The sequence below is a fragment of the Fructobacillus sp. CRL 2054 genome (genome assembly GCF_028764065.1).
In the GTDB taxonomy this organism is placed as follows: domain Bacteria; phylum Bacillota; class Bacilli; order Lactobacillales; family Lactobacillaceae; genus Fructobacillus.
Genome location: NZ_JACOFN010000010.1, coordinates 1 through 57,671 on the forward strand (window position 1 = coordinate 1; position 57,671 = coordinate 57,671).

43 protein-coding genes and 2 tRNA genes (1 of these 45 running past the window's edge) are annotated in these 57,671 nt (G+C 44.7%); 7 read left to right on the forward strand and 38 right to left on the reverse strand.

Annotated features, from left to right (window positions below; all coding sequences use genetic code 11):
* Window positions 1-108 precede the first annotated feature (108 nt).
* From H7198_RS05155 to glmS, 8 genes are all read right to left on the reverse strand, one after another.
* Window positions 109-360, reverse strand: a complete 252-nt coding sequence (locus tag H7198_RS05155; RefSeq protein WP_274458705.1) for a KxYKxGKxW signal peptide domain-containing protein — start codon at window positions 358-360, stop codon at window positions 109-111.
* A gap of 226 nt (window positions 361-586) precedes the next feature.
* Window positions 587-2,038, reverse strand: a complete 1,452-nt coding sequence (locus H7198_RS05160; RefSeq protein WP_274458706.1) for an NCS2 family permease — start codon at window positions 2,036-2,038, stop codon at window positions 587-589.
* A 109-nt stretch (window positions 2,039-2,147) separates the two neighbouring features.
* Window positions 2,148-6,461 carry a PolC-type DNA polymerase III gene (locus tag H7198_RS05165; protein ID WP_274458707.1) on the reverse strand — a complete coding sequence of 1,438 codons (4,314 nt, stop codon included), beginning with the start codon at window positions 6,459-6,461 and terminating at the stop codon, window positions 2,148-2,150.
* A gap of 55 nt (window positions 6,462-6,516) precedes the next feature.
* Window positions 6,517-8,232, reverse strand: a complete 1,716-nt coding sequence (locus tag H7198_RS05170) for a proline--tRNA ligase (protein ID WP_274458708.1) — start codon at window positions 8,230-8,232, stop codon at window positions 6,517-6,519.
* Window positions 8,233-8,286: 54 nt separating this feature from the next.
* On the reverse strand, window positions 8,287-9,543 hold the full coding sequence (gene rseP / locus H7198_RS05175) for an RIP metalloprotease RseP (protein ID WP_274458709.1): 1,257 nt from the start codon (window positions 9,541-9,543) through the stop codon (window positions 8,287-8,289).
* Between the two features lie 31 nt (window positions 9,544-9,574).
* Window positions 9,575-10,378 (reverse strand): phosphatidate cytidylyltransferase, encoded by an 804-nt coding sequence (locus H7198_RS05180; RefSeq protein WP_274458710.1) that lies wholly within the window; start codon window positions 10,376-10,378, stop codon window positions 9,575-9,577.
* 21 nt (window positions 10,379-10,399) lie between these two features.
* A complete protein-coding gene (locus H7198_RS05185) occupies window positions 10,400-11,191 on the reverse strand; it encodes an isoprenyl transferase (RefSeq protein WP_274458711.1) in 792 nt (263 codons plus the stop codon).
* Window positions 11,192-11,339: 148 nt separating this feature from the next.
* Complete coding sequence (gene glmS / locus H7198_RS05190) at window positions 11,340-13,148, reverse strand: glutamine--fructose-6-phosphate transaminase (isomerizing) (RefSeq protein ID WP_274458712.1); 1,809 nt, start codon at window positions 13,146-13,148, stop codon at window positions 11,340-11,342.
* Between the two features lie 247 nt (window positions 13,149-13,395).
* Between glmS and ade the strand changes: the two genes are divergently transcribed.
* Both ade and H7198_RS05200 read left to right on the forward strand, forming a co-directional pair.
* Window positions 13,396-15,054 (forward strand): adenine deaminase, encoded by a 1,659-nt coding sequence (gene ade, locus H7198_RS05195; protein WP_274458713.1) that lies wholly within the window; start codon window positions 13,396-13,398, stop codon window positions 15,052-15,054.
* A gap of 10 nt (window positions 15,055-15,064) precedes the next feature.
* Complete coding sequence (locus H7198_RS05200) at window positions 15,065-15,568, forward strand: hypothetical protein (protein ID WP_274458714.1); 504 nt, start codon at window positions 15,065-15,067, stop codon at window positions 15,566-15,568.
* A gap of 74 nt (window positions 15,569-15,642) precedes the next feature.
* Here H7198_RS05200 and H7198_RS05205 read toward each other — a convergent pair whose 3' ends face one another.
* From H7198_RS05205 to H7198_RS05230, 6 genes are all read right to left on the reverse strand, one after another.
* Window positions 15,643-16,680: a trypsin-like serine peptidase gene (locus H7198_RS05205; protein WP_274458715.1), complete on the reverse strand. Its 1,038-nt coding sequence runs from the start codon at window positions 16,678-16,680 to the stop codon at window positions 15,643-15,645.
* A gap of 299 nt (window positions 16,681-16,979) precedes the next feature.
* Window positions 16,980-19,382: an FtsK/SpoIIIE family DNA translocase gene (locus tag H7198_RS05210; protein ID WP_274458716.1), complete on the reverse strand. Its 2,403-nt coding sequence runs from the start codon at window positions 19,380-19,382 to the stop codon at window positions 16,980-16,982.
* Window positions 19,383-19,512: 130 nt separating this feature from the next.
* Entirely contained in the window at window positions 19,513-19,701 is a 189-nt protein-coding gene (locus H7198_RS05215; RefSeq protein WP_274458717.1) for a hypothetical protein, read from the reverse strand.
* The gene (locus tag H7198_RS05220; protein ID WP_274458718.1) at window positions 19,688-20,329 is read right to left on the reverse strand and encodes a type II toxin-antitoxin system death-on-curing family toxin; all 642 of its coding nucleotides are present in this window, start codon (window positions 20,327-20,329) and stop codon (window positions 19,688-19,690) included. The genes H7198_RS05215 and H7198_RS05220 overlap by 14 nt, the downstream gene beginning before the upstream one ends.
* Before the next feature lie 292 nt (window positions 20,330-20,621).
* Window positions 20,622-20,693, reverse strand: a tRNA-Glu gene (locus H7198_RS05225).
* A 96-nt stretch (window positions 20,694-20,789) separates the two neighbouring features.
* Complete coding sequence (locus H7198_RS05230; protein WP_274458719.1) at window positions 20,790-21,308, reverse strand: tRNA (cytidine(34)-2'-O)-methyltransferase; 519 nt, start codon at window positions 21,306-21,308, stop codon at window positions 20,790-20,792.
* Between the two features lie 131 nt (window positions 21,309-21,439).
* On the opposite strand from H7198_RS05230, the gene H7198_RS05235 reads away from it, so the two are divergent.
* Window positions 21,440-22,471, forward strand: a complete 1,032-nt coding sequence (locus tag H7198_RS05235; protein WP_274458720.1) for a lactonase family protein — start codon at window positions 21,440-21,442, stop codon at window positions 22,469-22,471.
* 96 nt (window positions 22,472-22,567) lie between these two features.
* Here the strand turns inward: H7198_RS05235 and H7198_RS05240 are convergent, their stop codons facing one another.
* The 11 genes from H7198_RS05240 to H7198_RS05290 form a co-directional block, all read right to left on the reverse strand.
* A complete protein-coding gene (locus tag H7198_RS05240) occupies window positions 22,568-24,043 on the reverse strand; it encodes an ABC transporter substrate-binding protein/permease (RefSeq protein ID WP_274458722.1) in 1,476 nt (491 codons plus the stop codon).
* 158 nt (window positions 24,044-24,201) lie between these two features.
* Window positions 24,202-31,032 carry a hypothetical protein gene (locus H7198_RS05245; protein WP_274458723.1) on the reverse strand — a complete coding sequence of 2,277 codons (6,831 nt, stop codon included), beginning with the start codon at window positions 31,030-31,032 and terminating at the stop codon, window positions 24,202-24,204.
* Between the two features lie 238 nt (window positions 31,033-31,270).
* Complete coding sequence (locus H7198_RS05250) at window positions 31,271-32,587, reverse strand: 2-hydroxycarboxylate transporter family protein (protein ID WP_274458724.1); 1,317 nt, start codon at window positions 32,585-32,587, stop codon at window positions 31,271-31,273.
* Between the two features lie 175 nt (window positions 32,588-32,762).
* Window positions 32,763-34,076: a 2-hydroxycarboxylate transporter family protein gene (locus tag H7198_RS05255; protein ID WP_274458725.1), complete on the reverse strand. Its 1,314-nt coding sequence runs from the start codon at window positions 34,074-34,076 to the stop codon at window positions 32,763-32,765.
* Between the two features lie 71 nt (window positions 34,077-34,147).
* Entirely contained in the window at window positions 34,148-34,936 is a 789-nt protein-coding gene (locus H7198_RS05260) for an alpha/beta fold hydrolase (RefSeq protein ID WP_274458726.1), read from the reverse strand.
* 12 nt (window positions 34,937-34,948) lie between these two features.
* Window positions 34,949-36,370: a citrate lyase holo-[acyl-carrier protein] synthase gene (gene citX, locus H7198_RS05265; protein ID WP_274458727.1), complete on the reverse strand. Its 1,422-nt coding sequence runs from the start codon at window positions 36,368-36,370 to the stop codon at window positions 34,949-34,951.
* 146 nt (window positions 36,371-36,516) lie between these two features.
* Window positions 36,517-38,055, reverse strand: coding sequence for a citrate lyase subunit alpha (citF, locus tag H7198_RS05270; protein WP_274458728.1), 1,539 nt, complete (start codon window positions 38,053-38,055; stop codon window positions 36,517-36,519).
* The gene (gene citE / locus H7198_RS05275) at window positions 38,045-38,956 is read right to left on the reverse strand and encodes a citrate (pro-3S)-lyase subunit beta (RefSeq protein WP_274458729.1); all 912 of its coding nucleotides are present in this window, start codon (window positions 38,954-38,956) and stop codon (window positions 38,045-38,047) included. The genes citF and citE overlap by 11 nt, the downstream gene beginning before the upstream one ends.
* Window positions 38,956-39,246, reverse strand: a complete 291-nt coding sequence (gene citD / locus H7198_RS05280; RefSeq protein WP_091502196.1) for a citrate lyase acyl carrier protein — start codon at window positions 39,244-39,246, stop codon at window positions 38,956-38,958. The genes citE and citD overlap by 1 nt, the downstream gene beginning before the upstream one ends.
* On the reverse strand, window positions 39,236-40,300 hold the full coding sequence (gene citC, locus H7198_RS05285) for a [citrate (pro-3S)-lyase] ligase (RefSeq protein WP_274458730.1): 1,065 nt from the start codon (window positions 40,298-40,300) through the stop codon (window positions 39,236-39,238). Before citC ends, citD begins: the two co-directional genes overlap by 11 nt.
* A gap of 2 nt (window positions 40,301-40,302) precedes the next feature.
* Window positions 40,303-41,451 carry an NAD(P)-dependent malic enzyme gene (locus H7198_RS05290; protein ID WP_274458731.1) on the reverse strand — a complete coding sequence of 383 codons (1,149 nt, stop codon included), beginning with the start codon at window positions 41,449-41,451 and terminating at the stop codon, window positions 40,303-40,305.
* A 289-nt stretch (window positions 41,452-41,740) separates the two neighbouring features.
* On the opposite strand from H7198_RS05290, the gene H7198_RS05295 reads away from it, so the two are divergent.
* Window positions 41,741-42,691: a sugar-binding transcriptional regulator gene (locus H7198_RS05295; protein ID WP_274458732.1), complete on the forward strand. Its 951-nt coding sequence runs from the start codon at window positions 41,741-41,743 to the stop codon at window positions 42,689-42,691.
* A gap of 49 nt (window positions 42,692-42,740) precedes the next feature.
* Here H7198_RS05295 and brnQ read toward each other — a convergent pair whose 3' ends face one another.
* Complete coding sequence (gene brnQ, locus H7198_RS05300; protein WP_274458733.1) at window positions 42,741-44,114, reverse strand: branched-chain amino acid transport system II carrier protein; 1,374 nt, start codon at window positions 44,112-44,114, stop codon at window positions 42,741-42,743.
* A gap of 166 nt (window positions 44,115-44,280) precedes the next feature.
* Here brnQ and H7198_RS05305 point away from each other — a divergent pair, with 166 nt between their 5' ends.
* Window positions 44,281-44,823: a YiiX/YebB-like N1pC/P60 family cysteine hydrolase gene (locus H7198_RS05305; RefSeq protein ID WP_274458734.1), complete on the forward strand. Its 543-nt coding sequence runs from the start codon at window positions 44,281-44,283 to the stop codon at window positions 44,821-44,823.
* A 36-nt stretch (window positions 44,824-44,859) separates the two neighbouring features.
* Here the strand turns inward: H7198_RS05305 and H7198_RS05310 are convergent, their stop codons facing one another.
* From H7198_RS05310 to map, 8 genes are all read right to left on the reverse strand, one after another.
* Window positions 44,860-45,852 carry an aldo/keto reductase gene (locus tag H7198_RS05310; protein ID WP_274458735.1) on the reverse strand — a complete coding sequence of 331 codons (993 nt, stop codon included), beginning with the start codon at window positions 45,850-45,852 and terminating at the stop codon, window positions 44,860-44,862.
* A 10-nt stretch (window positions 45,853-45,862) separates the two neighbouring features.
* Window positions 45,863-46,792, reverse strand: a complete 930-nt coding sequence (locus tag H7198_RS05315; RefSeq protein ID WP_274458736.1) for a lysophospholipase — start codon at window positions 46,790-46,792, stop codon at window positions 45,863-45,865.
* Window positions 46,793-46,795: 3 nt separating this feature from the next.
* Complete coding sequence (locus H7198_RS05320) at window positions 46,796-47,758, reverse strand: ribose-phosphate diphosphokinase (RefSeq protein WP_274458737.1); 963 nt, start codon at window positions 47,756-47,758, stop codon at window positions 46,796-46,798.
* Window positions 47,759-47,824: 66 nt separating this feature from the next.
* Window positions 47,825-50,359 carry an SF1B family DNA helicase RecD2 gene (gene recD2 / locus H7198_RS05325; protein ID WP_274458738.1) on the reverse strand — a complete coding sequence of 845 codons (2,535 nt, stop codon included), beginning with the start codon at window positions 50,357-50,359 and terminating at the stop codon, window positions 47,825-47,827.
* Between the two features lie 50 nt (window positions 50,360-50,409).
* The gene (locus H7198_RS05330) at window positions 50,410-51,066 is read right to left on the reverse strand and encodes a histidine phosphatase family protein (protein WP_274458740.1); all 657 of its coding nucleotides are present in this window, start codon (window positions 51,064-51,066) and stop codon (window positions 50,410-50,412) included.
* On the reverse strand, window positions 51,063-51,401 hold the full coding sequence (locus H7198_RS05335) for a cysteine desulfurase (protein WP_274458741.1): 339 nt from the start codon (window positions 51,399-51,401) through the stop codon (window positions 51,063-51,065). The genes H7198_RS05330 and H7198_RS05335 overlap by 4 nt, the downstream gene beginning before the upstream one ends.
* A gap of 24 nt (window positions 51,402-51,425) precedes the next feature.
* Window positions 51,426-52,787: an RsmF rRNA methyltransferase first C-terminal domain-containing protein gene (locus tag H7198_RS05340; protein ID WP_274458742.1), complete on the reverse strand. Its 1,362-nt coding sequence runs from the start codon at window positions 52,785-52,787 to the stop codon at window positions 51,426-51,428.
* 27 nt (window positions 52,788-52,814) lie between these two features.
* Window positions 52,815-53,603, reverse strand: a complete 789-nt coding sequence (map, locus tag H7198_RS05345; protein ID WP_091502171.1) for a type I methionyl aminopeptidase — start codon at window positions 53,601-53,603, stop codon at window positions 52,815-52,817.
* Window positions 53,604-53,781: 178 nt separating this feature from the next.
* Here map and H7198_RS05350 point away from each other — a divergent pair, with 178 nt between their 5' ends.
* Complete coding sequence (locus tag H7198_RS05350) at window positions 53,782-54,111, forward strand: hypothetical protein (RefSeq protein ID WP_274458743.1); 330 nt, start codon at window positions 53,782-53,784, stop codon at window positions 54,109-54,111.
* A gap of 53 nt (window positions 54,112-54,164) precedes the next feature.
* Here the strand turns inward: H7198_RS05350 and H7198_RS05355 are convergent, their stop codons facing one another.
* Together H7198_RS05355 and upp are read right to left on the reverse strand one after the other, a co-directional pair.
* The gene (locus H7198_RS05355) at window positions 54,165-55,553 is read right to left on the reverse strand and encodes a D-alanyl-D-alanine carboxypeptidase family protein (protein ID WP_274458744.1); all 1,389 of its coding nucleotides are present in this window, start codon (window positions 55,551-55,553) and stop codon (window positions 54,165-54,167) included.
* Between the two features lie 64 nt (window positions 55,554-55,617).
* Window positions 55,618-56,247 (reverse strand): uracil phosphoribosyltransferase, encoded by a 630-nt coding sequence (upp, locus tag H7198_RS05360; RefSeq protein ID WP_274458745.1) that lies wholly within the window; start codon window positions 56,245-56,247, stop codon window positions 55,618-55,620.
* Between the two features lie 157 nt (window positions 56,248-56,404).
* Between upp and H7198_RS05365 the strand changes: the two genes are divergently transcribed.
* A tRNA-Arg gene (locus H7198_RS05365) sits at window positions 56,405-56,477 on the forward strand.
* 125 nt (window positions 56,478-56,602) lie between these two features.
* Here the strand turns inward: H7198_RS05365 and H7198_RS05370 are convergent.
* Both H7198_RS05370 and H7198_RS05375 read right to left on the reverse strand, forming a co-directional pair.
* Window positions 56,603-56,866 (reverse strand): hypothetical protein, encoded by a 264-nt coding sequence (locus tag H7198_RS05370; RefSeq protein WP_274458746.1) that lies wholly within the window; start codon window positions 56,864-56,866, stop codon window positions 56,603-56,605.
* Between the two features lie 7 nt (window positions 56,867-56,873).
* On the reverse strand, window positions 56,874-57,671 hold the 3' portion of the coding sequence (locus H7198_RS05375; RefSeq protein ID WP_274458747.1) for a GH25 family lysozyme. It continues 18 nt past the right edge of the window; 798 of the gene's 816 nt are visible here — the last part of the coding sequence; its start codon lies beyond the right edge, outside the window; the stop codon is at window positions 56,874-56,876.

Below are 57,671 nucleotides of genomic sequence, written 5' to 3' on the forward strand. Positions count from 1 at the left end.
GAGTAAATTTGAGCTGGTTACGCGAATATCACGCTATATCCATCGATATAATCATGAACGGATTCATACCTATGAATCGAACCTAGTGATGTAAAAAAAGTGTCTAACTTATTGACATACGAGCATAACGGATTCAACTGAATCCACTTCTTCGTGGGTTGTTGTTGCGTCGTTGACAGCCGCCGCTGCTCTTGTACTGTAGTCAGTATCATCAGCCTTCGCTGAGATACCAGCAATTGAATGGCCATGATGTTGCTCAGCAACAACCGTTGCCCCAGTTAAAAGGGCAATCGTTGCAAGCGAAGCGTAAACCCAGTTCTTACCGGACTTATACATCTTGTAGTGTTCTTTTTTGGTCATCTTTTATACCTATTTCTGTACTTTTGAAAAATTCGTTCTCCGGTAATGTTACATGGTTTACTTTATTATTACAAGTGTTACGTTAAAATATTTTTAAATATCGGAATTTTTAAACAGATTAGAATGAGAATATAAAAAATAAGCTTTGACTTTTTTAAATATAAAATATTAAGGCAACAAAAAAGAACCCCAATCATCCGATCGGAGTTCTTTTTATTTTTATCAATTAGATAAAGGCCAACAAAATAAAGTTAGCCAAGAAGAAGGCTGTGATAACCAAAAGAATTGGTGACAGTTCCTTCCACTTTCCCTGGGCAACCTTCACAACGATGTAGAAGATGAACCCTGCGGCGATACCGTATGAGATTGAGAAAGAGAATCCCATGAAGATTGAAGTGAAGAAGGCAGGAATGGCAACAGCCAAATCTGACCAGTCAATCTTCTTGAATTCACCCATCATCATGATACCAACCACGATCAAAAGTGGTGCAGTAGCTGCCGTTGGAATAACGGATACCAATGGTGACAAGAAGAGCATTGCCAAGAATCCAAGGGCAGTCACGATGTTTGTCAAACCAGTACGTCCACCGGCAGCAACACCCGTTGCTGACTCGATGAATGTCGTCGTGTTTGAAGTGCCAACAACACCGGCCAAAGTCGTTGTGAATGTATCCACAACCAAAGCCTTATCCATCTTTGAGTTGAATGAGTTGTCAGCAACGAATGCTTCTTGGTCTTCCTTTGAGAAGATACCCGTTTGGTTACCGATACCAATCAAGGTACCGATGGCATCAAACAAACCAGTCAATCCCATGGCAAAGACAGTAACGATAGCCAATGAAGCTTGTGGCCATGATGACCAAAGCGTTCCCATACCGTGGGCACCAAAGGCAGCTCCGAAGGTATGACCAAATTCACCGAAGGCGTTTGGCAATGAAGTAGCGGCTGACAAATGCGTGTTGGTAACACCCATTGGGATACCAATCAAAGTCGTGGCAATCAATGTGATCAAGAATGCTCCTGGCACCTTACGGATAACCAAGAAAGTCAAAATTAAAAGACCAATCAAGGCCAACAAAGCAGAAGCTTGTATAAACTTTGTCAATTCAGGAGTCACACCACCAGAGGCCAAAAGAGAATCTAAACCACCCTTTACGGTACCACCAGCGTATGGCTTGTCATTAACAGAGATAATGTTTGAACCTGAGATAACAAAGTTGATGAAACCGGCGTTCTTCAAACCAATGTAGGTAACGAAGACCCCTAGTCCACCACCAATGGCAGCCTTTAGTTCCGTTGGGATTGCTTTCACAATTGCCTGACGTCCGTGCGTCAAGGTAATCACAATGTCAAGCATTCCAACCAGGAACACAATGGCCAAAGCCTGCTGCCACTTGAAACCAAAACCAAAGACAATGGTGTAAGTGAAGTAAGCCTGCATTCCAATTCCAGGTGCGAGGGCAAATGGTACGTTAGCGTACAGTCCCATCAACAACGTTCCGAAAACGGCAACGATGATGGCGGCAATAAAGACGGCTAACTGTGACATCCCCGCCTGTGAGAGAATTTGAGGGTTCAAGAAGAAGACGTAGGCCATTGACACAAAGGTCGTAATCCCGGCAATCACTTCTTGCTTCACTGAAGTCTGGTTTTCTTTCAGTTTAAAAAATTTATCCATTTTTCTGAGGGCTTAAGCCCACTCCTTTTAGTTTTTACTTTTTGCTTGCTGGTCGACAATCGCTATCAACGATAACGGTCACGCTAAAACAGCAAGTCCCTTTTCCTTATTAAAAGTCAAAGAGCGACAATTGGTTCTCATCCGGCAAATCGGAAATAACGGAATGGAGAGTCAAGAAATCAATAATGGTCTGCGAGACTTTTCCACGCTTTTTCAAATCTTCCTTCGAGATAAATGGCTTTTCAGCACGCGCTGCAACAATCTGGTTGGCGACGTTGTCCCCAAGCCCCGGAATGACTGAGAACGGTGGAATCAATTCGTTTCCATCAATGACCCATTCCGTTCCGTCGGAACGTTCGAGGTCAACCATCTTGAATGAGACGCCACGTTCGAGTGCTTCGTTGGCCATTTCTAAAACGGTCAACAAATCCTGATCACCCTTCGAGACATCGTTCCCCATATCGCGAATCTTCGCAATCGCCGCCTTCACGGCCTCTTTACCACGGGCCATAGCCACAACATCGAAGTTGTTAGCACGAACCGTGAAGTAGGTAGCGTAATAAGCGGCTGGGAAATAAACCTTAAAGTAAGCGATTCGGAGCGCCATCAAAACGTAGGCGGCAGCGTGGGCACGGGGGAACATGTACTTAATCTTCAAACAAGAATCGATGTACCACTCGGGTACACCGTTTTCACGCATCAAAGCTTGGTACTCGTCGGTAATCCCCTTACCTTTACGAACCTTTTCCATGATATTAAATGCATCGGAAGAAGGCAAGCCCCAGTTAATCAAATCAGTCATGATTTTATCACGGGTTCCAATCACAGTCGCGATCGTCGCCGTTCCATTCTCGACCAAATCATGGGCGTTACCCAACCACACATCGGTTCCGTGGGAAAGTCCAGAAATCTGGAGCAACTCAGAGAAAGTGTGTGGCTGCGTGTCTTCCAACATGTTTCGCACGAAGCCGGTTCCAAATTCAGGTAGGCCCAGTGTTCCCGTGTTGGAATAAATCTGCTCGGAGGTGACACCCAAAGGCTCCGTCGAAGTAAAGAGTCCCAAAACCCCCGGATCGTTAACCGGGATAGTCTGAGGATCAATCCCTGACAAATCCTTTAGGGTACGAACCATCGTAGGATCATCGTGTCCCAGAATATCCATCTTCAACAAGTTATCGTGAATGGAATGGTAATCCATGTGGGTCGTCTGCCAAAGGGCCGTCTGATCATCGGCTGGGTACTGCACGGGGGTAAAGTCGTAGATGTCGTAATCGGCAGGAACAATCAAAATACCACCCGGGTGCTGCCCGGTCGTTCGCTTAACGCCAGTCACACCCTGAGCCAGACGTTCCTCTTCCGCTCCGCGGAAGACTTTATCATGGTCACGCTCGTAAGCCTTCACGTAACCAAAGGCCGTCTTTTCAGCGACCGTGGCAATTGTTCCAGCACGGTACACCTTCTTAACCCCGAACATGACCTTCATGTAATCGTGGGCGATTGGCTGGTAGTCACCAGAGAAGTTCAAATCGATATCGGGCACCTTATTTCCGGTGAATCCCATGAAGGTTTCGAAAGGAATGTTGTGTCCATCCCCAATCAGCATTTCGCCTGGGTGGTTGGGATCTTCTTTATCTGGCAAATCATAGCCGGAACCGTATTTCTTTGGATCAGCTAATTCGAAGTAGTCCCCGTGCGCCGACCGGTAGTGCGGTGGCAAAGGATTCACTTCGGTAATTCCAGACATAGTAGCCACGAAGGAGGAACCAACGGAACCTCGGGAACCAACCAGGTAGCCGTCTTTGTTGGACTTTGCTACCAAACGCTGAGAAATCATGTAGTGCGGCGCGAAACCGTTACCGATGATGGAACTCAGTTCCTTATCGATTCGTTCCTGAATCATCTTAGGCAATGGGTCACCATAAGCCTTTTTAGCCGCTGCAAAAGTCTTCTCGCGCAGCTCATCCCCGGCCTCTGGAATCTGTGGTGGGAATGATCCTTCCTTCAATGGATGAATGTCTTCGAGCATATCGGCCACTACGTGGGTGTTGTCGATAACCACTTCCTTGGCTTTCTTCTCACCAAGGAAGGCAAACTGCTCTAACATATCCTGAGTCGTACGGAAGTGAACATGTGGTAGAGCCTGACGGTTCAGCGGGTTCCCCGGCTGAGAGCCAATCAAGATATCACGGTAAATGTGGTCTTCAGGATTGGTGTACTTCACATCCCCCGTTACCACAACGGGCTTATTCAGCTCATCCCCAATCTTGACCATATCGGCCAAGATATCCTTCAGCTTATTTGGCCCAGCAATCAAATCGCTATCCAACATTGGCTGGTAATTAGCCAAAGGCTGAATTTCGATGTAATCGTAGAACGCAGCCTTCTTCTTGGCTGGTTCGTAACCCTTTTCAATCAGGGTCACAATCAAGTCACCGGAGGTATCCCCAGAACCGATAATCAAGCCCTCACGGTACTTGGTCAAAACGGAACGAGGAATCCGTGGCACCTTATTGAAATAAGAAACGTTTGATTCCGAAACGAGTCGGTAAAGGTTCTTCAATCCCACCGGGTTTTGAATCAAAATTGACGCGTGGAAAGGACGGCCATGGCGCCAGGCGCCCCCATCCAGCATGTGATCGTTCAACTGATTTAAGTTAGCCACATCGTGCGACTTAATCGCCTCTTTAATCAGCTTCCAACCAAGGTGACCAGTCGTCTCCGCATCGTAAATGGCACGGTGGGCCTGTTCCAACTCGATTCCAAACTTCTTCGCCAAAGTTCCCAAACGGTAAGACTTGTAGTCTGGGTATAGCCAGCGGGTAAATGGCAAGGTATCAATAACGGGCTCTTCAATTGGCCCCTCTTGATAACGTGCGTAAGTAGCGTTCATGAAATCCACATCAAAAGTCACGTTGTGACCAATCAGAACAGAACCCTTAATCCAGTCTCGGAAATTATCGATAACGACCTGCTCTGGCTTCGCATTGGCCACCATGGCATCGGTAATCGAAGTCAAATTCGTCGTGAACTCCGACAGTGGGAAGCCAGGATTAATGTACTCCGAGTACTTATCAATCACGTTTCCCATCTGCATCTTAACAGCAGACAATTCGATAATTCGATCGGAAACAGCCGACAAACCAGTTGTTTCCAAATCGAATGCGACGTAGGTCAAATCTTTATCATTTAAGACTTGGTCACGAACGTTATAGGCAATGGGGTCCCCGTCTTCCACGACGTTGGCTTCCATTCCAAAAATCATTTTAATATCGTTTTTCTTAACGGCATCAATAGCCTGTGGATAACCCTGGACGTTTCCAGTATCCATCACCGTCAAGGCTTCCTGTCCCCAGGACTTAGCGAGCTTAGCTACCTGACCAAAGTCGGTCACGGCGTCCATCCCAGACATGTTGGTATGGGCGTGTAACTCAATACGCTTCTCTTCGCCCTGGTATTCTTCCTGACGGTTCTGGTGATCGACAACCTGTAGGTCATAGATGTTCAATACCAATTCACGAGCATAAGTGTCTTCTTGGACATTTCCACGGGCCTTAATCCAGCAACCAGCCTTCAACTGGTCAAAGACTGCCTCATCCTGCTCGTTGTTTGAAAACTTCTTGGCAGAAATAGAAGAAGAGTAATCCGTAATCTTCAACGTTAAAAGCTTACGCTTTGACCGCAATTCCCGGACTTCATCGGCAAATATGTATCCCTCAATGACAACGCGGGATTCTTCTCCATCGATGTCTTCCAAACGGGTAATTTCAGCGTCCGGATTAATGGCACGGCCTAAACGGAGGGCCACTCCCTCAGAAGACTTCTTAGGGGCTGCTTTTTCAGCTCGTTCAATGGCCTGATTAATGTCGGCCTGAACTTGCTGCTGGTGGGAGGCAAAGCTTTCCTCCAGTCGCTGTTGCTGATTATCATCGACTAGGGCCGTAAAAGTCAGACCGGCCATTCCAAAGGTCGCATAGATGTCCGTCAAAGAAGCCAGCACATCATCCGTCAAAAGCGCTGCTAACTGTGGCATTGCCGTGGCAATCACCACCTCCTGCTGTCCTTTTAATTGGACTGAGGAAGCCGAGGCCAACTGCTGTACCGAAGCATAGTTCAATCCGGTTTCACGCAGGGCTAGGTGGAAGTACGATTGTACTTCCTCTTCGCCAAAGCCGGCTTCCTCGGGTTGAATTGTCAGATAAACAGCGTTAACCTGCTTGAAATTGGCAGCCAATCCCCGGTAAAAGGCCAGGTAAGCCGGAAAAGTCAAAACACGTTTGCTATTCACCACGAAGCGCCAAGACTTAGCATCGGGGTCAACCACAACCGACCCTAATGAAGCATCTTGCAAGACCGCCTTTAAGTTATCAGGCAGTTCTGCCTGTTCCATTAATTTTTCTAATTGTTCTCTTCGACTAAGAGCCATTGAACCATCCTTATTGAAAGGCAAAAAGCCGACAGTTTGTCGACTTAATGAGTACTTATTTTGCTAGCCATTCGTTTAAATGAGCGGCAATTTCTGAAGCAGGCATATCAAAGCTTTCACCGCTTTGGCGAAGCGTTACTTCAACGATTCCTTCGCTGGCCTTCTTACCGACCGTCAATCGAACTGGCAAACCGATTAATTCTGAATCGGCAAATTTAACACCAGCACGTTCCTTACGGTCATCAACCAAGCTTTCAAAACCGGCATCCGCGACAACCTTTTCCAAGTCAGCGGCAAGAGCGGCTTGCGCATCATCCTTCATGTTCACTGGGACGATGTGCACTTCGTATGGGGCAATCGCTGCTGGCCATACCAAGCCCTTGTCATCGGCCTTCTGTTCGGTAATGGCGGCCAACAAACGGGAAATTCCGATTCCATAACAACCCATGATCATGTCGATTGAACGACCGTTTTGGTCCAAAACCTTGGCACCCAAGGCATCTGAATAACGAGTTCCCAGCTTAAAGATGTGACCGATTTCGATTCCACGGGTGAAGACCAACTTACCCTTTCCATCAACGGCCAAATCGCCTTCCTTAGCAGTACGGAAGTCCGCCACTTGGTCATCAGCCAAGTCAACGTCACGGTTCCAGTTGATGTTCAAGTAGTGCTTACCGTCCTCGTTGGCACCGGCTGCAAAGTTCACTAAGTCAGCGGCACGTTCGTCGACCAAGAGCTTAACGTCTTCTGGCAAACCAACTGGTCCAAGTGAGCCAAATGAAGCGCCCAACTTTTCTTGTACAAGGGCTTCATCCGCCAATTCCACTTCAGGCAAGCCCAAGAAGTTTTGTACCTTGACCAAGTTGACTTCAAAGTCACCCGTTGTCACAACGGCTGCCAATTCACCTTCTGGTCCAGCAACAAGAATCGTCTTCACTAATTCTTCTGCAGGGCGGTTCAACAATTCTGACAATTCTTCGATTGTCTTCGCGTTTGGCGTATCAATCTTTTCAAGGTCAGCCTGTGCTTCACCAGAACGGTCAACGCGTTCGTAGTAGTCCTTGGCCATTTCCAAGTTAGCGGCGTAGTCAGATCCATCAGAGTAAGCGATGATATCTTCACCGGCAGCAGCAGGTGCTGAGAATTCCTTTGAATCAGAACCACCCATGGCACCGGCATCCCCAACGATGGCGCGGTATGACAAACCAACACGGTCGAAGATGTTACGGTAGGCACCTTCCATTTGGTCGAAAATCTTATCCAAGCCTTCGTAATCGGCTGTAAATGAATAAGCATCCTTCATGATGAATTCACGGGTACGAAGCAAACCGAAACGTGGACGGCCTTCGTCACGGAACTTTTGTTGAATTTGGTAAACAACCAATGGCAACTTCTTGTAGGACTTGATGTCGTTCCCAATCAATTCAGTAAAAGTTTCTTCGTGGGTTGGACCCAAGATGAAGTCACGGTCCTGGCGGTTCTTAAACTTATACAAATCTTGACCATACGTTGCGTAACGGCCAGACTTTTGCCAGAGTTCAGCAGGCAGGATTTCAGGAACCAGCATTTCGTTGGCGTTAATAGCAGCCATTTCTTCACGAACGATGGCTTCGACCTTATTCAAAACACGTTGTGCCAATGGTAAGTAGGCAAAGGCTCCGGCAGATACCGGACGGATGTAACCGGCTTTCAACAACAACTGATGGGACTTCACTTCAGCATCAGCAGGTACTTCACGCAATGTTGGCATAAAAAGCTGTGTTTGTTTCATAATTTCCTTCTTTCCTGTTGGTTAGATTATGTACGGGGAAAACTCCCCATGAATTTAAAATTGAATCAAATCTTTGGCGGTAACCAAAATCATCAAAATAACTAAGGCAATTGTCCCAACCATTATTAAACCATTTGCTAAGAACTTTGGGAATGGGTGGCGGAAAATTGACTCGTAAAGGTCCAAGAAGACTTTACCACCGTCCAATGGTGGGATTGGTAGTAAGTTAATCAAACCGAGGTTAACAGACAACATACCAAGCAGTGCCAAAACCGTCATGAAACCTTGGTTGGTAGCTGTCGAAGTGGCCTTAGCCAGCATGACCGGTCCGCCTAACTTGTTCAATGAAAAAGACGTGGTGAACAAATTGACGATTCCGTCAGAGACTTGAGTAAACCAAGATTTCCACATCAAGAAGCCGTACTGTAAGCGATCACCAAAGCCAGTCTCGCCCTTGGCAACCACGCCAATCCGATAGGCCTTTTGACCAGATACGGTCACAGCTTCTGGCGTGACCTTGGTTGTCTTTTCCTGACCCTTTCGCTCATAGCGAATGGTCATGGTCTTGCCCTTTTGCTCGGCAACTTCCGTGGCAAAGTCGGTAAAGGTCTTAACAGACTGCCCGTTAACGGCCTTCATCTTATCGTTCACCTTCAAGCCAGCTTGGGCAGCCGGTTGATTCGACACAACCTGTCCCAGAATCGGTTCATTCAAAGAAACTTGGCTGAGTGAGAAGGCCAAAATCAAAGCGGCGATAATTGCCAGAATAAAGTTCATCGCAGGCCCAGCTAAGTTAATGAAAACCCGCTTAATTGCCGGTGCTGATTCAACCCAAGATGAACGGGGTGCTACCCGGTTTTCCTGACCAGAATCATCAACGATGGTGGCATCTTTTGAAACAGAAAGTGTTTCAGAATCTTCCGAACCATAACGGAAACCCGTTAAAGTCATCGCATCAACCAAGTCCGCCTGGTCAATTTGGAAAAGGAAGCCAGCTTCTTCCTGGTCAGCGCGCAAATCAATGTTTGTAACCAAACCCTCGTCGTTTTGTTGCAAGTACAAGCGCTGTCCGGCTTCTAGATCATCATGGTCTTCTTCCGAAGCCATTCGAACGTAGCCACCAACTGGCAGCAAGCGAATCGTATAAGTCGTGTCATTCTTGTACCAAGCAAAAATCTTAGGGCCCATGCCAATGGCAAATTCACGAACGAGCACACCGGACTTTTTCGCCACAATGAAATGGCCGAATTCGTGAAATGAAACCAATAGGCCAAAAACAATTAGAAATGCAATGATGGCTGTTATTGACATTGGGCACCCTCCTTACTAAAAGAAATAGCGATTACTGCAAGAAACCAAGAATTGAAAGCATTGGCATCACAACTAGCATGGAATCAAAACGGTCCAGGATACCACCGTGACCAGGCAAGATGTTTCCTGAATCCTTCACACCGAAGTGACGCTTGAAGGATGATTCAATCAAATCACCAAGCTGTCCACCGATTGATAGGAAGACTGTTGCTAACAAGAGTTCCAAAACTGGACGGTGTAACCAACCGGTTGCTGAATACAAGACTGTCATCACAACGATGGCAATCACAGAACCAGAAACAGAACCTTCCCAGGTCTTGTTTGGTGAGATGGTTGGGGCTAACTTGTGCTTTCCGTAGGCTTTTCCACAGAAGTAAGCAAAGGAATCCGTAATCCAAACCGTCAACATTCCGAAGAACAACACGGCCAAGCCCTTTTGATCAGCTAAGTAGAAGTAGTGGAATCCCTTACCAATGTAAACCATTGATAGGAAGAGAACACCGGCATAGTTAATGTTAAAGGACTTCTTTGACAGGACTGTCCGCAAGAGGAACAAGAAGGCAATGGTTGAAACCACCGTGTCTGAAGTGACCGTCATTGGCCAGTTATCAGATACCCAAATCCAGAAGTTGTTCGGAACAACCAGAGCAACAACTCCTGTCAAAGACAAGAGGGCTTCGAAGGAAACCAAGAGTGTCTTGGTCATCCGAAGCATTTCGCCCATGGCTACCCAGCCCAAGGCAATCGTCAACAACAACAATGGTAATTTACCAATGACCACAAGGGGTACAAAGACCGCCAAGGCCACAATTGCCGTAATAATGCGCGTTTGCATTTTAAATTCTCTCTTTCAAAATTAAGCTTTTACTTTTCCAAAACGACGATCACGTTTTGTGTATGCTGCCAAGGCCGCTTCAAAATCAACATCGTCAAAGTCTGGCCAGAAAACATCGGTAAAGTAGAACTCGGAATAGGCCGCCTGGTAAGGCAGGAAGTTTGACAGGCGCTCTTCGCCAGAAGTACGCACAATCAAATCAGGGTTCGCCAAGTCGCCAAGGAAGCCAGTGGTTAACTCAGAAGCCAACATGTCCTTATTGATGTCTTCCGGTTGCAATTCACCCGCAGCCACCCGTTCTGCCAATGCAGCTGCTGCATCCGCAATTTCCTGCTGACCCCCGTAGTTTAGGGCAAAGTTCAAAATCAAGCCAGTATTAGCAGCAGTGTCAGCCTTCGCCTTGATAACGGCCTGTTTGGTTGCTTCAGGAAGACGGTCGATGTCACCAATCGTCTCCACTTTGACATTTTGCTCAATCAATTCCGGCACAAAAGTGTCGAAAAAAGTCACGGGCAGTTTCATTAAGAACTTTACTTCATCGGTCGGACGTGACCAGTTTTCAGTTGAGAAAGCGTAAACCGTCAAAACTTGAACGCCAGCCTTGCTAGCCAACCGGGTGACACGCTTGACCGTTTCCATCCCCTCTTTGTGTCCAGCGACACGTGGGAGATGACGCTTTTTAGCCCAGCGGCCATTACCATCCATGATGATGGCTAAGTGTTTTGGTACCTTGTATTCACCGGCTGCTAATGCAGCTTCAAAGCTTGGTGATGCAGCTTTTTTCGTAGAAAACATTCCAGAAAAGAATGACATAAATGATACCCCTAAAATTTGAAAAATACTCTTCACCATTTTACCAGAATTAAAGAAGACAAACAAAAAAACCGATGAAAATTCATCGGCTTTTTGATACTTGCCGCACCCCCTTATAACAGGGTTTCAACAAGGCTTTATTAAAATCTTACTGAACCGTAACAGACTTGGCCAAGTTACGAGGACGGTCAACATCCAAGCCACGATCCAAAGTTGCGTAGTAGGCAATCAATTGGGCTGGGATAACCGCTAAGAGTGGCATCAAGAGTTCGTTCACTTCAGGCAAGACATAGGCATCCCCATCCTTTGCCAAAGATTCAGAAGCAAAGACAATCGTGTTCGCGCCACGGGCCGCCACTTGAGCAACTTCCCCACGGAGCAAGCCGGCCGTCTTTTTTTGTGTCAACAAGGCAAAGACAGGTGTGCCATCTTCAATCAAAGAAATCGTTCCATGCTTCAATTCACCAGCAGCGAATCCTTCAGTCTGGATGTATGAGATTTCCTTCAACTTCAAGGCCGCTTCCAAAGCAACGGCGGCATCCAAGCCACGACCGATGTAGAAAGCTGAGTGCTGATTCTTCAATGCGGATTCAGCAATCTTCTTAAAGCTTTCCTTTTCATCAGTGATAGCTTGAATTTCAACGGCAACCTTTGCTAATTCAGCCTTCAAGTCAAAGCCAGGGTTACCCAAGGCAGAGGCCAAGATAGCTTGAACCAATACCTGAGCCGTATAGGCCTTGGTTGAAGCAACGGCGATTTCAGGTCCAGCCAAGACAGGCAAGGCGAAGTCCGCTTCACGAGTCAAAGTTGAGTTCATTACGTTTGCCAAAGTCAAAGCTGGGAAGCCTTGCTTCTTCACGTTATCCAAAACTTCACGGGAATCGGCTGTTTCACCAGACTGTGACAAGAAGATGAAGAATGGCTTGTCTGACAACATTGGTTGGTCGTAAGCAAATTCAGAAGCAATGTGCACTTCTGTAGGAATCTTTGCCCACTGTTCAAAGTAACGCTTACCAATCAAACCAGCGTGGTATGAAGTACCAGCGGCAACGATGTAAAGACGGTCAGCCTTCTTGATGGCATCGGTAATTTCAGGAGCAATCCCCTGCAAGTTACCTTCGTCATCGTAGTAGTGACCAGCGATGTTACGAGCGACAACGGCTTGTTCATCGATTTCCTTCAACATGTAGTAAGGATAAGCACCCTTATCTGTATCTTCAGGATCAATTTCCAAAGTAAATGGTTCGCGGTTAACCTGTTCACCAGCTTCGTCATAGATTGTCACTGACTTTGGCTTAACAATCGCAATGTCACCATCGCGCAATTCGATGAAGTCCTTCGTCAAATCAATCATGGCTGCGGCATCAGAAGTAACAGCATTACCATGGTCAGAAACACCAACCAAGAGCGGTGACTTCTTCTTCGCAACGTAAAGCGTTTCTGGATCTTCGTGGTCAACCAAAAGGAAACCGTAGGCTGAGTTACCATCCAAAAGGGAAATCATCTTACGGAAGGCATCAGGTGTTGCCATGCCATCCTTAGAGAACTTGTCGACCAATTGCACGGCCACTTCAGTATCCGTTTCAGATACGAAGTGCACACCTTGCAAGTAAGTGTCTGTCAATTCCTTGTAGTTTTCAATCACACCGTTGTGAACGAGGAAGAAACGGTTATCCGCAGACTTCTGTGGGTGGGCGTTTTCAACAGTTACGTTACCGTGGGTTGCCCAACGGGTGTGGGCAATTCCGGCAGTCCCCTTGAAGCCCTTTGTTTCGGCAATGGCCTTTTCAGCCAACTTTGAAACACGGCCCTTTTCCTTAATTAAAGCATCCTTGCCTGAAGCATCAGACAAATAGACCCCGGCTGAATCATAGCCGCGGTACTCAAGCTTTTGTAATCCTTGTAGGAGGTAAGGTAGTGCATCCCCAACTCCAGTAACACCAACAATTCCGCACATGGTTGAATCTCACTTTCATATAAAAATTGGTTTTTTAAATTTAAATTATCGTATACCGCTATTTTAGCAAGGTCTACGACTTTGTTAAAGACCAATTTAACGATTGGTATAGACAGAAAGGATGAACAAAAGCATTCATAATTTCTTAAAAGTCAGTATTTTATGAGAAATACGGCGATTAAATACGAACATTTTAAATAAATATATGCTAAACTATATAAAATTTACTTATCTAAAGGAGCGTCACATGCCAATTCCAGTCGATTATCGTCTTCATTCCGGACAAGTTCTCAATGTCTTCACGCAGGAGTTTCAAGAAAACACTGTTTGGATTGATAAGGGTCGCATCATCTTTGTCGATGACTCAACAGCCTACGAAGCAAAAGAAAGCATCGACTGCTCAGGCAAATATTTAGTTCCTGGCCTAATTGACGCCCACCTTCACATTGAATCATCACTGTTGACCCCCTCCGAATTTGGTCGACTCTCATTGAAGCAGGGTGTTACTCGCATCTTTGCCGACCCACATGAAATTGCCTCAGTCGCAGGTGTTTCCGGTATTCAATACATGATTGATTCAGCCAAGAAGACACCATTACACATTCATTACATGCTTCCTTCTTCCGTGCCAGCCACTAACTTCGAACATGCCGGAGCGACTTTGGACGCCGAAGCCTTGAAGCCCTTCTACCAACACAAGGAAGTGGCTGGTCTGGCCGAAGTGATGGACTACCCTGCCGTTGCTAATGCAGATGACGACATGTTACAAAAGATTAAGGACGCTCAAGAAGCCGGCAAGCACGTTGACGGACACGGGGCAGGATTAGGCCCTGACCAGTTGGCTGTTTACCGTGCCTACGGCATTGACACCGACCACGAAGCAACATCCGTTAAAGAAGCACTAGACCGTGTTTCAGCCGGCATGAACGTCTTCATCCGTGAAGGAACGGTCGAACGGGACGAAAAGGCACTCTTACCAGCCGTTTCTGAGGCTAACCAAGGGCACTTTGCCTTCGCCACCGATGACAAGTCCGCAAAGGACATCCAAGACGAAGGTTCCATTAACTTTAACGTGGCCTTAGCCATTGAAGAAGGCATTGCGCCTGAAATGGCTTACACCATGGCCTCTTTGAATGCTGCACAGGCCCACCACCTTCAAAACGTTGGGGCCATTGCCCCTGGTTACGAAGCCGACCTGATCATTCTAGACGATTTAAAAGCTGTTCAGGTTGCCCATACCATGGTCAGCGGTGAATTCTTCGAAGACCAAAAGCAGCCCGTTCTCTGGTTGCCTGGTCAGCAAATTAATTTGACCTTTGAAGAGTCCGACCTGACTTTGCCATTGGATGCAACTAAGCCTGCCCATGTCATCGAAATTGAGCCACACCACATCACAACCAAGCATGTTGTCGAGAAGGTAGCTGTCGATAAGGATGGCAATTTTGTAGCAGATATTAACCATGCCAAAGTCGCCGTCATTGAACGTTACCACGACCTTGGTCATGGATTGGGTATCATCAAGGGATTAAACCTCAAGCAAGGAGCCATCGCCTCCACCATTGCCCACGACTCGCACAACGTAATTGTCGCTGGTCAAAACGATCAAGACATGGCGATTGCCGTTGCTGAGTTGAAGAAGATTGGTGGGGGTCAGGTTGTTGTTAACAACGGAAAAGTCACCGCTCTTCCACTTCCAATCGGTGGCCTAATGTCTGATAAGTCCTACGAAGAATTGATTGAGGGTCAAGACCGCTTGAACGCGGCCTTTGCTGAAATTTCAGATTTGACTTTTGACCCATTCCTCACCCTTTCTTTCATGGCCCTTCCCGTTATTCCTAGTCTCAAGATTACCGATCAAGGGCTCTTCGACGTCGAAAAGTTTGAGTTTATCGGCATTCAAGATTAGAATAGTATCCATGAAAGCAATCAATATACCAGCAAAAGAATTAATGCGTGTCCTTGTTGGACAAGAGGTCAAAGCCAACCAAAACGTTCAAGGGACTTTCTTACTCGTGGCAGAAGAGAACTCTGAGAAAGGTCTACCATCGGGGATGGCAGCGGCCATTGCCGACATTGCCATCGGACAAGTACAGCTGCAAAAGCTAGTGCATCCCCTACGCGTTGCGGTTGACCAACCGGTTTGGGTACCCTACCAATTTGACGAATCCTTCCTAACGGTAGAACCACACAACTGGTTCGGCCCGGAAGCCATCGTCTTGGAAAAGCGCTTTGCGGACTTTGTTAAAGAATACAAAGGGCCTCGTGATGCCAATGGAAGCATCCCTCGTTCTAAGGTTCCAAAGCAACTAGCCGAAGCACTACTAATTGAAGATGCCTACTGGGCGGACTACTTAAAGTATGCCAATGATCCTGATGGTGAATTGAAAAAGCAACTAAAGCCAATCTTCTCGGCAGAATAAAATCAAAAGCAGCCAAACAAAATGTTTGACTGCTTTTTTTGCACGCTTATTCTTTATTGAACAAGGTTGAACTCTTACAATTCATCGTGTCCCTTACTACCATTACCAGAAGTCCCCGGAAGAGATAAGTCTAAAACACCTAAATTACTAGGTTCTACTACCACCATCTCAGTGGCCGTTCCACTCTCATCAAAATAAACTTTCTCCTTGCCAAAGTTCACCCAGCGGCCACGCACGCTTTCATTACTTAGCATAGTTGTCGTATCCGCCATCGCCTCCTGAATCCAACAATTCATGTTCGCATCGATTCGACTAGCAAAATTACCATGTGAATTCGACGAACTAACAACGCCAACCACCTGATTCAGCTGGTTCAAAACAGGTCCCCCAGAACTTCCTTGCGACCAATTCACGGAGGTCGTCATAATCTGGTGGTCAGATACCGAATTCGCATAACCCGAATCAACGTACATATTGTCATTGCTATTTTCCGGTTCACCAGAATGTCCAGGTCCTAAGGCGCCAGGAAATCCAGCTACTGAAATCAACTCTCGATTTACATCCTCTGCTCGAAGCTCGCCCAGGGCTAATGGCTCTGCATCACGAACCGGTCGATTCAAGTGAACAATAGCAAAGTCGAAATCGCCCGGATCAGCACCAGGTGTTTGGGGCTGAATTGCCGCCCTAAAGTACTGTGGCGGAATCGAGATAGCTGAACCCCGATAATGGAAACCAAATGGATAACGTTCTGCCGTAGCCCCTGTTGCGCCCCCATAGGCCGGTCGAACCGACAAGTTTCTCGGATTAATCACACGGGTTGGCCAATCATTTGCTCCCGCGTTCTCACGGTCCTCCAACACCACATGCGCGGCTGTTAACACTGTGTCTGGCCCAATTAAAACGCCAGATCCCGATTCCCCAGTTTCAGTGTTTACCAAAAATACGACAGCTGAAAACGGTGCTTGCCGAGTATCAGGAACCAATCCCTTTTGAAACTTGGCTGCATCAAAGACATAGGCATTAGCCGTGGTCGTCGTCATCATTGTCGTACCCGTCAATGCAACCGTAATAACCCCTACCTGCCAAAGTGAACTTTTCATTAATTTATTCATCTCTTGCTCCTTTGTTTAAAAATCTTCTGCTTTAAAAACAAAGTCGTCATCTACCAGAGAAAGGGATTCCAACCAAGGGCTGTAAATCGAGAAAGAACAGACCGCAACAAATAATAATTTGAATAAGTTAGAACCCCAAATTGATGTTTAATACGAATCATCATAAAGCCCCCTTTCAGAGCCAATATAGCATCCCCGGAAAGTAGCTGCAAAAGCTTCGGTCTAGATGCTCAGACCTTTGCAAGAACTTTGTCTATTAACTAAAAAAACCGGCTATACATAGTCGGTTTTTTCGTTCTTTATTCACTTTTTTTCGAAACGTTTACCTGACGGGGGCGTGCCCCATCAGCTGGCCCAATGTAACCAGCGTTTTCCAAATCATCAATCAAGCGAGCAGCTCGGTTATAACCAATTCGGAAGCGACGCTGTAGCAAAGACGTTGAGGCCTTCTGCTGATCAATGACGAATTCGAGTGCTTCGTCAAAGAGTTCATCATCTGATTGGCCAGAGACACCAGCATCATCTTGTGCGATTTCTTCGTCAGTCACCGTCATCTTGTCGTCGTACGATGCCGACTGCTCATCCTTAACAAAGTCAACGATAGCAGTAACATCGGCATTCGAGATGAAGGCACCCTGCAAACGCTTATGTGGCTTACCCGGTGGTGCAAAAATCATATCACCACGACCAAGCAACTTTTCAGCTCCGTTCGTATCCAAGATAGTACGGGAATCAATTCCAGAAGCGGTACGGAAGGCAATTCGTCCAGGAATGTTGGACTTAATCGTTCCGTTAATGACTTTAACGTCAGGACGCTGAGTAGCCAAAATCATGTGGATTCCAGCGGCACGGGCTTTGGCACCCAAACGGGCAATGGATACTTCAATTTCAGATCCAACGGTTGCCATCAAATCGGCAAACTCATCCACGATGGCCACGATGTATGGCAGCTTGGTCATCAGAGCATTACCAGTTTCCTTGGCATGGGCATTGTTTTCTTCAACGGCTGCGTTGTACTCTCCAATGTTTCGCTTACCAAATTGAGCAAGCAAATCGTAGCGGTTCTCCATTTCTTCAACCAACTTGTTCAATGACTTAGCGGCCTTCTTAGGGTCAGACACAACCGGTGTTAGCAAGTGTGGAATACCATTGTAGATTGACAATTCGACGACCTTTGGGTCAACCATCATCAACTTTACTTCAGATGGCTTAGCTTTCAACAGCAACGAAACGATAATACCGTTCAAACCAACAGACTTACCAGATCCAGTAGAACCGGCAATCAATAAGTGGGGCATCGCTGCCAAATCAACGGAAACAATGTTACCAGAAACATCTCGTCCCAACGGCACAGTCAGCAATGGCTGATGAACTGTATCGGACTGTTCAATCATATCACGGAAGCCAACAACCGCTTGGGTATCGTTTGGTACTTCAATTCCAACGTAAGGCTTACCAGGAATTGGCGCCTCGATACGTATTGATTTAGCCGCTAAGGCCAGGGCCAAATCATCAGCCAAGTTGGCAATCCGGTTAACCTTCACACCTTGTCCAGGTTTCAATTCGTATTGAGTGACCGTTGGACCCAAGGATACAGAAGAAACCGTTGCCTCAACTCCGAAGGACTGCAAAGTATCATGTACCAAACGTGACTTGGCATTCAAACTTTTCGCTTCCTTCGACTGGTCAGTCGCCTTCGTTTTCGTTAACAAAGTCGTTTGTGGTAGTTGATAGTCGTCATCATCAACTTCACCTTGGCCCATATTAAAATCAGTAGACTTATCTGCAGCCTTTGAATTTGGCAAGGAAGTGTCCGGCAAAACATGTTCGACACCCTTCGTGCCATCAATGATTGGTTCTTCTTCAGTTGAATGGGAGGCTGGCTTCTGCCAGTTAATCTTTGGTTCCTCAACTGGTTCTGACGTTTCTTCGGTCGCGGCTGGTTGCTGATTATTCGGAGCAAAGGGATCATCCGCTGTTCCCTTTGGTTCAGTCTTAGAACCACCGAAAGGATCATCCCCAAAGTCCGTTAAATCTTGACGATCTTTCTTCATCAGGAGTGCACGCTGGTCACGACGTTGCTCCTGTTTTTCCTTCATCTCAACGGCTTTTTCTTGAGCCTTCTTCACAGACTTTTGAGCCATATCCTTTGCAGGCAGCTTAAAGGTCACAATTAAACCGGCAAGGAAGAGCACAATGATAATAATTACCGTACCAACATTTGATAGAAAGGCCGAAGTGAACTGGTAAAGCGCACCACCAATAATTCCAGAACCAACTGGCGTATGAGCGGATTGATTCGTAAACTCCTGGGCAATAATTCGCGTTACCTGAGACATTGGTGAACCATCAGGCAAATCAGCCTCAGTATTAAACAGGAGTGCAGACAACAGGAGCGCACCCAAATAGAGCATCCCCGTCCCAGCGTAGACACGTCCAGGCAAGGCAAATCCCTTGTCCATGATCAAGTAGTAGCCAAGATAAAAAATCAAAACTGCTAAGGTTACTTGATAAAGGTTTCCAATAAAGAATCGAACAAGGTCAGCTAAGTACACACCAAAAAGGCCAATTTGAAAAATAGCAAAAATGGACAGAATGATAATGACCACGATGGAAATGACCTGACTAGCTGCACCAGAACGGGTCATCTTCTTATTCGATTGTTTGCCCCTTTGGCTGTTTTTTCTAGCCTGCTTCGCCATTGAAAACTCCTCTTTTAATACGAGTGAACTTACTCGTAAAGTCAAAATACTTACGCTTCCTATCTTAGCACAAGCAAAAAGATGGCTCTACATATTTATGGCTATCATAAAGCTTCCAAGGCTGGCATTCTTAGGTATCAGCAAGCATTCTTAATACCTGCTGGATATCTTTGTTTTCAATTAGTTCAGACAGCATTTCTTGCTTCATTTTTTTTCGCAACAATTTAAATTCAATACTATCTGGATCAAGCTGTCCTAATTTAGCAACCTCTGTACTAATTGAATCTTCATTTGAATAAAAAGGATTAATTCTCATCATCTTGTTCTCCGTATATTTTCAACGCCCTAGGGCTAATCCGAATATTCTTTACAATGTATTCTCGTAAATCGCTTTGACTAATTGCTTTCTCAGCTAATGCAATTGATAAATCGTATAGCTCTTGTACCCCTTTATAGTGTAAAGACATCAAATTTGATTCTAGTAACAAGAATCCTGATAACAAGGCCGTGCGTTTATTCCCATTATGAAAAAGCTGTTTAGTAGCTAGGGCAGTCCAAATATAAGCTGCTTTATCAATAATAGTTGGGTGATAATCTCTTCCAAACGTATACTGATTCATCAAAGCAAGTACTTGCTCAAGACCTGCTAAATCTTTCAGACCATACATACTCTCTTTTATAAAAAGTGTTTCTGCCACTTCATTTAAAGTAACAATGTCAGAAACCGAAAATGAGTCAAGAGGTAAAACATTCAAATCAAAAATTTTTTCTTTTTGATCATTGCTAACAACTAATTGTCTAGCATGGGTTAATTGTTTGATACGTAATGTATCTGGTAGTGAATTTTCAATAATCATGCTTTGCTGCATGACCTCCATAAATTCACAAAATTGAGGTTCTGTATCATGGCTATAACTAATTTGACCAACTGGTCTTTGTATTAACATTTATAACCTCCAAAAAGTTCTCACCTTTCAGACAATTACCATTTCACTCTTCCCCTCATTTCATGCTGTCAGTATACCCGCAGTGGCCAAGACGATTCAACAGACCTTTGTATAACATCTCAGTTAATTTGATAAAAAAAGGACCAACTAGGTCCTTTTTTACACTGCAGTGATTTTGCAGTTATTAATTCTAAAAATGTATTCAAAGCAATGCTTTTTTGATCGCTTGCAAACGTTCTATAGCAGTAAATGCAAACAAAAAAGCCGCAAGCAAATGCTTGCGACTTTTTAGTAGCCCGTGAGAGAATCGAACTCTCGATTCCGCCGTGAAAGGGCAGCGTCTTAGCCACTTGACCAACGGGCCATGGTCAGTTGTTACTTGATATCGCTATCAAACAACTATGTTAGTATAGCAAGGATATTTTACCTACGCAACCCTTTTTTAGAATTTTTTTCGAATTTATTTCAACTTATCTTGTTCATAGGTGTGAGTCTTATCCAACTGAGCAAAGTCTTGCTGACGCAATGCCTCAAATAAGACGATAGCCACCGTGTTTGATAGGTTCAATGAACGAATGTTTTTATCGTTTTGAGGAATACGGATGGCCTTCTCTGGGTTTTGGCGCATGAAAACTTCAGGCAAACCAGTGGTTTCCTTTCCAAAGAGGAAGTAGCTATCGCCATCCCCTGCCTTTTCACTGTAATCAGGATCTGTATAATCCTGATTAGCAAATTTCGAAACTAGGTATAGATGGTCATTTTCTCCCAAAGTTTCCAAGAAATCAGGCAATGAAGGATGGGTTTCCAAGTTCACGTGGTCCCAATAATCCAAACCAGCACGCTTAACGGCCTTATCTGAAATATCAAATCCCAATGGTTCAATCAAGTGCAAGACAGCGTTCGTTCCAGCCGCCGTTCGTGCAATGTTTCCAGTGTTAGCGGGCATCACTGGTTCAAATAATACGATATGGTTCGTCATCTTTTTGTCCTTTTTTCATGTAATGAATTCACTCTATTCTAGCACAGGATTCAAGGCAGCCCCAGGTTGGCTCAACTTTTCCATGTTATAATAATAAAGATACAAGAAATAGCAAAGGAGTCTTTCTGAACATGACTGTTCACCACGTACTTTTTGGAACTTACACAAAGAAAACATCAAAGGGTGTCTATGAGGCAGCTTTTGACGAAGAAACAGGTCAATTGAGCGACGCCCAATTGGTATTCGAAGCAACCAACCCCACTTACCTTGCCCTTTCAAAGGCAAACAAGGCCTACATCGTCGACAAGCGCGGCGACCAAGGTGGTTTGGCTGTAGCCGATAACAACAAGCGCCCAATGGCAGAAATCGGCGCCAACATGTCTGAAGGTTCAACACCTGCCTACATCGGTGTTGATGAAGATCGTCAATTGGTTTTCGCTGGCTACTACCACCGCGGTACAGTTGAATCATACAAAATTCAAGCGGACGGCACTTTGGAATTAAAGGATACTTGGCAAAACGCTGGTTCAGGTCCTCGTCCAGAGCAAGCTTCATCACACGTTCACTTTGCCAACCTGACACCTGACAAGCGTTTGGTTGCCGTTGACCTTGGAACCGATGAAGTCGTAACTTTTGACGTTTCTGAAGATGGTAAGTTGAAAGAAATCGCCCGTTTTGAAACCATTACTGGTTTCGGGCCTCGCCACATCCGTTTCTCAAAGGATGGCGAATATGCATACCTTCTTGGTGAGTTGTCATCCCTTCTTTCAGTCTTAAAGTACAACGAAGAGGATGGTTCATTTGAACACTTGATGACCGCCTCAACCATTCCAACGGACTGGAACGAGCACAACGGTGCCGCTGCTATCCGCGTCTCATCTGACGGTCGTTTCATCTACACATCAAACCGTGGACACGACTCAGTTGCGGTCTTCAAGGTTTCAAACCTTGGTGCCGAAATCGAATTGATTCAAAACATCTCAGTGGAAGGTTCATTCCCACGCGACATGAACTTCGATCCTGAAGAAAAGCACTTGATTGTTGCCAATCAAAACACCGATAACGTTTCCGTCTTCGCACGTGATGAAGAAACCGGCGAATTGTCATTGGTACAAAAAGACTTTGCTATTCCTGAAGGCGTTCGCGTCACATTTGAAGATTAATATTAAAGGAGTTGCTCTTAATCGGGCAGCTTTTTTTATACACAAAAAGAGCCTCGAATCACCTGATTCGAAGCTCTTTTATTTCAATAACAATTATTAACGGTTCATCCGCTTTTCAACAACACCCAACATACGTGAGATTGAGAAAGTCAAAACGAAGTAAATCATAGATGTGATCATCAATGGAATAAATGGTTCGAACGAAGCCCCCTGAACAACAGAGGTTTCAAACATCAATTCTCCAACACCAATAACGGAAATAACAGAACCTTCCTTGATGACCGAAACGAATTCATTACCAAGAGCTGGCAAGATTGTTCGCACAGCCTGAGGCAAGATAACCAGGCGCATGGCCTTGTTCTTTGTCAACCCAAGTGAACGAGCAGCTTCCATCTGTCCATCATTAACGGATGCAATACCTGAACGAATAATTTCGGCAACATAGGCCGCTGAATTCAATCCCATCGCCAATGCCCCGGAGGCAAAGGCCGAAAGGTTCAATCCCAGGATTTGAGCACCGAAGAAGACCATGAAGGCCTGAACCAGCAATGGTGTTCCTCGAATATACTCAACGTAGATATTTCCAATGGCTTTCAAGAAAAAGTTTGATGACAACTTCAACAAAGCAAAGAGTGTACCAAGTGTCGTTCCAATCAACACGGCAACAACTGCCAAAGCCAAGGTAATACCAGTTCCAGAAAGGAAGTAGTGACCGTACTTATCCCAGTAGGACTTGTTTTCACCGGCAAACATTTCCTTGTTGGCTTGCTTCTTCCAGTTGTTAAAGGTTCCGTCAGTCGTCACCTTATCGATAACAGAGTTAACCTTAGCAACCAATGCGGGTGAATTCTTTGGAACGGCAACGGCAGAAGCACCAGTTGCATCAGCTGAAAATCCTGGATTGACAACAGCTAAGTTCTTGTTCTGCTGAACATAGGCTTCAGAGATTGTCTTTTCGGCAACAACACCGGCAATCATCCCCTGCGTCAACTGTGAAATCAAGTTTGGATACTTCTGCAAAGAAACAACCGAGGCACCTTCAATGCTCTTAGCCTGTTCTTCTTGAATGGTTTGCGTCTGTGCCCCAACCTTTTGACCAGAGAAGTCCGCCAAAGTCTTGTACTTTGATTCGTTCTTCTTCAAGACCAACATCGTTTGAGGTGCCTTCAAGTAGACCTTTGAAAAGTCAACCTGGCTCTTACGCTCTGGCGTAGCTGAGAATCCCGAAACAACCATGTCGATTTTTCCAGTCTTCAAAGCACCAAGTAGAGCATCAAAGCCCATGTCCTTGACTTCAAGCTTCACGCCCAACTTCTTAGCGATGGCCTCAGAAAGTGATACGTCGAAACCAACGATCTTGTCTTTTCCATTCTTTTGAGTATGGAATTCGTAGGGTGCGTAATCGGCTGATAAACCGACAACCAGGGTCCCCTTCTTTTGAATTTTTTCTAAAGTTGGATCAGTCTCAGCAGCTGAAGTTTTCATCGCTGCTAATGGTGCCATCACCATGCTCAAGACTAGTGTTAGAACAAAAAGAAGTCCCCAACATTTTTTATATTGCTTTTTTGCCATGTCATATCCTTTAATTTGTGGATTTTTACCTTTGTTATTATACAAAAAATTGGCTTCTTTGTCTGCCCTAAGATAGTAAGTACTCACACATTGCTCAACCCATCCTTCAACAAAAAAAGCAGGGAAAGATTTTCCCTGCTCGATTTTATATCAAAATCTTATTTTTGCTGTGACTTCAAAACACTCACGCTCTGTTGGCTATCAATCTTTCGTAACAACTCATTGAGCTTCAAATCGATTGCTTCCATACGCGCTTTTTTATCCTGGACGGTTAACTGTCGGTCGGTCCAAATCTGATCTTTTTCCACAACGGCGTTCTTGCGTAGATAGTGGTAAAGATTCTGCTTTATTTGCGACAACTGATTAATTTGATCAACCGCTGTTTTGATGCTTTGAACCATTGTTGCCGCATCTTCATCGGCGTTTACCTGGTCCTTTGCAGACTGTCCAATTAGATCGAGGGCTGATTGTTGTGTCTGCTTTTGGATTCGTGAATAATCCGTTGATTGCTCAACAAGCTCCTGAGACTTTTGCACAGCCGCATCGATTTGAGCACAGCCCGCCTTCTTTCGTTCGGCTAGGGGCTTTCTATCCATAACAGACTGGGCATTTTGCACAACGAGTTTGAAAGCTTCTGATTCGGCCAAGAGCAAAACGGTCAAGCGTGTCTTGCCCTGGTATAGCCCAGCTTCCACATTTCGTTCAGCCTTTCGAACCATTTCCAATCGCTTTGACTTTTCTTGTGAAGTAAAAGTCTGATTCGACTGAATTTGTTTCATCGCTTCCCGGCTCTTATTTTCCAATACCTGCTTAGCAGACAACATCGCTTTCACAATGCCAGATACCGCTTCCAGCAACTCCGAATAAAGGGCCGCTAATTGGCTAGCATCCTGCCCGGCCTTTAATTCTTTCAGCCAATTCGTTTCAAGGGCATTCAAATTACCTTCAATAACTGCTTGCAGCTGCTTCGAAAGATTGCCAGCAAGAGCCAGTTCATCTCGTTCTTTCTGGAAAAGCCCTTGCGTCTTCTCTTCAAGATTTGCCCGTTGCTCTTCTAAGTGCTGAACAGAACTGAAGTCTAAGGCCTCTTGAACCAAAGACCGATAGTGGTTGGTCAACCCTTCGATGCCAGACGAATCAAAGCTAGCAAACTGACTAACCTTAGCCAAGATTTCTTCCTTCGCCAAAGTAATTTGTTCCAATCGGTTTTCTTTTTCCGCTTCAACTAAATCAACATTATACTTAATGCTTTCTTTAGCCATACGGTGTTCAAAGGCAACCAAATCGAACACCTGCTCCTTCGAATCTTGAAGCGTCAGCATGTCCTTCAACACTTGATCACAATATTGGACAATCTCTTGCTGCCCATCTTTACGGTACAACTCATTCTCGCAAGCGTTTAATAACTGGAAAATGGCTTGTTTCTCAGCTTCTACAAGATTCTGTTCCTGCTTTGAATCTTCAAAACTCTCTCGCACAAACGCTTCCACCTGCTTTTGAAGGTAGCGTGCAGCCGTCTTACGCATCTCAACTAGACTTTGCTTCTCAGATTGCTGACTGCCCAAAATGACTTGAATCAACGATAACTGGTGAGCAGCAAGCGCTACTTCCTTTAGTCCCTGTTTCGTTAGCACATGCTTCAAAGCAGCGCTTAGTTGTTCTTGAATCTCATCCGAACGTTTTTCTCGTTCGACATCGGTCAAATCGGACACATCGGTCAGATTTTCAATCGCTTGATTGGCTGTATTAATTAAAGTCAAACGAGCATGTAACATGCCATCAAACAGTAAATTCAAGGTCTGGCAACTTTGATTCAAAAGTCCATCAACTTCCGATGCAGATTCGGCTCGTCCTAAATTAACTTCGGATTGCTTTAAGACTTTTTCAAGCGAAAGCTGTATCTGTGACTTCTCTTCATCAGTGAGGCGATCAGCTGCTGGTGAATCTTTTTCATCGTTTTCTTCAAAATGTTGAACCCTGGCAGAAGCTGCCATGAATAAGCTGTTTAACTTACCACTGGCCTTCTTCTTACGATCAAAGACCGTGGCAATACCAGTGAAATCGGTCGCCTTATCCAATCCCATCTTAAAGGCTGGGTTTTGCAAAACCTTTGTGATTTGATAGGAACTTTCTGCTTCGTCAACAAGCGCTAATGTGTTATTCAACACCTGCTTCAGTTGCTCTTCCCGGTCCGACTTTTCAGCAATCGTCAAATCATCATTTGTTTGAATCCGGTGCACAGCTTTGTTTGACTCAGCAAACATTTGAGCTCGAATGCTCAATTTTGCTTGGAGTAATTGGCTCAAATTCAAATAGCCAATCCGGAAAGCAGAATAAACCGCGTCAGCATCAGAGGAGCGCTCAATGTTCACGATTGCCCGTGCTGAAGCATTTTCCAGCGCCCGTTCCTGACTTTCCATTTGCGCATGTGTCAATGCTTGCTTCTCAGATAACAAAGACTGCTGTAAATCACGCATCTGTCGAATAGCTGCTTCACGCGCTGACTTCTGTAAATCAAGTGAGATGGCATTGGCCTGTTTAGCAGTAAAAATAGCCGCATTCAGTGCTGAGAAGTGTGCCGACTGCTCAGCTGCTTCGACGCTGATTTGCTGATCCACGTTTTCAAAAGCACGTTTTAAGACGTCTTGAACAGTAATGATTCGTTTGATTTTTTCCTGAGCAGTCAAATCGTTTCGATTAATCACCGACTGTTCCGCTGCATAATCCTGCTGATCAAGAGCCCAATAGGCTCCCTGCTTGGCTCGGGTCAGTTCTTGAATGTTCTGAATTTCCTTTGCCAAAGTCAAGGCAAGATCATCGGCCGTCTTTTGGTTCTCAAGGAGTAAGAGAGAACGTTGACAAGCGCCATCCATCGCTAACTGCTGCTTCTCTGTCAATCCCTGCTTGGCTTCTTGACTAATTCGCTGAATTTTCGTTTTAGCTTCTGTAATTAATTCCGCTAAAGTTGGGCCAGTGAAATCACCATCTATCAAAACAGCTCGGTCTAACTGTGCGTCGTCATCGCTCACCTTCTGAGTCTGGCTTTGGTTTTTAACGTTAGCCAGTGCCATCTTTAGGGCTGCTTTCACATCGGCAATCCGGCTTTCCCGGTCAATTGCGCTCAACTGCTCTTGCTTTTGAATTAAATCAATAACCCGAGCGGCCTTTTCTTCCATTCGTTGGTTCGCTAATTTTTGGGCCGGTAGTAATTCTTTTAAATTAACTAAACTCATTTGGCGTACTCCCGCCAAACGGTCTGCGTCCATTGCCAGATTAATGATACTTTCGCTGTCCAACACTGCCTGAGCCACTGTTTTTTGCTCAGCCTGAGAAAGAAGCGATTTTTGCTGTGCTGCTAAATCGGCAACATCCTGTTTTGCCTGTCCCTTTTGTTCAGCAAGACTGAGTCCAGAGTTACTCTCCTCTAGCACAATCACCTTTTCAAAGTCCACGCTAAACTTAAAGGAAACACCGTGCACCAAGGATACACGGTCAGCCAAAGTCTGACAAGCTGTTTGATAGGCCTCCTTAACGCGCTTAATTCGCTGACCCTTTTCAGCAGAAACAAAGTTAGGATTCTTGTTAATATTTTTCTCAGCTCGCTGGAGCTTATTTTCAAGTAAATGCCTGGTTAGGTCTAGCTCACTACTCAACCCTGATAAAGCATGTAAACAGCTTGATAAACGCTGATTTACTTGGTCAGCATCCAAACAATTCTGAATTGCTTGAATCGACTGCTCTAACAAATTCTTTTGCGCATCTTGCTCAATCCGGTCGTTATCCAACAGTAGCTTGTCACTACTCTTCTGTAAACGTTTTACCGCTTCTTCCTTTTGTTGATTGAGTGAGTTCACAGCGGTAAAGTCAGTGTTTTCGTTAATGACTTTTGCTAACTGCTGGACAGGTCCATTTTGCTGCTTCTTTTCATCTCCTGCCGCAAGAACGGACATCGTTTCGGCTGACTTTTCAAACTCAACAGTGGAAAGTGCTTTCTGTAGCCCTTCTTTCAAGGCGTTCTGTCGCTTTTCCTTCTCAATTTCGGTCAACTGCTTTTGCTGGTCGATTAATTGAGTAGCTTCCAAAATGACTTGCTTTAATTGTCGCTTAACTGAGACTTTAGCGGCCATCAATTCATTCAAAGCAGCTAGTTGCTCACTAAGAGCTTGTTCCACTGCCACTTGGTTCTGGCAGTTTTGAAGTTTTGCAACCCCATCTTTATAGAAATCTTCCAGTGCACTTTTCCCTTGAGCATTTTGCTTTTCAAGGAAGGCTTCTACCTGTACAAAGAGCTTTTGCATAGCATCCCGCTGTACGTTATAAAGCGGGTCTTCTAGGCCTGTAAAAGTCATTTCAGGTAAAGCAGACTTTTCTTTCTTCTTTCCAAAATTTAACAGGCGGTGTTCAGGCGAGCACTTCAAGATCAATGACATACCAGCTTGATAGCGCTCTTGAATACTCTGAGCATCCTCACCCTGTGTAATTGAAGTTCTTGCCTTTTCAAATTGTTGACTCAGCTTTTCGAGGGCGATGGCTTTTTTACCATCCTGAACCTCTTGCTGCCCTTTGATTGTTTGCTGAACTTTTTTAACAGCATTATCCAAAGTCTGGCTGGTAATCATTCGCCATTCTTCCAAGGAATGACCCGTTCGATAGCAGTTCTCAATTTGTTCTTCTGATTGGCGCTTAATCTTCACAAGGGTCTGACTCGTGACATTATGACTATCGATATCAGCCATGGCTTGATCATAAAAAGCCTGTGCTTGCTTTAACTGTTGCACCTTTGTATTAGTTAACAAAGTCAAATCAGAATTGATTTTTTCCTGACAAGCCTTAAGTATTTCACTCAAAGACTGCCGGACCTGCTCTTGTCGTTCTTCCAGTGAAAGAGCCCCATCACTTTTAGCCGCTTTGAGTAGGACTTTTGCATCAAGCAAACCTTCATCAATGGCATCCGCGTTAGGCTTCACAGATAGTTCCTGTAAGGAAATGGCTAAGTTACTGTTCAACTTAGCCAGCATGATTTCGACTTCGGACTGTGTCAAATTAACATCCTGAACAATGGCAGTCTCTTCCTGGACAGACTGCACCTTCAATTTGTTTTTAGCATCCCGAATTTGGTCCATTAAGCCTTCTGCTGTCTGATGCGCTGTTCGCATCAATCCCATTGCATGGTTTAATTCATCCGTAATTTTTTGTACACCAAAAGCAGCGTCCTTAACGGCCGTTTTACCAGCCTGATAATCACGCTTTAATTGATTAGCCTGTTCTGTCCGCTCCTTACTGGTTAACAAAACATCCCCAGCAATGGCCTGGCTTTCTGCTTCATAACATTTTTTCAGTTTTGCTTCTGCCTCGGTTTTACGCTGTGGAGCTGACTTAGCAGGACGTCCGTAGCTATCCTTAATCGCAGCCAGACCGTTTTGGTTGGCAATCTCAATTTCATCAGCGTTCGTTGCATAAGCAACATCTTGCTCCGCTGCGGTTTGAGCAGCAAAGGCCATGGCCAACATGTAGTTTTTTTCAACGGTTAAAAGCGTCTTATCCTGTTGAACGAGGACTTTCACATCTTCCACCGCATCTGCCAGTGCCTTGTTGGCCGCCGCCTTTTGCATGTTCACCGAAAGCCCAGCAATGTGACCATCGGCAACCTGTTGACGGGCTTTAGCCATCACATTAATCACCGTCTGTGATTCGGCGTCTTCATTCGTGATTTCTTTTAATAATTGACCATAAAGGCTCGCGAGCTTTTCACTCTCTCGCTCCTTCTGTTCCTTATCCAAAGTCTGATCACTTTGAATGGTTTGAACTGTCTCTTGATAAAAGCTCGTCAATTCAGCCTGTGCGTCCTCTTGGCGGGCATAACGCGACTTTTCGGCAGAACGATAAGCGGCTTTCATTGCCTTTACAGCAGGACTAGATACCGTCATCATGTCCTGAATGTTTGCCATGGCCATCAAATCATTCTTAGCGCTCCCCAGCGCTTGGGATAACTTAATGGTCATTAAATGCTTTTCCGCATCCGTTAAATTAATATCGGATTGAATCTTGGCAAAGACTTCGTCATAAACTTGCTTCAATGAACTTAAAATTTCATTACGAACCTGGTCTAGGCTGCGTCCCTTTTCAAAAGCCCCTGTTAATCGGACCTTAGCCAAAGCAAGCATATCGACAATGTGTTGTGCCGAAACGTTATTAGCATTCAATGCCCGGTTAAATTTCGTCCATTCAGTTAAGACGCGGTTATATTCCGACTGCTTTTCGACAGAGGAAAGAGTGGTTTCTGCATAAATCTGATTATTGATTTCATGCTTCAGATTATCCAAACTTTGCTGGGCATCCTGCAAACGCTCGGTCAAATTCTCAGACTGGTGTTGCATGGTAATGGTGGTAACAGCGTTATGTTCTGCGGCCAGAATTGAACCAGTGCTATTAACGTTGGTTAATGAATTTTCAGCACTGGCCAAAGCTTCGTTAACCCTTTGAATTTGCTGACTCTTTTCGGCTGATGTTAAGGTATTATCTTGATTGATTTTTTCAATTGTCGAACGAGCACTATCTTCTGCAACCTTTTTAGAGGCTTCCTGCCACTGTAAGATACTAGCCCCATGCTCGTGCTGTGCGCGTAGTTCTTTTTCAGCAGATTGAATAAAATTCTCGTTTTTATCCGCCAAAAAAGCATCGGAAGTATTAGCCAAGAGTTGACGATACCTCTCCCTCAAATGGGCTAGTTGAACACTGCGCTGGTTCCCGTCTAACCCTTGATCTTGGTTAATTTCTTGGGCTACCGCTTCTTTAATTTGGCGTAATTTTTCTTTTTCCTTACTAACATCCGTTAGTAAAGAATCTTTTTCTTCTTGAACAGTTTCAGCTTCTCTGTCTAATTTTTCATTTTTTTCGTCTTCAACTTTTTCAACCTGGTCATACAAAATACCATCAGTTAAAAGGCCTTTATCGAAATTATTTCCATCTGTAATAAAGCGGTTAACCATGAGGACCCCCTCCCGAGAACTCTCGTTAATTAGAACAGTTTCATTGTAACACCCAGGCAATAAAAAAAGGGGGCCTTAAATCCGCTTAACGCCTATAAATAGGCATTAGCAAGGCTTTTGACCATATATTAAATTACGGTTACAAAAGTCGCCTAAACGTTTAATTTCTAAAAAATACCCCTAAAAGTTTTTAAACTTTTAGGGGTATCTGTATATCTAAATATTTAGTGAATGACTTTTACAAAATGGTAATCAAAAGGCCACCCAAGACAAGGATGATTGCGCCACCAATACGGTTACCCATCTGGGCAAAGGCAATCAAGCTCATACGGTTTGAAGCTGACAAAACGGCAACGTTTCCAGTTCCACCCATTGAGTTGTTAATCATACCACCAGCAATGGCTGATTCAACTGGGTAAAGTCCGAAGAGCTTACCCAAGAATCCAGCAGACACGGCCATCGTTGCAACAGAAACGATAACACAGATTGCTAACTGCCATGAGAAGGCAGCAATCAAACCAGAAAGGTTCAACATGGCAAGACCGATACCAGCCAACAAAGCTTGCGTCATCGTTGCAGTAATCATGTTACCAAACATAACGGCTGAATCTTCGTAGTACTTTGGCACCCAGCCAGTTGCCTTAACCGCAATAACCATCAAGATCAAGAAGGCAAATGGGTTAACGGCAGGAACAAAGTGGTTCAAGATTGTTCCAACCATGTAGAATGACAAAGCAACCATCATACCAACCAACAATTGTGGTGCGTTCATTTCAGGCATCTTTGCAGCCTTGTTCACCATACCATCAGTTGTCTTCAACAATGAGCCATGACCGTTCATCGCTGACTTATCAGTAAACTTAACCAAAAGTGATGAACCGATGATAGCCAACAAGTTGGCCAAAACAACGGATGGGAAAAGTTGTGTCAAAATTGAACCTGATGAAACGTGCAAAGCTGATCCATAGATTGATGACAAAGGAACAATTCCAGCACCAACACCACCAGCCATCATTGGGAAAGTGATGTAAAGAGATGTGTGTCCAAATCCAAGACCAAGCAAGGCACCAACACCACCAACAACGAAGAAGGTACTGATCATGGCACCAAAAGCAACTGGTAAGAATCGTACGGCGGCCTTCAAGAGCAACTTACGGTCCATCTTAAAGATGGCTGACGTAATCAAAGACACAATATAAAATTCCAAGAAGTTGTTGGAAGAAATAAAGGTTGAGATGTTCTTGATTGCCGCTTGTGGTACAACACCTGTTTCAGCCATGATAGCGCCAGCCACCAAAGCAAAAGCAGATCCTCCACCCAAGTATGACTTAAAGATTGGCAAATTGTTTCCAAGATAGAAGAAGATTCCCCCAAGAATAACCAGTGCAAACAATGCACCACCCATGTTCTTAGGCAAAACGTTCATTCCAAGAACGGCAACAAGCAAAAGCAACATAATGGTAAAGGCTACTCCGCCGATGCCAGCAATTTTCAACTTGTTTTCAATCGTTGAAAACAAGCCAGCATTCTGTGCTGAAGACTGTTCGTCTGACATAGTACACTCCTCTAATGTGAATTTTTAAAATAAATACAAAAAGCAGTATAACATCATGATTAAAAATTTTTAAGCAACAAATCAAAAAAACTGTTCGATTATTAAATCAAAATAAAAGGCGCCCCTAGGGGCGCCTTTTATAACATAGACAATTAAGTTTTTTTAAAATTTAGATTTAGCCCCAGATTGTGACCAAGAAACCAGCGATAACCAAGACAAGGGCACCACCGATTCGATTACCCATCTGAGCGAAGGCAATCAGGTTCATACGGTTAGCGGCTGACAAAACAGCAACGTTACCCGTTCCACCCATTGAGTTGTTAGCAAGTCCGGCAGTAATGGCAGATTCAACTGGGTAGAATCCGAAGAGCTTACCCAAGAATCCGGCAACAACTGTAACAGTGAAGACAGAAACAACAACACAGACGGCCAACTGCCATGAGAAGGCTGAAAGCAAGTTGTTCAAGTTCAACAAGGCAAGACCAACACCAGCAAGCAATGCGTGCGTCATCGTCTTAACAATCATTTGTCCAAACATAACGGCTGATTGCTCGTAGTATTCAGGAACGATTCCCAAAGCCTTGATAGCAATTGCCAACAAGATCAAGAAGGCAAAGGCATTGATTGATGGAACCAACTTGTTCAACATGATACCAATCATGTAGAAAGAAAGTGATGTCATCATACCAACCAAAAGTTGTTGTGCGTTCAATGCAGAAATCTTTACTCCTTCAGCATGTTCGCCCGCAGCTTCCTTCATCAATTCACCTTGACCGTTCATCTTTGAGTTCTTGGTGTTTTCAACCAACAAACCGGCAGAGATGATTGCCAAAAGGTTTGACAAAACAAGGGCTGGGAACAACTGAGACAAGATGTCTCCAGCGTTTGCATGCATTGCTGAAGCGTAAATTGATGACAATGGAACGATACCGGCACCAACACCACCAGCCATCATTGGGAAGGTAATGTATAGAGACGTGTGCTCGAATCCAAGTCCAAGAAGCATACCAACGACACCAACAACGAAGAACGTAATGATCAACGTCAAGAAGGCAACTGGCAAGAAACGTACGGCGGCTTTCAAGACCATCTTACGGTCCATCTTAAAGATGGCCGAAATAATCAAGGAAACAATATAGAATTCCAAGAAGTTAGATGTTGAGATAAAAGCTTTAATCGTTGAAATGGTTGAGTGAGGAACAAGACCTGTTCCAGACAAAATAGCACCACCAATGGTTGTAAAGACAGATCCACCACCAAGGTATGACTTAAAGATAGGCAAGTTGTTTCCAAGGTAGTACAAGATACCACCGATAGAAACAAGGACGAACAACGCCCCACCCATGTTCTTAGGCAAAGCACCCAACTGGATGATACCCAATAGCAAGATCAGCATGATCAAAAAGGCGATTCCACCAATTCCATCAATTTGAACTTTATTTTCAATTTTCGACCAGAAACCTTCCTGGTTCGAACTTTGTTCACTCATGATTAAAATTCCCCTCTATCATTAATTGTCCATAATAATCACAATTACAATATAACACTCTTTGTGACAAATTACATTATGAATTTTGCTAAAATTTCCTTAAATTGCTCAGGCTTTTCCAAATGGGGTAAATGTCCCGTTTTAGGTATTACAACTACTTGGTCATCTTCACCCATCATACCCTTGAAATCATTGTAATACTCAGACTTCCATAAGGGTGACTCTTCCCCGGCAACGAAGAGAAATGGACGGGTCATATCGTAAACATTCCCACGCCAATCTTCCAAAACATGGTTTTTTAGCAGGGGTAAAGCTAGGTCAAAGTTAAAAGGATTCTTCACTTTTTGCACCTGCAAGTTATCTTTTAAACTTTGATTTATGGGTGAAACCGTTAGCCTTTGTTGCAAGAATGTTGCAATCATCACAGGATACGTATTCCAATTCATCCCCACAATTCCAGCAGACCAAGTCTCATCGTTTACCAACTTTGGTGACTCATCGATAATCACCACCTTGTCGATTCGACTTTCACCAAAGAGTGACAAATAGGCCCATGAGGCAGCGCCACCCATTGAATGTCCGACAAGCACGATATTTGTTAAGTGTAAGAGCAAGAAAAGTTCGTGCAAATCTGCTGCTAAACGGCCGATTCGTAGGTTCTTTGGTGTCCGTTCAGACTGTCCGTGTGCCCGCCAATCCATCGTGACTGGTCGAAACCCTTTCTCTTGCAAGAAAGGAATATAATCCTGCCATTCCTCTTGGATACCCGAGAAACCGGAAAGAAGCACAACAGCTTGTCCTTCTCCCCCATGGTCTTCATAACTGATGGAAACGCCATCACTTGTTTTAAAAAATGCCATTTTCACTCCTTATTAAATCAAACCGTTTAAACGCCCGACTAAGGCCGTTAAGATTAAGTAGTCTGCAGCACCGCCAATCGAAAGGTGACGTGAAATAAAGATTTCGTCCAACTCTGACAGGTAGGCCTTTCCTTCTTCAGTGGATGCCCCACCGAGCTTTCGGAAGGTATCAACGTACTCCACCATTTCTTTTGTAATGGCTGGTGTTTTCGCTCGCTTAATTAGAGTCGAATCCTCAATACCACCGGCAATAGCCATCAGGCTATCCAACAACCGGTCATTATCGCTCCCCTTACTCTCACGCAAAGTCTTCAATCCGAACTCCGATAATGGTCGCAAGCCCATTTGTACTTCGCCGCGCACGCCAGTTAATTTGTACTGGTGGAACTGACTTTGCCCAGCGGTTAAGGCCCCCTCATCGGCAGCGTTAGCCTTAGCAGCTAACTCTTTCTCAACTAAGTCTGCACCCATTTGAGAGACAATTACTTGCACGTCAGAAAGTGCGACAATCTCCTTATTTCGACTAGCATAGCCATAGGCAGCTAAAAGAATGCCGGCCGTAAAAATGGCACCCTTATGGGTATTAATCCCATTAGTCGCCTTGATCATGGCCTCTTCAGCTTTCAAACCAAAAGGACGAATCGTAGCCAAGAGTTCCTTTAAATCGCGACCAGCAAAGTCCTGTCCAGCTTCAAAAGTCTGGCCGAAGTAATCTTGCAAAGCAAGCGTTGAGTCCACAAAGGTGTAGATGGTCATATCATCATGCGCACCCACAGAAACAGGGTCAACAAGACCAGGCTTAGGATTCGTCACCGCTTCCGCCAAAAACCCAAAGGAAGCCGCTTTCACAACCGCTTCTTTTGAAAAGACTGGTAGCAAGGAATCATCCACAAAGTACTGGTTATAAAGCGAATTAATCACGGCGTGTAAATCCGCTAAATCATGCCGTTGATCACGTGCACAAGCCTTAGCGTTCTCCCCACAAACAAGGCAAGTTCGTGGCTTAAAACCAAGTGCCGTACGCGATAACTGGTAGGCGTCATCCTCTTTGGCCATCACATCCGAATCAAAGAGTCGTCCAAAGAAGGATTGTTCTTCAAAGGAAATCGCGCGCTTTTTAACCTCCACCAGTGACGCTTTCACAATGAAAAATGCCTCAGGGCCGGTTTTACGTTCTTTATCAAGAATAATCTTCCTAATCAACAAATCATCAAAGTCAGAAAGTAAAACCTGCCAACCCGCCTGAAAAATTTGTTGAATCTGGGAAGAATTTTTCACCGCTCCCGGCATATTCAACTTAACAGCCACTACCGTATCTTCAGGATAGCTATCTTCTAACTGATTTTGCTTATAAGAACGCCATTCACGGTTTTCCAGCACCTCGTCAAGCGTGACTGACTGTCCCTGGCTAAATACATCTACTTGTTCTTTCATTGGAAACTTCCATCGCCTTTCAATTTCGGTTTTCACATTATCTTTACTATTCTAACTGTAATTTGATATGTACAACGAGAATTTCTTCTCGTTTTGATTGATTAACATAAAAAGGACCAGTAAACACTGGCCCTTTAAATGGAAATTTAGTCCTTAACTTCCTTGATGACATCAATCAATGAACCATCACGGTATTCAGCCAAGGCAACAACACGGTCTGTGAATTCCAAAGGCTTGGCTTCGCCAACAAGGGCTTCGGCCTTCTTTTGGAGTTCTTCGATAGTGAAGATTGGCAAACCAGGAACCTTAGACAAGGCATCGATAAGATCCTTGCGCTTAGGGTTAATGGCAATTCCAGCTTCCGTAACAACAACGTCAATTGAATCACCAGGAGTGATAACAGTTGTAACGTCAGGCACGATTGTAGCGATACGTCCACGTACCAATGGAGCTGAGATAATTGTCAACTTTGAAGTTGCGGCATCTTGGTGACCACCGATGGCTCCACGGATAACACCGTCAGAACCTGACATAACGTTAACGTTGAACTTTGTATCCATTTCCAAAGCAGAAAGGATTGAAACATCCAACTTGTCAACCATGGCACCCTTGTTAGCTGCGTCAGCATACCAAGAAGCGTCGATTTCTTGTTGGTTAGCGTCATCCTTCATTGATGAAGCAGCACCCTTATCGAAGTCCTGAACATCCATGATGCGCTTTACAAGACCTTCGTTCAACAAGTCAACAGTTGGCTTTGTGATACCACCAAGTGCGAATGAAGCAGTGATACCATGGTCAAGCATTGATTGACGCAAGAAACGAGTAACGGCCAAAGCAGCACCACCAGAACCAGTCTGGAATGAGAAGTCTTGCTTGAAGTATGGGCTGTGAACGATAACGTCGTTAACCATCTTGGCAATCTTCAATTCCTTAGGGTCCTTAGTGAAACGAGTTGCACCAGAACCAATCTTGTCAGGGTTACCAACCTTGTCAACCTTAACAACGTAGTCAACTTGAGTCTGCTTGATTGAAGCAGGTGTGTTAGGGTATGGCATCAAGTTATCCGTTACCAAAACAACCTTGTTAGCGTATTGGGCATCGATCAAGGCATAACCAAGTGAACCGAAAGCAGTTTCACCGTACATACCGTTAGCGTTACCCATTTCATCGGCGTTTGGTACACCCAAGAAGGCAACGTCAATCTTAACCTTACCTTCTTCGATGGCACGAGCACGACCACCGTGTGAACGGAAGATAACTGGGTTCTTCAAAGCACCGTGAGAAACGGCGTCACCCAATGAACCACGCATACCTGATGACGTGATGTTTGTTACAGTTTCCTTTTCGATGGCTTCAACAACGATATCGTTCATAACGTTTGTCAATGATGAAGGTGCCAAAGTCAAATCCTTGTAACCTGCATCGATAATTTCACGCATTACCATGTTGAAGACGAAATCACCTTCACGGAAGTGGTGGTGGAATGAAATTGTCATACCATCTTTAACAGTTTCTGAAACAACCTTCTTGATTGATTCAACAACCTTTGAAGGACCAACTTGTGCAGTAACCTTAGGTGCTACACGTTGGATTTCCTTGTTACCGAAGTCGGTTGTCTTGAAACCTTCGTAGTTATAATCTTTCAAAATTGAGTCCGGAATCTCCCGGTTGACATTATTCTTCAATGTAATTTCCCTCCGCATCAATAAGGTTGTTAGCCTTAGCAAGCATCATCACACGTTCAGCACGCAGAACAACTGGGCGGTCAACCATTTGACCGTTCATGGCAATAACACCTGAACCCTTGCGCTTAGCTTCTTCAATAGCAGCCATGACGTTTTGTGCGTTAACAATTTCCTTTTGAGTAGGTTGGTAAACCTTGTTAACTGGGGCAATCTGACGTGGGTTGATCAATGACTTTCCGTCGAATCCAAGTTGGTGAATGTATTCAGTTTCGCGGATAAATCCTTCTTCGTCATCCAAGTTAGTGAAGACAGTATCGAAGGCAGCAATCTTAGCAGCGCGGGCAGCGTGCAAGATAGCGTTACGTGCGTATGACAATTCACGACCATCTGGGTAACGGTGAGTCTTCATGTCAGTCGTGTAATCTTCGGCTGACAAAGCGATTCCGATCATACGATCAGAAGCTGAAGCGATTTCGTAGGCGTTGACAACACCCATGGCTGATTCGATGGCAGCCATCAAGTGAGTTGAACCAACTTCGCGACCGAATTCCTTTTCGGCAGCTTCAACCAAGTTCTCAAGTTCGTGAACCATGTCGGCGCTTTCAGTCTTTGGCAAACGGATAACGTCGATACCGGCCTTAACCATAGCCTTGATATCGTTTTCGTAGAAAGGAGTATCCAAACCGTTGATACGAACAACCAATTCGGCGTTTCCGTAATCAAATGTTTGCAAAGCTTCGTATACTAGGTAACGAGCTGAGTCCTTTTCGTTCATGTTAACGGCATCTTCCAAATCAAACATGATTGAATCAACACCGAAAATACCTGCATCCTTAATCAAACCTGGGTTGTTACCAGGAACGAACATCATTGTTCGACGTAGTCGTTCATCTGCAGCCATTAGAGCACCTCCCAGTTTGGTTGATCTTTCAAGTCCAAAGCACGTTGTACAGCAGTGATTGCACGTGCCTTGATAACTGGTGTCAACGCACCCTTATCAACAACCTTTACGAGTACGTTGTCGATTTGGTATGCATCCAACACTGACTTGATTGTTGCCTTGATGGCATCGCCGAATTGCTTTTCGACGTCTGAAGTCAAGTCGAATTCAACTCCCTTGCCTTGGCTAAGTACGATCTGGATATCAGAAGATTCCAGCGTACCAGCCATGGCTGTTTGCTTAATTTCCATTGATTTTCTGTCCTTTCGAAATACGATCCTGTAAATCGGTTCGATGGTTCTTAATAAAGGCCAAAGTCGTATCAGGAACCAAATTGTTCAATTGATCAATTTGATCTGATTTGATCTTAGCCCGAACTTCTGTCGCCGAAACCACGTCTTGCCCGCTACTCTGAGTCAGCCGTGGCACAATGACCACTTCCACTTCTGGTGGCAGGATGGTTTGCAAGGTCTCGTTATAAAGTGCGGTAGTGTGGGAAGTAGGTTCTGTTCCCAAATAACGTTTTTGAATACCAAGTGGCTTGGCCAACTGCTCCTTGAAGAGCGTTGCATCCAAAGCCGTTTGGAATTTAATTGCGGTATCTTGATTCTTGATAAAGTAAGCAGGGAATGAAAGATAAGAAACCATGTAGTCGCCACCGTTTTCAACAGCAACGTTTGGCAAATCTTTCGTTCCTTCCTTGACCAACATTGTTCGCTCTTCAGTTGTAAAGAGTGAAACGTCTTGATTGACAACGAAGACGTAAACAAAGTCGTTGTTCTTAGCCGCTTGTTCGACCAAGTAACGGTGTCCCTTCGTAAAGGGGTTGGCATTCATAACAATGGCAGCGACTGTTTTGGCATCCGCTGGCTTCTTCGTTAATCCAGCACGGTAAGTTTCAATGTTTGGCGTTCCCTTTTCAAGGATCAGACCGTAGTCGGTTTTTGCTAGCGTGTGAAAGCCAACGTGTTCAAAGGAGCTTTGATACTGAGGCTTTGTAAAGACGAAGATTTGGAAGTGACCGGCTTGCGCCAAGTTCATTTCCAAAGCAGATACCACTTGGTTAAAGCGGGCACCGGAAGCACCAGAGCCATCATCTTCAACGGCGATATACTTGATTGTCTTGCCAGCAATTGAACCGGTTCCAACCAATTGGCCCTGATCATCATAGAGACCAATCGTTTGGTCAATTGCGTTAACCTCTTGGTCTGAAAAGACGGAAATGCCTTTTTCTTGTAAGAAGTTCTCCCATTGCTTTTTCACATTGGGATTGAACAAATAAAGGTCTTTAATCTGATCAGCCATGGTTAGGCCTTCTTTGCGTAATCCAATACAGCGTTTGTAACGGCGTCAACAACACCGTCATCAAAGACTGAAGGAACAATCTTATCAGCGGCAACGTTGTCAACTAATCCGGCCAAACCTTGGGCAACGTTAACTTGCAATTGCATGTCAACGTGCTTCAAGCCTGATTGAAGCAATCCACGGAACAAACCAGGGAATGCCAAAATGTTGTTAACTTGGTTAGGCCACTGTGATGAACCGGTAGCAGTTACGACAGCACCTGCTTCGTGGGCATCATCTGGTGAGATTTCAGGAACTGGGTTAGCCAAGGCAAAGACGATTGGTGAATCAGCCATGCGCTTAACTTGATCCTTTGACAAAACGTTGGCATCTGACAAACCGATAAAGGCGTCTTGACCATCGATGATGTCATCTAAAGTCTTACCATCGGCTTGTTCCACTTGGTCAGCCAATTCACGTTGGAAGTGGTTGTATGATTCGTCGTCTGAACGAACAACACCGTGGATATCAACCAATGTAATGTGCTTGATACCAGCAGCAATCAACAAGTTGGCTGTGGCAACACCACCAGCACCAACACCGTTCATCACAACCTTTAAGTCTTCCAACTTCTTACCAACAACCTTAGCGGCGTTAATCAAACCAGCCAAAACAACGATGGCAGTTCCAGTTTGATCATCGTGGTAAACTGGCAAATCAAGGTCTTCAGATAAGCGACGCTCAATTTCAAAACATTGAGGAGCGGCGATGTCTTCCAAGTGAATACCAGCAAATGAAGGTGCCATTGTTTCGATAGTCTTAACAATGTCATCAACAGAAACTTGCTTCAATGCCATTGGAATAGCATCAACACCGGCAAATGACTTGTAGATCAAAGCCTTACCTTCAACAATTGGCAATCCTGCACCAGGACCAACGTTTCCAAGTCCCAAAACAGCAGTTCCATCTGTAATAACAGGAATCAACTTACCTGACATTGTGTACTTAGCTTGGTCTTCAGGATGTGCTTCGATATCCTTTGCCAATCCAGCAACACCTGGCGTGTAAGCTTTTCCTAAGTCAGAAGGTGTCTTAATATCGAAAGTTCCTTGAACTTCCAAGACGCCTGTGTGTTTCTCGTGCATTTGCTGCACTTCGTTCATATCAACCATATGACCTCCTAGGATTCACCAACAATCAGTGATGTTATTCTCATTCTAAAACTCTTTCTTTGTGAAGTAAAGAGTTAATCTTGATATTTTCATAAAATCACCTATTTTTTACTCGATTTTTAATTTTTTAAAGTAATATAATTTTTTCAACTCGTCTGATTTATCAAAAAAATTTGGATAAATTGCAAAAATACCGAAAAATAGTGTAAAATAATGTTAATCGTTTCCTTGCAAAAAGATCTTTCTTTTTTTAATAGGGAAAATATAAGAACAGAATGAAGGGATTCCTATGTCAACCACTGATCCGAGTTTGCTCGCGCAAATCTCCGAGGACTATTACTTAAATAAGCTTTCCTTTGGAGAGATTTCTGATAAATACCGAGTATCTCGATATTTAATTAACAAGTATCTCAACGAGGCAGTTAAAAGCGGAATCGTCAAAATCGAAATCGCTTCGACAGCATCACGTAATTCCCAACTAGAACAAGTATTCAAGGAAAAGTATCCTGATACAACTTGTTACATCATCCAGGATGACACGACAACGTCAGCCACTGATGATTTGCTATCAAACTATGCTGCTAATCTCATGGTTAAGCACCTTGAAAAAGGACCTCACACCGTTGGTTTGACATGGGGTGAAACAACTTATTCATTAATTGATGCCATTACAACCAATCCGTTGGACCAAATCAAGTTTGTTCAATTCATCGGGGAAAACTTAAAGTACAATTCAACAGCCGGAACAGTTCGCATTGTTGAACGTGCTGCCAAGAAGGTTTCAGGTGAATTCTTGACTTTGCCTGCCCCACTTTACTTGGCAAACGACGACGTTCGTAACGGTCTTTACGACGCGGTTTCAATCAAGAAGACTTTGGATGCCTCAAAGGAGATGGATACCATCGTTACCGGATTGGGAACCATTACTTCTTTGGAATCAATTCCAATTTGGAACCAAAACATCAACCGTCTCTTCCCTGAAGTTCGACTAGGTGAGGTTGCTGGTATGATTTATGGCCGTCCATACGATATTAACGGTAAGATTTTGAACATTGATACTGACAAGACTGTTGGTCTCTCCCTTTCAACTATCTTAGACGTTCATAAGCGTGTTGGTATTGTCCGTCGTAAGTTTAAGTCCCGAGCAACTATCGGTGCTCTTCGCGGTAAGTTCTTAACTGATCTTGTTATTTCAGAATCAATTGCCTACCGTATTCTTCACGAAGAAGAAAACATGTAACAATGTAAAAAAGCAGCGACTCAATTGAGTCGCTGCTTTTTTTATTAACTTATTCAGTATCAACAGATGGTGACTTCGTCACGTACTGTACGATAGCACCAATAATTAATCCAAGAGCTGCAAACATAATCCATGAGAAGCCCTGACTTGCTAAGAACATATGTTGTTGGTACCAACCAACATGTTGAACACCTGCTTCGGTGTAAGAAACAAAGCCACCCAACATTTTGGCAAATGGCACCTGAGTCAAACCATCACCAATCGATCCAATCAGCGTTAATCCGATCGACCACTTAAAGAGTGCACTAGTGCGTCCAATCCATGGTGAAACCAAATTCAAGAAAATCAAAATGATAGCAACTGGGTACATAATCATCAAAACGGGTACAGCCCATTCAATAATCTTATCCAAGCCTAACAAAGCAACAAGGAAGGCAATTGAAATCGCCAAGGCCAGCCACTTTTCGTAGGATACCTTAGGAAAGGCCCTGTGAAAGTCGTGGGCGAAGGATGAAGATTCCCCCATTGCTGTTGTAAAGACTGCAACCGGTCCCATGACAGCCAAGAAGACTTGCCCAAAGGAACCAAAGTAATTCGTCATGATTTGTGTTAAAGCAATCGCCCCGTTCAAGGAAATACTTTCTTTCCCAAGAGAAGAAGTTCCTAGCATAATCAAACCAACGTAAACCAACGATAGGCCAATCAAAGCCCAAGTTCCTGTCTTAACAATGATTTTAGCGACGTGGGCTGGCTTATGATAGCCCATATTTTCAATGGCGTGAACAATAGCCACCCCCAACACCAAGGAAGCTAAAGCATCGACCGTGTTGTATCCTTCAATTGCAGAAGAAAGAATTGGTGCTGTCTGATAACTTTCTGTTACGTGTTGGTGTAAGTTCCCCATTGGCCAGACAAGCGCCAAAATGAAGACAATGGCCAGAAGAATCAAGAATGCAGGATTGAGATACTTCCCAATCACAGAGGTAATGGCATCCGCCTTCAAACAAGACCAGTAAACCAAAATAAAGTACACGAGGGCGAAAACAAAAAGCCCAATTTGTTGGTAGTTTGATGGCAACCAATTCTCGAATGAAAAAGAATAGGCAACCGTTGCTGTACGTGGTGCCACAACCAGTGGACCAAGACAGAAGTGCAGGATAACAACAAAAATAACGGATACGCGGGGTCCTAGGGGTTTAATCAAATCAAAAACCGAGCTAGAACGCGTGACACCCAAAGCCACCAAAGCTAATAGTGGAAGCAAAACAGCAGATAAGATAAATCCGAAAGTTGCTTGTCCCCATGCGGCACCTGCTAATTGCCCAAGGTGAACCGGGAAGATTAGGTTACCCGCACCAAAAAACATCCCAAAAATCAAAGACACCATTAGTAGGTTCTGGCGCCATGTTAACTTCTTTTCCATTTGTGACTCTCCAATTTTAATGAATCGTGGTCAAACGTTACTCACATCTATCCATTGTACTCGTTTTCTAACGTCTCCGCCACGTCAATTGATAGGAAAGCTGACATAAAAGGAAGCGAAAATAACAAGAAAATCTGCTATCCTATCAATATCGAGGTAAGCCTACATGACAGAACTCAAAAACGCAGATTTAGCCTTTGTTTTACCCAAAACAGCAGCCTTAGATCAAGCCATTTCGACTAGTACTCTTTCAAATAATGACAACTCCTATGTACACGTTGCTATTATTGAAAGAACAAAGGAAAATAAGCATTTCATTATTGAAGCAACGGGAAAACATGGCGTCATCCGCCGTCCTTTAGAAGACTTTATTAATGAACATCAAACACGTATCCATTTTTACCGTACGATTCATCCTCTAAAAGATGCAAGCAAGATTATTAAGCATGCCAAATTGGAGATTGGTAAGCCCTATAATCACGGATTCTTTCAAGATGGCCCGGGGTACTACTGCTCACAGCTCGTCATCGAAGCCTACAAGGATGAAAAGATATTTAAGGAAACACCCCTCTCCTTTGGGCCAGACGGGACAATTCTCCCCCACTGGATAGAGTATTACAAAAAGATGGGACAAGCAGTGCCAACTGACCAACTCGGCTCTTCACCAAACTCGCTAATCGAAAGCCACCAATTGAAAAAAATCCAATAAAAAAGACCGTGAATCCACGGTCTTTTTTTATATCAATTAACTCTTGATAATTTTTTCAATGGCTGACAATTCATCAGCTGTGAAATCGAGGTTCTTAGTAAATTCTAGGTTGTCCTGCAAATGATCAACAGAAGATGTACCAATCACAACAGAAGCCACTCGCTTATCTTGCAAGAGCCAAGCCAAGGACATCTGTGACAAAGTCTGGTTACGGTTCTTGGCCAAATCATTCAAATCGTTCAACTTAGTCACAAGGGCATCGCGACCATCATCAAAAAGGAAGCCGTTCGTCTTGTGAATTGGAAAGTCCTCAGGAATCCCCTTCAAGTAACGGTCCGTCAACAAACCTTCTGATAGTGGACCATAGGCGAAGAGCCCAGCATGATGTTCATCCAAAGTATCAAGCATGCCCGAATCCTTCACCTGTTGGTTCAACATGTTATAAGACACCTGGTTACCAATGAATGGTGTTCCCAAATCCTTGAAGATTTCAGCAATCGCCTTGGTCTGTTCAGCGTTATAGTTTGAAACCCCAACGTACAAAGCCTTTCCTTGCTTAACAAGGTCATCCAAAGCGCGGGCAGTCTCTTCCAAATTCGTGTTTGGATCAAAACGGTGTGCGTAGAAAATATCAACGTAGTCCAGGTTCATCTTTTGCAAAGACGTATCCAGGGCGTTAATCAAAGTCTTACGTCCAGAGAATTCACCTAGTGGGCCCGGCCACATGTGGTAGCCGGCCTTCGTCGTAATGACCAACTCATTACGGTAAGGCTTCAAATCAGACTTAAAGACTTGTCCAAAAGTCTCTTCCGCAGTTCCGTTGTTTGGACCGTAATTAAAGGCGTTATCAAAAGAGAAAATTCCTGAATCAAAGGCCTTCAAAATAACCTTACGTGAGTTTTCAAGGGGCATCGTATCCCCAAGGTTACGCCAAAGTCCAAAGGAAACAGCCGGTACAATCAACCCTGAATCTGAGACGCGGCGGTAAGGCAATTTCTCGTAACGATCTTCTGCTGCTTGGTATACCATGTGTTTCCTCCTATAAAATCAATTCTAATTCCTTGGAAATTTTTGCATGTGCTTCCACATCGGGATGATATGGTCGCGTTGCAATTTGCCAGGAGCTTGTATCAACAATTGTGAAACAATCGAAGCGACTCGCTTCTTCCTCAAAAATCTCCTTAAACTGTCCGTTCCAGGGAGTTAAGAGGTAAAAATGGGCCTGATGGAAGCGTTTTACTAGTTCTAACAGGTAAACACGCAAACCAAAGGTAAAGTCTTCAGTCGTAGCCCCGTAATTCGCATCGTTCAATCCGTAGGCGACCACCACCTTATCAGAGTGAACCAGACGACGTGGGATTTCTTGGCCAACACGCCAAAGGGCATCAATCGCCTTAGGCTCTTGGAAGGGTGCCGAATTGGTTAATCCAGTACCACCATAAGCAATCCGATTCAAAGGCTGCTTCAAATCTTTGGACACAATGGCTGGGAAAGATTGACTGGGACGGTGACGATCATGAGCAAATCCTGCCATTAATTCGCCAGCCACAATTGAATCGCCAACAAAAGTGATGTATGGACGACTTTCTGATTCTTCTTCGTTAGGCAAAACAGCAATCACCTGGTCAACGGATTCAAAAGACAAATCCGACAGAATCAATCCCTGCTTCCAAAAGGCAACCTGATCAATATCCCACTGATCAAGAACTAACCGGTAATCATGCTTTCCTTCTTGAAGAGCAAGCACTAAATCAGTTCCATCAACAGTTAATTGTTGTTCATCCTGACCATCAATCACTAAGGTCCATGTTAAACCCGGGTATTCATCAGCAAAGGATAATCGAACTTGACCAGATCCGCTTGCTTGAAAAGCTAAGTAAGCGCCGTACTGGGAACAAATTACCCCTTGCCCATCCGGATTGGCTGACCATTCCGGGGAAGCGAATTCAAGTAATCGTTCATTCTTCACGAGTTAATCCTCCCGATTCTCCTTGGTTTGAAGTACCTTTGCCAAGGACTTTTGTGCAATCACCTGTTGAATACCTTCTGCAAAAAGGTGAGCAACTGAGATTACTTTCAACTTAGGGAACTGCTTTTCTTCTGGAATGGCAACGGTATCCGAAACTAAGAGACGATCCAAATCGGATGCCTGTAACTTTTCAGAAGCCTGTGCAGAAAAGACGCCGTGAGTAGCAAGTCCTTCAATGGCTGCAGCACCTGATTCCTTAAGGGCTGCTGCGGCATTAATCATCGTTTCACCGGTATCAACCATGTCAGAAACAATGATGGCGTGCTTACCAGCGACTTTACCAGTCACACGAGCCTTTTCATTCGAGCCACGACTGTAATCCAGAATGGCCCACTGGCTACCAATTTCAGAAGCCAAACGTTGAACAAGCTTTAGTGTTGAAGGGCCCGAGGCAACGCAAACAACTTCCTGTCCAACTAATCCTTCCTTTTCCAAGAAATCCACCTGTGCTGGCAAAGCAATCAAGTGATCGACTGGAATATCGAAAAATCCTTGTACCTGAGCCGTGTGTAAATCCATTGTCATAACACGCTTAATACCTTGGCTTTCCAGCATGTTGGCAATCAAGCGGGCAACGATTGGTTCACGGGAACGACTCTTTCGATCAGAACGAGCATAACCCATGTATGGAATCACCACGTTAATGGACTTAGCCGACGTCCGCTTCACGGCATCAATGAAAATCATCAACTTCATGAAGTTTTGGTTCACTGGGTCCGCAATCGGTGCAATCACATAGACATCACTTCCACGAACAGAATCAACGATTCGTTCATAGATTTCATGATCGGCAAAAGTCTGAATATCGACATCCGAAAGCTCTACGTTTAATTGCGCCGCAATTTTTTGGGATAATTCCGGGTTAATTCCTAAATCAAAAAGACGAAATTTTGGATTAGCAGTCATCATTGGCTCCAAGAGAATTCTTTTTCTATTTCTGTTTACTTTACACAAGTAAACCATCTTCATTCATTATACTAAACTTTGCTGATTATCTGGCATAAAATCAGTGGGACTTAGGTTATCCATCCCCACCATTGGGTCAATCCCTTCGGCTAGATGAGCGGCCGTTAAACAATTTTCAGATAAAGTCTTTTTTTCCGGCTCACTTTTCTGATTTTGCAAAGGAGCAGTCTGACCAACTTTAGCATCATCCGAAACATTTTTTTCGTTTGGCTGAACATTTTTAGTCGAAACTGATTCCCTCTCAACAGAGGGCTGATCCTTTTTCTGTACTAGTGGACTTTTTACTGACTTTTGACGCACAGCATTTTCTCTGCCATCCAGCAGTTCTTCCAAATGCGTTTGTCGATGTGGTACTTCATGCTCCGCTGCGTACTGATAGGCATCGTAGTCACCCACCATAACCAGTGCCTCCTTGGCACGGGTAATCGCCGTGTATACCAGATTCTGATTCAGCATGATCTTAAACTGCGAGGTCAACACTAGAATAACGAGCTTAAACTCGTTACCCTGGGCCTTATGGATGGTTGTGGCATAGGCCAAGGTCAACTGATTTAAAGTCTTTGTTGTGTACCAAACTTCTTGACCGCCGAAATCAACCACTAAGGCATCGGCTGAAACACCCTTATCGGCCTGGTTATGGACAGCAACAACTTCACCCATATCACCGTTATAGATATCACGCTCGGTATCGTTTTCCAGCTGTAAGACTTTATCCCCGAGACGAAAAACGTTATCGCCATACTGGAGCGTTTTTTGTCCAGGTTTTACCGGATTAAAGAGGTCTTGGGCGATTTGGTTCAAGGCCTTCACACCGGCTGGCGTCTTGTACATAGGTGCCAAAACCTGTACTTGGTCAGCCGTAAAACCCTTCTTAATGGCAGAGGTCAGTACCTGTCCGACAGCCGAAGGAACTTGATTAGCAGTGGTTAGAAAAGTCGAACGGTCTCGCTGCTTATCCTGGAAGTCCGCAGGCAAGTGGCCCTCGTTAATGGCAGCAGCCAGGGTCGAAATCGACGATCCCTTCCCCTGTCGGTAAATCCGCTGCAAAGCGACGTGATCGACTTTATCACTATGGATTAAGTCAAACAAAACATTTCCAGGCCCGACTGAAGGTAACTGGTCGGCATCCCCGACCAAAACGACGTGCATGGTCTTTGGAATTGCTTCGAACAATGCAGCGGCCAATGAAATATCCAGCATCGACGCCTCATCAATCACGAGCAATCCGCCAGACAATGGGTTATCTGCGTTAAACTCCGCGTCATCCCCGTCTGAAATACCTAATAAGCGGTGAATCGTCGTGGCCTCGTAGCCTGTGATTTCGGTCATCCGCTTGGCAGCACGTCCCGTTGGTGAAGCTAAACGGACACGGTGCTCCTTCAACCATTCCTGGTCATGCCCGTCTCGGTCCCGCTGGTTGCGAACGAGTGCTTCCCAGGTCTTCACCAGGGTTTTCGTGACCGTCGTCTTTCCGGTTCCAGGACCTCCCGTTAAAACAAAGAGCTGACTGGACAGGGCTTTCTTAACCGCCTCTTCCTGTACTTCATCTAGTTGTAATTGATCAGGCACAACAAAGGCGTCATCAATGGTCATTGAATCAGCCACGATGTCAGAACGTCTAGCAAAGAGCTCTTCAATCTTATCGGCCACCGTTTTTTCGGCCAGCGCCAAATCCTTTGGCTGATAACTATTGTCTGAGTATGTCAACCGGCCTTCCGCCACTAAGGCTCCTAGAGCCGCATCAATCGCTGCTTCAGGGTCTGGTAAATCAGCACCTAGCATTGACCAGGCAGCTGACTTAGCCTGTTCCACCGTTAAATAAGTATGCCCATGTGCAAAACAAGCGTTTTGAATGGCAGCAAAGACACCGGCTTTCACACGTTCCACGCTATCAACTTCATACCCAGCCGTCTGCGCAATGGCATCGACCTTTTTGAAAGGTAAACCATCCACGTCATATACCAAGCGGTATGGGTCTTCTTGCAAAATCGTTTGCGCTTCTTCACCGTAACGGTCGTACAACTTTCCAGCCAAATCGGCTGAAAGTCCGACCTTGTGGCCAAGAGCAAAGAGCCGTTCCAAGCCCATGTTATTTTGTAGGGTTTCAACTAAGTTTTCAGCAACCTTTGGCTTCACCAAACCAGTCAATACCGAAGGATCAGCCAAAATCTTATCTAGGGCATCCTCACCCAGTGCATCCACGATCTTTTCTGCCGTTTTTTTACCAATCCCTGCAAAGTCACCCGAGGAGAAAAAGGCAATCAAGCCCTTCTCGTCGGTTGCCAACTGGTTTTCGTAACGGGCAGCCTGAAACTGCTGGCCGTAACGGGGATGGGTAACAAGTTGGCCATAGAAAGCATAGGTAGAGCCTTGCTTTACGGATGCAAAGGTCCCAGTAACAATCAACTCGTCGGCGTCCCAGTCAAAGTCATCCTCTTCAACTTGGACGGAAAGAATCTTGAAATAGGAATCCTTGGCTGCAAAAATCACGTTTTGCAGAATTCCCTTTACTTGATTGTCCTCTGAAACTGTTCGTGCCATTTTGTCCTACTTCTTCGTATATGTACGGTACAAAAATGTACCTTTTCCCATTAAATCGTCGTTGACGCGTCCTGGGCCTTGTCGAGGTAATCCGTTTGATTCCATTCAACAAGGTGAAAGTCTTTTCCATCATCCGTTGTGATAGTTGTTGTTGACGTGTTTGATAAGCCGCCTAACTGGGAGCGAATATCTTCGCGCTTCACATCCAAAAGGTTGGACATTCCAAAGGTCAAAATCAAACCATGGGCCACTACCAATACAGATGCATCAGGGTAATCAACAGCAACCTGTTCGATAAAGCGACGGAAACGCTTTACGGCCCGGGTGTACCCCTCACCATTAAAGCCTTCCCCTTCAAAATTTTCCAAGTGGTTACGGTAGGTATCGTAAGCTTCTGGATAATCACGGGCAACGTCTTCTTTTTTCTGGCCTTCCCAATCGCCTAATCCTACTTCAACAATGTTGGAATGTAAGGATAACTTAGGCTGCTTTGGCAGCTTATCCACAATCGTTTCAGCCGTCTTCTGCGCACGGGGAAGTGGTGAAGAAAAGGCGCGAGAAATCCCCTTATCTTTCAAAAAGGCCGCAACTTTATCCATGTCTTCAAAGGAAGTCTTCAAAAGTGGTGAATCACCGTGGGCTCCCTGAAAACGCTTTTCAAGGTTCCATTCGGTCTGCCCATGTCGTACAAAGTAAAAAGTTGTCATGCAATTTGCTCCAAAACTTGTCGTTCCGTCATTTCCTTCAAGAAGAAGCCAACAAGGTCTAACATATCTTTGGCATCTTCACGGGCGTCAATATCAACGGGTCCTCCAGCTGCTCCAATTACTTCAAGCTTCATGGCTGATAGGTCCTTCTTAAATACCACCTTCAATGAGATTGCCTGATCGACCGGCATGTCCGGCTGCAAAGAACGCTTCAATACATAAGTTCCAGCATTATTTGTGATAAAACCTAAGTCAATTAAGGTAAACTTCTTGATTGCTGGGCTAATCGTAAATTCACCCAAGCCTTTAATTGTAATCGTCTTTTGATAAGCCATTCTCTTCTCCTTCAATTTCGAATTTTAATGACGTAATCCCTTTGGATAGAAATTCTTCAACTGTCCGTTGACAAACTTAGCCCAGCCAACACCGTTTCCACCAGCCGTCATGAGCACAAAGCCCTTGTCCAAATCTGCCTTCGTATTCAAGGCTTCGCCATGAATATAGGCCGCCCAGTCCGCTGGGTCATCAATTGCAAAAGTCTGCTTTGTCTCATCTGGATGAACCGCCAAGGCCAACGCGTGATCTGGCTCAAAACGCTTTTTCTTAAAGGTTCCTAAGCAAAGTCCGGCCCGTAAAATCTTAATCTTCCCAAAGGCTGGACAACCTTCGGGCATTAGGAAAATACGGTCGCCAAAGCGAACTAAGTCTGACAAATCAACTGCCAATCCTGGTACCGTTTCCGCCAAGAAACTTTCCAACAGGCTTGCTTCGTCAGCCGACAATTTGTCCGCCTTCTGCTCCTTCGGCGCCTTCACTTCTTCAGCATCGATGCTTTTCTGTAGCTTTGCCACGAAGTGCCCTTCACCAGGCAAGTCCTGTGGCCAAAGTCGGGCTGTCTTTTTCAAATCCGGGTTGCCGTCCGCCCATTCTGGACGGCCATCGGCAATACCAGAACCTGCGACTTTATCGATTGCTAACAGTTCAAAGTCTGGATACTCCTTTAGCAACCATGCAATCATCTGCTCATCTTCCTCTGGCGCAAAGGTACAAGTCGAGTAAACCAAAATACCGCCAGGGCGTAGCATTTTCACGGCATTCGCAAGGATTCCTTCTGACCGGTCCGCACACTCACGCGGATAACCCTCTGACCAGTAAGAAATGGCGTCAGGGTCCTTACGAAACATCCCCTCACCTGAACAAGGCGTATCCAAAAGCACACGGTCAAAGTAGCCAGGTAAGGCCTTGGCTAAGTCCTTGGAGTCCGCCGATGAAACGATGTCATTGCGCACGCCAAAGCGTTCGATGTTTTCGGACAAAATTTTGGCACGACCAAAGAAAATTTCATTGGTCCAAAGTAATCCCTGGCCCTGCATTTGGCCTGCTAGCTGGGTAGATTTGCCACCCGGTGCAGCTGCCAAATCCAAGACTTTTTCACCAGGCTTGGCATCCACCACTTCGGCCACAAACTGTGCCGAAGGTTCTTGGGAATAAACCAAACCGGTCGTATGGTCAATACTCTTACCAGATACCTGACCAAAGTAACCATTCTTAGACCAGGCAATCGGCTTGTCCAAGGACAAATCGACCGGTTCTCGATTAGCCTTCAAAGGATTTAATCGGAAGCCTTTGTCAATTGGTCCCGACAACGCCTCAAAAAAAGGCCCGCTTTCGTTTCCGAGCAGGTCTTGATATTTTGCGATGAAAGCTTCTGGAAGTGCCATGCTTACCTCGTGTTCTGAGTCAATCTCTTACAAATACTTTGCGTCTTCAACAGGATCCTGTGAAGTCAAAATCTTAGGGCCATCCTTGGTGATAGCCAAAGTATGCTCGTACTGGGCAGACCATGAACCATCGGCCGTACGAACCGTCCAACCATCTTCGGGAGTCGTGTCAGTTGTAACTTCCCATCCACCCATGTTAATCATTGGTTCGATGGTAATCGTCATTCCTTCCTTCAAGCGAAGACCGTGTCCGGCCTTCCCGAAGTGAGGAATGGCTGGGTCTTCGTGCATCGTTGGGCCAACACCGTGACCGATGTACTGACGAACGTCTCCATAACCCATTTCGTCTTCGGTGTACTTTTGGATAGCAGCCCCGATATCACCAACACGGTTACCAACAACCGCTTGGTCAATTCCCAAGTAAAGAGCCTTCTTGGCCGTATCCATCAACTTTTGAACTTCAGGTGAAACTTCACCAACTGCGTAAGACCAAGCTGAATCAGAAATAGCACCATCAAGGCCAATCACTGTATCCACCTTCAAAAGGTCACCGTTCTTCAACTTCAATCCCTTACGTGGCAATCCGTGGGCCACTTCGTTGTTAATTGAAATGGTAACAGCGTACTTAAAGCCTTCGTAACCGATTTGCAGGGGCACACCGCCGTGGTCCTCAATATATGCCTTACACTTGGTCTCGATTTCCCAAGTATCTAATCCAGGCTTAATTAAGCCGCGAAGCATGTGGTGCATACCGGACATAATTTCGCCGGACTTGCGCATCGCTTCAATTTCACGTGGTGATTTCAAACTAATCATGAATGTCCCTTTCTCATCTATAAACTATTGTTATTATATCATTTTATACCTTGTCTGGCAGTTGCCATTACCGGCTTTTTTCGAATACCAGCTTTCCCCTTTCTTACCGGTCTGCCGTTGACTTTTCTAAAGTCGGTGACCATAATAGAGGTAAGAAAAGAAAAGGAGTGTGTCTGATATGAAGAACTTTTTACTTGGTGCCTCATTGTTTGGTAATGCTGCATTAGCATACCTATTGTTGAAAGATAGCGATCAAGTTGCTGACCTTAAGTTGAAGGCCAACGATGCAGTCGAATCCGGTAAGTCAAAGGGACAAGAATTCATTGCCCTTGGCAAGCAACGTGCAAACGACCTTACCGAAGCAGGTAAGGATAAGGCAAACCGCGCTAAGAACAAGTTGAACTTGGCCAAGGGTGAAGCCGCTGTCAAAAAGGACGAAGCCACACATTCTTTGGATGAACAATTAGCTCAACTTAAAGAACGTGCAGACGCTCACCTAGCTAAGTAAACGAATAAAAAGAGCTAAGGCCACATGGCCTTAGCTCTTTTTTTATACTGTTTTTATGATTTCCAGAAAGACAACCAATTTTGACGATAACCCTTTTCATCCAGTTGTTCCACCATTTCCTGGTTAGTTAATGGCAACTTTTTCTGTGAATCCGGCACGCCATCTAAGTAAGTTGCTTTCAGATTTGGCGCAACCGACAAGACCGTGTCATCATCACTGAGTGACTGGCTGTTGTAACGCGTAACCTTGGCAAAGGATAGCTTACCCTTTTCAGACTTCTTAATCCAGTACGTCCGCTTTTCCTGGGTAATCAACTGGACCTGACCACCCTTGGCCCAGGCGTTCTTCGTCTTACCCTGACCAGGTAGAATTTGCTTAGCATCAACTGATTGGTTCTGGTAATTATCCAAAATCTGGTTGACCGCATCAATTGTCGCCTGGTAACGTTCCTTCGAATCGGTGTACTTCCCAGCACCCGAAACAACCGTAATGAATTCGTGACCGTTTTGGTCCTTCACGATTCCTGTTAGGCCTCCACCCGATTGTGGTGTCGAACCAGTCTTCAATCCTTCAAAAGTCAAGTTCTTCGGATTATTCAATTGACTCTTAATCTCACGTTCAAACTTTCCGCCTTCGGTCAGTTTGATCTTAGCAGTTGTCTCATCTCCGTTTGGGCTGTATACCAAGCCAATCTTTTCGTAATAGCCACGAATATCTGGGAAGTCCTTGAGAATCTGATAAGCCATCATGGCTAGGTCCGTTGGCGTCGCCTTGTTTTCAGCGTCCTTCTTGGCCGACTTCACTTCGTAATCAAAGGCATCGTCATTGACCTGTCCGGCCGCGTTGTACCAGACGGCGTTCTTCAACTTCAATTTCTTAGACCAGCGGTTTAAGAACTCCTGCTGCGTTTCGGACTTTTTCTTAGCGAAATCTGCTAAGGCCAAAGAGGCATCGTTAGCCGATGTCGTAAACATGGCTTCAAAGAGCTCTTTAACCGTCAAAGTCTGGCCCTCATGCACATCCAGGTGGGCGTACATAGCCGTATCCTTATCGGACCAATCAGCAGACTTCGAAATCGTAACTGGCGTTGTCCACTGGTAGTCACCGTCATCAATGCCCTGCAAAATGGCATAGGCTGTCAACATCTTACTCTGAGATGCAATACCGATCTGCTGGTTGGCATTTTTTTCACCAAGAATTTGACCGGTTGTCGCATCGATTACTAAGGCGGACTTAGCGTTCACCTTTAGCTTCATCGCAGACCCGTCCAGCTTGGTCGAGCTATTGACAATTCGATCCTTGTTCGCCCAGTAGGCAGCGCCGAAAAATGAACCCGTCCCTAAAACCAGGGCGGCTAAAAGCAACCAGATTAAAACGCGCAAAAAAAGAGGAAGACGGCGCTTCTTCTTTGTTTCTGATTTATAGGCTGGGCGAAATTTCATACCCAAACTTGCTTTTCTTCTAAATGGATTTCTTAAATTCATTTTTCAATTATTCTTTTATTTATTAATGTGTTCCGAACAAACGGTCTCCGGCATCCCCTAACCCAGGAACGATGTAGCCATCCTCATTCAAGCCTTCATCAACTGAGGCCGTCACGATTGGTACATCTGGATGTGCTTCTTTTACAGCCTTTAGACCTTCAGGAGCAGAAACCAAGGTAATTAACTTAATTTGTGTGGCACCACGCTTTTTCAAAGCAGAGATACCATCAATGGCAGAGCCACCAGTGGCCAACATCGGATCTACGAGCAAAACTTCTCGTTGGTCAATGTCATCTGGCAACTTGACGAAGTATTCCACTGGTTGTAACGTTTCTTCGTCACGGTACATCCCAATGTGTCCGACTTTGGCAGCTGGAATCAATTCCAAGATTCCATCAACCATTCCAAGTCCAGCACGTAAGATTGGCACAACGGCCAACTTCTTACCTGCTAAAGATTGTTGTTTCGTAACAGCAACAGGTGTTTCAACCTCAACTGTTTCCAAGGGTAAATCGCGTGATGCTTCATAGGTCAAAAGCATTGCGAGCTCGTCAACAAGCGCGCGAAAGTCCTTTGTACCAACTTCTTTGTTTCGAATCATGGTTAGCTTATGCTGAACCAAGGGGTGCTTCACTTCGATAATATCGGCCATAACCAATTCCTTTCAATCCATACTTAATTAAGTGTAGCAGATATTTAGCCGAACTGCTTTTCGAATACTTAAAAAAATGCTTAAGAATGATTAAAATGACGATAAACCCCTTCTAATTGTTATTAATCAGCATTTTCGCTATAATAATAAGTACTTTGCACCTGTAGTTTAACGGGATAAAACGGGGACCTCCTAAGTCTTTGCTCCCAGTTCGAGTCTGGGCAGGTGCATTACTAATACTGATATAATGCGGTTTTGCGGGTATTTGCACGACTTTTGCATGACTAAACAAAAAAAGCACCCTAACCGATTATGGTCAGGGTGTTTTTCTTATGGAAGTTGCTAAGGCAACAATTCAATTGTACACAACTACGTTTAATTTGTGTTCTGATTTTAAAATATCAATCACATCATTCATCATCGCTTTATAACTAGCTGGATAAGATTTAATTGGCCGTGATGTGGTCGATTTACCAACCTTATTCCACTCTAAAAAGATATTCACTTTATCGCCGTATTTCGGAATCACAACACGCACGTTGTAAATGGTGTTTGGCATCTTCTTCCAAAGTGGTTCGATAAGTCGATAGATTTCATTGGCTAATTGTTTATCATTCATAATCTGATTATAACCGATTGATGAAATCAGTGACCGCTTTGTTTACTTTAATCAGGAAATCATCCATAAACATGTGCAGTTCCTTTCGGTCGCCACTGTCGTCTGTGCTAGGTTTTTCTGGTGTTGGTAAAGGTGTAGGTGTTGGGTTAGGGACGACTGGGGATAGTGTCGGTTGTGGTGTTACTCGCTTGGCTAATGTGTCCCAAGTGGACAAGTCACCGTAGAAGACAGACCGGTCGTAAGGCTTAGCATCATATTGCCACATTGTCACCGTTGACCAGTAGGCCAGATGGTCGAAGTATAGTTCATCCCCTGCTTTTTGCAAATCAGCGTTGTATGCTCGGCCGTCGTAATAAGGATAACCAGCTAACCAAAGTGGATAATCGCTCATATCATCCCAAGAATAGTTGTGACCACCGCCGTGCAAATCACTATTGCTGATGTATAGCCATGCTTTCTTACCAGTTTTATTGTAAATGTAATCAGCAATCTGTTTTGGCTCGTTGCCAGTCAATATCGGATAACCAGATACACCATTACGGTTTTCAAAGTCGATAATTAAAGGCACTTGATCATCACTACTTAACTGACCAATTACATCTAAGAAATATTGTGCCTGTTTGTCAGCAGTTACGCCACCATTAACGAATAAGTACAACCCTAAGCGCTTACCAGCATCTTGAACCTGCTTGACCTGTGTCTGGAATAAATTGTTGGTGTAATAATCACCCTCGGTTGCTTTCACAATAATCGCATCGTTATTGGCCACAATTTGACTAATATCAGCGCCATTATTGCTTGAAAC

Coding starts and splice junctions, on each gene's coding strand:
- H7198_RS05340 (WP_274458742.1), bottom strand. CDS start 52,787: ATGGCACTTCCAGAAGCTTTCATCGCAAAATATCAAGACCTGCTCGGA.
- H7198_RS05255 (WP_274458725.1), bottom strand. CDS start 34,076: ATGAGTGAACAAAGTTCGAACCAGGAAGGTTTCTGGTCGAAAATTGAA.
- H7198_RS05370 (WP_274458746.1), bottom strand. CDS start 56,866: ATGAATGATAAACAATTAGCCAATGAAATCTATCGACTTATCGAACCA.
- H7198_RS05335 (WP_274458741.1), bottom strand. CDS start 51,401: ATGGCTTATCAAAAGACGATTACAATTAAAGGCTTGGGTGAATTTACG.
- upp (WP_274458745.1), bottom strand. CDS start 56,247: ATGGCCGATATTATCGAAGTGAAGCACCCCTTGGTTCAGCATAAGCTA.
- H7198_RS05355 (WP_274458744.1), bottom strand. CDS start 55,553: ATGAAATTTCGCCCAGCCTATAAATCAGAAACAAAGAAGAAGCGCCGT.
- citC (WP_274458730.1), bottom strand. CDS start 40,300: ATGGCTGATCAGATTAAAGACCTTTATTTGTTCAATCCCAATGTGAAA.
- rseP (WP_274458709.1), bottom strand. CDS start 9,543: ATGTCAATAACAGCCATCATTGCATTTCTAATTGTTTTTGGCCTATTG.
- H7198_RS05160 (WP_274458706.1), bottom strand. CDS start 2,038: ATGGATAAATTTTTTAAACTGAAAGAAAACCAGACTTCAGTGAAGCAA.
- H7198_RS05215 (WP_274458717.1), bottom strand. CDS start 19,701: ATGATGAGAATTAATCCTTTTTATTCAAATGAAGATTCAATTAGTACA.
- H7198_RS05295 (WP_274458732.1), top strand. CDS start 41,741: ATGTCAACCACTGATCCGAGTTTGCTCGCGCAAATCTCCGAGGACTAT.
- glmS (WP_274458712.1), bottom strand. CDS start 13,148: ATGTGCGGAATTGTTGGTGTTACTGGAGTTGGGGATGCACTACCTTAC.
- H7198_RS05230 (WP_274458719.1), bottom strand. CDS start 21,308: ATGACGAACCATATCGTATTATTTGAACCAGTGATGCCCGCTAACACT.
- citD (WP_091502196.1), bottom strand. CDS start 39,246: ATGGAAATTAAGCAAACAGCCATGGCTGGTACGCTGGAATCTTCTGAT.
- H7198_RS05210 (WP_274458716.1), bottom strand. CDS start 19,382: ATGGCGAAGCAGGCTAGAAAAAACAGCCAAAGGGGCAAACAATCGAAT.
- H7198_RS05165 (WP_274458707.1), bottom strand. CDS start 6,461: ATGGCTCTTAGTCGAAGAGAACAATTAGAAAAATTAATGGAACAGGCA.
- H7198_RS05205 (WP_274458715.1), bottom strand. CDS start 16,680: ATGAATAAATTAATGAAAAGTTCACTTTGGCAGGTAGGGGTTATTACG.
- H7198_RS05220 (WP_274458718.1), bottom strand. CDS start 20,329: ATGTTAATACAAAGACCAGTTGGTCAAATTAGTTATAGCCATGATACA.
- citX (WP_274458727.1), bottom strand. CDS start 36,370: ATGAAAGAACAAGTAGATGTATTTAGCCAGGGACAGTCAGTCACGCTT.
- map (WP_091502171.1), bottom strand. CDS start 53,603: ATGATTAGTTTGAAATCACCACGTGAAATTGAAGCGATGCGCAAGTCC.
- H7198_RS05250 (WP_274458724.1), bottom strand. CDS start 32,587: ATGTCAGACGAACAGTCTTCAGCACAGAATGCTGGCTTGTTTTCAACG.
- H7198_RS05200 (WP_274458714.1), top strand. CDS start 15,065: ATGAAAGCAATCAATATACCAGCAAAAGAATTAATGCGTGTCCTTGTT.
- H7198_RS05240 (WP_274458722.1), bottom strand. CDS start 24,043: ATGGCAAAAAAGCAATATAAAAAATGTTGGGGACTTCTTTTTGTTCTA.
- H7198_RS05260 (WP_274458726.1), bottom strand. CDS start 34,936: ATGGCATTTTTTAAAACAAGTGATGGCGTTTCCATCAGTTATGAAGAC.
- H7198_RS05170 (WP_274458708.1), bottom strand. CDS start 8,232: ATGAAACAAACACAGCTTTTTATGCCAACATTGCGTGAAGTACCTGCT.
- H7198_RS05235 (WP_274458720.1), top strand. CDS start 21,440: ATGACTGTTCACCACGTACTTTTTGGAACTTACACAAAGAAAACATCA.
- H7198_RS05185 (WP_274458711.1), bottom strand. CDS start 11,191: ATGTCATTCTTTTCTGGAATGTTTTCTACGAAAAAAGCTGCATCACCA.
- citE (WP_274458729.1), bottom strand. CDS start 38,956: ATGGCTGCAGATGAACGACTACGTCGAACAATGATGTTCGTTCCTGGT.
- recD2 (WP_274458738.1), bottom strand. CDS start 50,359: ATGGCACGAACAGTTTCAGAGGACAATCAAGTAAAGGGAATTCTGCAA.
- H7198_RS05245 (WP_274458723.1), bottom strand. CDS start 31,032: ATGGTTAACCGCTTTATTACAGATGGAAATAATTTCGATAAAGGCCTT.
- H7198_RS05320 (WP_274458737.1), bottom strand. CDS start 47,758: ATGACTGCTAATCCAAAATTTCGTCTTTTTGATTTAGGAATTAACCCG.
- brnQ (WP_274458733.1), bottom strand. CDS start 44,114: ATGGAAAAGAAGTTAACATGGCGCCAGAACCTACTAATGGTGTCTTTG.
- H7198_RS05305 (WP_274458734.1), top strand. CDS start 44,281: ATGACAGAACTCAAAAACGCAGATTTAGCCTTTGTTTTACCCAAAACA.
- H7198_RS05310 (WP_274458735.1), bottom strand. CDS start 45,852: ATGGTATACCAAGCAGCAGAAGATCGTTACGAGAAATTGCCTTACCGC.
- H7198_RS05290 (WP_274458731.1), bottom strand. CDS start 41,451: ATGGTTGATATGAACGAAGTGCAGCAAATGCACGAGAAACACACAGGC.
- H7198_RS05155 (WP_274458705.1), bottom strand. CDS start 360: ATGACCAAAAAAGAACACTACAAGATGTATAAGTCCGGTAAGAACTGG.
- H7198_RS05330 (WP_274458740.1), bottom strand. CDS start 51,066: ATGACAACTTTTTACTTTGTACGACATGGGCAGACCGAATGGAACCTT.
- H7198_RS05350 (WP_274458743.1), top strand. CDS start 53,782: ATGAAGAACTTTTTACTTGGTGCCTCATTGTTTGGTAATGCTGCATTA.
- H7198_RS05180 (WP_274458710.1), bottom strand. CDS start 10,378: ATGCAAACGCGCATTATTACGGCAATTGTGGCCTTGGCGGTCTTTGTA.
- ade (WP_274458713.1), top strand. CDS start 13,396: ATGCCAATTCCAGTCGATTATCGTCTTCATTCCGGACAAGTTCTCAAT.